The following is a 54,609-nucleotide window of genomic DNA, read 5'->3' as shown; positions in this document are numbered from 1 at the left end:
ATGATCGGCGGCGTGATCTGGCCGCCCGTCGAGGCGGTCGACTCCACGGCGGCGGCGAAGTGCTTGGGATAGCCGAGCCGGATCATCGCCGGGATCGTCAGCGAACCCACCGTGACGGTGTTGGCGATGGACGATCCCGAGATCATGCCGAACAGGGCCGAGCCGAAGATCGCCACCTTGGCGGGGCCCCCGGCGTAGCGGCCAGCGACCCAGGACGCGAGATCGATGAAGAGCTTGCCGAGCCCGATCCGCGTCGCCAGCACGCCGAACAGGACATAGTGGAACACATAGGTGGCGACGACGCCGAGCGCGACGCCGTAGACGCCCTGGCTGGTCAAATAGAGGTGGTTGACGAGCCCCGCCCAGCTCGCGCCAGGATGCTTGAAGATCCCCGGCATCGCGGGGCCGAAAAAGGCGTAGACCATGAGGCCGACCGCGATCAGCGGCAGGGCCAGCCCGACCGAGCGTCGCGTCGCCTCCAGCAGCACCACGATGAGCAGCGTGCCCATGACGACGTCGGCGGACGACGGATTGCCGACCCGGAAGGCGAGCTCGTGGAAGATCCACGGCACGTAGAGGCTCGCCGCGACGGCGGCCAGCATCATCGCCCAGTCGACCAGCAGGATGCCGCCCGGCCGGAACCAGGCGTGCGGCGCGAGCCGGTCCTGCTGGCTCGGCCGCGCGGCGAAGACCAGGAAGATGAGCCCCAGCACGAACGCCATGTGGACGCCGCGATGGGTGGTCTCGGGCAGGAGCCCGAAACCCGCCGTGTAGTAGTGGAAGCAGGACAGCGTGAAGAGCAGCGCCCCGACCAGGAGCGCCGTCCCCGACAGAAGGGGCCGGAAGCGAATCTCGGGGTCGAAGGTCTCCTCGAGCTTCAGCGGATCCAGTTCGAGACCCGCCGTCGCTCCATCTACGCGCTGCTTCACCCGCCGCCCCGTCCCGCTCTCGTTGACTGGAAGTCCGCCCTTACTTGAGCAGGCCGGCCTCGCGATAGAACTTCTCCGCGCCCGGATGCAGCGGAACGCCCGCGCCGGCCAGGGCCGTCTCCTTGCGGATCATCTTGCCCTTGGCGTGCCCCGCGTCGAGGGCGGCGCGGGTCTTGTCGGCCCACAGCGCCTTGGTGACCTCATAGACGACGTCCGGCGCGATCTTCGCCGAGGTCACCCACTGGGCGCCGACGGCCAGCGTCTTGGCGGCGTCCGCGCCCTTGTAGGTCCCGGCCGGGATCTCGTCCTCTGCGAAGAACGCGTACTGCTTTCGCAACTCGTCCACCTGCGGCCCGACGATGGGCACGATGTCGACGCCGCCGCCCGTGGCCGCCAGTTCGGCGATGGCGCTGGTCGGATAGCCGCCCACGAACACGAAGGCGTCGAGGGAGCCGTCGCGGATCTTGTCCGCGGCCTGGTTCGGCTTGACGTATTCCGGCTTGATGTCGCTTTCGGAGATGCCGAACGCCTTCAGGATGATGCGCGCGTCCACCAGCGTGCCGGAGCCGGGCTCGTCGAGCGAGACGCGCTTGCCCTTGAGATCGGCGATCGACTTCACCTTGGCGGACTTGCCGGCCACGAAGTGGATGCTCTCGGGGTAGAGATTGGCGATGAGGCGCAGGTCCTCGGCCTTCGGCTTGCCCTCGAACAGGCCCGTGCCCGAATACGCCCAGGCGGCCACGTCCGCCTGCGTGAAGCCCGATTCGAGCTGCCCGCTGGCGATGCCGTTGATGTTGGCGACCGACCCGTTGGAGGCCTGCGCGGTGAGGATCAGGTTGGGAGGGTTGGAGATCGCGTTCGCGATCATGCCGCCGACCGGATAGTAGGTGCCGGCCGTTCCGCCGGTTCCGATGCGGAAAAAGGTCGGGCCCTGCGCGAAGGCGCTGCGGGACTGAAGCGCCGCGACGGACAGGCCTGCGGCGGCCAGCCGGGCCACGTCGCGGCGGGTGAACTCCCTCGTCATCCATCTCTCCCTGTGCGGCGCGCCGCGGCCCTCGACATGGGCCCGCACCAAGGGCGCGCAGCGGGAGATTACAGGGTTGTCGGACGGCGTCCATGGCGTCGGGCCTGCGGACCCGCGCGTCCGCCTCTTACAGAGGCGTCCCCATGTAAAGGCCGATCAACTCGACCTCCGCCAGCCGCATGGCGCGCGCCTTGCGCCACATCTCGAGAGCGTCGCAGCCATTGTCGAGGCCCAGAGTCGGCTCCGGCAACGCGATCAGCCGGAAATAGTAGTTGTGGACGCTGCCCTCCTCCGGCGGCTGCGGGCCGTCATAGGCGGCCCGGCCGAAGCCGTTCACCGCATGCTTCATGCCGGGCGGCGCGACCGCGGGGTCGTTCCCGGCGGCCTCCGGCAGATGCGTCTCGGCGAAGTCGAAGGCCGCCCAATGGACGAAGTCGTCGGCGTCCGTGTCCTGCACGAGGAGGGCGAAGCTGCGCGTCCCCTCGGGCGCGCCCTGGATCACCAGCGGCGGCGAAATGTTCTCGGAGCGGCGGGTGAACCGCACCGGAATCGCCTGCCCGTTGGTGAAGAGCGGGCTCGTCATGAAGAAGCTCATGGCGCGCCTCAGCCCCGTCCGAGCGACGGCGCGTCGTCATGGGTGGTGTCGACGCCCAGCGCCGCATAGGCCGGGCAATGGCCGCCCACGCCGCGCGCGATCAGGACGGCGCCCAGCACGGCCCGCATCGCGCCGAAAAGGCTGCCGCTGCGCAGCCCGTCGAGCACGATGAGCGCGCCTCCGATGGTCGACAGCGCACGCTCGGTGCTCCCGACATTCACGGCGCTCGCGCCTTTGCTGGAGAAAGAATCTGCGATGTCGCTCATGATGGCCTCTCCGGGATGGATTCGAACGTCGGGTTCGACAGCAAACCGGGGAGCCTCGGGGGTCGTTCCGCCGGACGCCGTTTTTTTGGCGCTGCGACCTCCACAGTTCCGACACACGGGTGTTGCGCCTTCGGGGGTGGGTCGCGGCAACCTTGCGTGCCGGACCGAATTGGTTGGGACGAGCGGGCCCGGTTCCCGGGCCGCCACATCCGTGCATCGGAGGACTTGATGATCCGCACCCTCATGCTCCCGGACGGAACGCAGGTTCCGAATCTCGGCATGGGCACCTGGCGGATGGGCGAGCGGCCGGAGCGGCGGCGCTCCGAGATCGAATCGCTGCAACTGGGCGTCGAACTCGGCATGACGCTGGTCGACACCGCCGAGATGTATGGCGAAGGGCGCACCGAGCAGCTGCTCTCCCAGGCCCTGCAGGGGCTGCGCAAGGAGGTCTTCCTCGTCAGCAAGGTCTATCCCCACAACGCCTCGCGCAGCGGGGTGGCCAAGGCTTGCGAGGGCAGCCTGCGGCGGCTCAACACGGATTATCTGGACCTCTATCTCCTGCACTGGCCGGGGGCCGTCCCCATCGAGGAGACCATCCGGGGCTTCGAGGACCTGCGCGCCGCGGGCAAGATCAGGGCCTGGGGCGTGAGCAACTTCGACAGCGACGAGATGGACGAGCTGGCGGGCGCGCCGGGCGGAGACGCCTGCGCGGTCGACCAGATCCTCTACAACCTCGTGCGCCGCGGACCCGAATTCGAGCTCATGCCCAAGCTGGCCCAGAGCCGCATCCCGGTGATGGCCTACAGCCCCATCGAGCAGGGATCGCTGCCGCGCACGGGCGCGCTGAACGCGGTGGCCCGCAAGCACGGGGTGTCGCCGTTCCAGATCGCGCTCGCCTGGGTGATGCGCCGCCCGGACGTGATCGCGATCCCGAAGGCCGGCACGATCGAGCACGTGCGCGAGAACCGCGCCGCGGCCGACCTCACCCTGGACTCCGAGGATCTCGCCGCGATCGACCGCGAATATCCCCCGCCGCGGCGCAAGCGTCCGCTGGACATGCTCTGACCCGACGAGGCCGCCGCCCCCGCGGGCTTGCCCCGCCGAGCGGGCTGGCCCGCCAAGCGGGCGTGGCCCGCCAAGCGGGCGTGGCCCGCCAAGCGGGGTTTCCCCGCCAAGCGGGCGTCACCGGGTGGTGCGGATCACCTGGATCTCCAGGTCGCGGATCTTCTTGCGCAGGGTGTTGCGGTTCAGCCCGAGCAGCTCGGCCGCCTTGATCTGGTTGCCCCGGGTCGCCGACAGGGCGGCGCCGATCAGCGGCTCCTCCAGGTCCCGCAGGACGCGGTGGTAGAGCCCGGGCGGAGGCAGGTCTCCCTTGAACTGCGAGAAATACTTGCCGAGATGCCGCTCCACCGAGGCCATCAGGGTGTCCTCGTCGATCGGGGCGTCCGCCTTCAGGATCGGCGTGGACGAAAGGCTCGGCTCGGCCAGCTCCGCCTCGATCAGCGGTTCGGTGATCGTCTCCTGCGGGTAGAGCGCCGCCAGCCGGCGGATCAGGTTCTCCAGCTCGCGCACGTTGCCGGGCCAGCGGTACCGCTTCATCCGGTCGAGCGCCGCCGCGTCGATCTGCTTTCGCGGCAGCCCCTCCTTCTCCACCATGGTGAAGAAGTGCCGCGCCAGGTCCGGGATGTCCTCGGAGCGCTCGCGCAGCGGCGGCAGGCGCAGCGGCACGACGTTCAGACGGAAGAACAGGTCCTCGCGGAACAGCCCCTGCTGGATGGAGATCCGCAGGTCCTTGTTGGTGGCCGCCACGATCCGCACATTGGTGCGGATCGGCGTGCGCCCGCCCACCGTCGTGTATTCGCCCTGCTGCAGCACGCGCAGGAGCCGCGTCTGCGCCTCCATGGGCATGTCGCCGATCTCGTCCAGGAAGAGCGTGCCGCCCTCGGCCTGCTCGAAGCGGCCTGAGGCGCGCTGCATCGCGCCCGTGAAGGCCCCCTTCTCGTGGCCGAAGAGCTCGCTCTCGATCAGGTCGCGCGGGATCGCCGCCATGTTGACGGCCACGAACGGGCCCTTGCGGCGCTTGCCGTAGTCGTGCAGCGCCCGGGCGACCAGCTCCTTGCCGGTCCCGGACTCGCCCGTGATCATCACCGTGAGGTCGGTCTGCATGAGCCTGGCGAGCGCCCGGTAGATCTCCTGCATGGCCGGGGAGCGGCCGACCAGCGGGATGTCCTCGGGCTGCTCGGGCTCGTGGGCGAGGGGCGCGCCCTTGGGCCGCGACAGGGCGCGGGCGACGATCGCCATCAGCTCCTTCAGGTCGAAGGGCTTGGGCAGGTATTCATAGGCCCCGCGCTCGGAGGCCTTGATGGCCGTCATGAAGGTGTTCTGCGCGCTCATGACGATGATCGGCAGGTCGGGGCGCAGCTTCTTGATCCGCGGCAGCACGTCGAAGGCGTTCTCGTCCGGCATCACGACGTCGGTGACCACGAGGTCGCCCTCGCCGGCCGCCACCCAACGCCAGAGCCCGGAGGCGGTCCCGGTTGAACGAACTTCGTAGCCAGCCCGCGCAAGCGCCTGATTCAAAACGGTCCGGATCGCGGCATCGTCGTCAGCGACGAGGATAGTGCCACTCGGCATCGATCACCCTTTGTGTTGTCAGGCCCGGCCGTCGCGCGCCACATGCATCGGCATGAGGGCGCGGAAGGTCGTCCTGCGGGGCAGGGAGTCGCATTCGACGACGCCCCCGTGGTCCCCAACGATCTTTGCAACCAAAGCAAGACCGAGGCCACTCCCGCTCTGCTTGGTGGTCACGAAGGGATCGAACAGGTGGCGGGCGAGATCCTCCGGCACGCCCGGGCCGTTGTCGCGCACGCAGAATTCGAGCGGCAGGCTCACCCGCTCGCGCGTGCCCGGAACCGTCATGCGAACGCCGGGCCGGAACGCCGTCGTGAGCTCGATCTCGCCGTCCACCGCGTCGGGCCCGATGGCCTCGGCGGCGTTCTTCACCAGGTTCAGGAACACCTGGATGAGCTGGTCGCGGTTGCCCATCACGGGCGGCAGGGAGGGATCATAGGTCTCGATGAAGCGGATATGCCTCGCGAAGCCCGAGACGGCGAGCCGCTTCACATGCTCCAGCACGGCGTGGATGTTGACCGCCTCGCGCTCGAGGGGCCGGCCGTCGGCGAAATCCTCGAAGCGGTCGACGAGCTTCACGATCCGGTCCGTCTCCTCGCAGATCAGCCGCGTGAGGGTGCGGTCGGCGTCGTCGACGGAGGTCTCGAGCAGCTGCGCGGCGCCGCGGATGCCCGACAGCGGGTTCTTGATCTCATGCGCCAGCATGGAGCCCAGCGCCGAGATGGAGCGGGCGGCTCCGCGATGGGTGAGCTGCCTGTCTATTTTTTCAGCAAGTGTCCGTTCTTGCAGCATAAGCACGACCTGCGGGTCGGCCTCGCCGGCCGCCGCCACGAAGACGTCGACGATGCGCTCGCTGCCGATGCGCGGGTTGCCGATGTCGACGCGGTACTCATTCATGCTGCCGCTGCGTCGGCGCGCCTCGTCGACGAGTGACAGGATCGGCGAGCCGAAGGGCAGCAGGTCCGCCAGCCGATGGCGGCGGAGCATCACCCGGCTCATGTCGAAGAAGAACTCCGCCGCGGCGTTGGCCTCGACCACCTGGTTGTCTTCGTCGACCAGCAGCACCGGCAACGGCAGGACGTTCAGGATGGCGTCGCCGCGGCTCGCAGAGGCGGCGGGTCCTTCGCGACGGCGGCCACGGGCCAGGGCGGTGAGGTTCATGCGGCTTCGTCCATCAGGGGTGACTCGAAAACGGAATGCAGGGCCGCGGCGACCAGCGCCGGATTCTCGGCCGTGACCAGCGTGCTGCGCAGATCCGGCCGCACCGCCCGGCCCTCGCGGGCGAGATCGTCCGCATAGGCGGCCAGGTGCTTGCGGGCGTGCCGGACGCCGACCCGCGCCCCGTAGGCGCTGAGCAGGCTGTCATAGTGCTCCATCGCGGCGTCGCGCCTCACCTCCAGCGGCGGTTCGGCGACGTCGTCGCCGCCCGCCTCGAGCGCGCGGGCGATGGCGCCGACGAGCCACGGGCGGCCGACCGCCGCGCGCCCCACCATGACGCCGTCCGCGCCCGAGCGCTCCAGCATGGTCCGGGCGTCCTTCAGCCCGTTGCAGTCGCCATTGGCGATCACCGGAACGCGGACAGCCTGCTTGACGGCCCGGATCGCCGACCAGTCCGCCTCGCCCTTGTAGAACTGGCAGCGCGTGCGCCCATGGACGGTGATCATCCGCACGCCGGCGTCTTCCGCGCGGCGCGCGAGTTCGGGAGCGTTCCGGGTGGCGTCGTCCCAGCCGAGCCGCATCTTCACCGTCACCGGGATGCGCACGGCCGCGACCGTCGCCTCGATCAGGCTCAAAGCATGGTCGAGGTCGCGCATCAGGGCCGAGCCCGCCAGGCCGCCCGTCACCTTCTTGGCGGGGCAGCCCATGTTGATGTCGACGACGGACGCCCCGGCGCCCTCCGCGATGCGGGCGGCCTCGGCCATCCAGTGGGGCTGCCGGCCCGCCAGCTGCACGACATGGGGATCGATGCCCGCCCCTTCGGCGCGCAGCAGCGCCTCGGCCGACCCGCGGGCGAACTCGTCTGACGCGACCATCTCGGACACGACCAGCGAGGCGCCGAAGCGCCGGGCGATGCGCCTCAGCCCGGCGTCCGTGACGCCCGACATAGGCGCGAGCGCGACGCAGCCGTCCAGCGCGACGGGTCCGATCGCCAGGGGAGCCCTTCTTGGTTGCACGGTTTTTGTGCACTCGGTCATAATGCCTGCATAGTAGCCAATTATTGCAGTGCAGCAAGCCGGGATGAGCCCGACTGCGTCAGGACATCGCACATGTCGCCACGCCAGCAGGGCGCTCATGGCCCGAGCGGCGCGGCGTGCGTTGACCCGCGATCCAAATCGCGTCATTCGAGGCTGATGTCCAGCCGCGCGCCTCTCGCCGTCATCATCGTGGCCGCCGGGCGGGGGGAACGCGCCGGGGCCGGCCGGCCCAAGCAGTTCCGCCCGGTCGCCGGCGTCAGCCTGCTCGCCCGCAGCATCGCCGCGATGGCGGCGGCCTGCCCGCAGGCCGACATCCTGTGCGTCATCGGCGAGGACGACCGGGCTGCGTACGACCAGGCCCTGACGGAGCTTGCGCCGGACTGGGCCGGGCGGCTGCTGGAGCCCGTCGCCGGCGGACCGACCCGCCAGGCCTCCGTCCGCAACGGCATGGAGGCGCTGGCCCAGGCGCCGGAGCCGCCGTCTTACGTCCTCATCCATGACGCAGCGCGGCCCTTCGTCCCGCCGGACCTCGTGGCCCGCATCCTCGCCCAGACCGAGGCCACCGGCGCCGCCGTCCCCGGCACGCCGCTGGTCGACACCGTCAAGCGCGTGGCCGCCGACGGCCGCGTGCTCGACACCCCTGTCCGGGCCGAACTCAGCGCCGTGCAGACCCCGCAGGGCTTCGGCTTCGCCCCGCTCCTGGACGCGCACCGCCTCGCCTTCGCGGCCGGCCGCGACGACCTCACGGACGACGCCGCGGTCGCCGAGTGGGCCGGCATGGTGGTGCATGTGGTCGAGGGCGCGCCGGAGAACGTCAAGATCACCCGCCCGGAGGACTTCGAGGCGGCCGAGCGGCGGCTGTCGCCCGCCCCGCGGATGCGCGGCGAGACCCGCGTCGGGCTGGGCTACGACGTGCACGCCTTCGAGCCGGGCGACGCGGTGATCCTGGGGGGCGTCGCCATCCCGCACGAATTCGCGCTGAGCGGCCATTCCGACGCCGACGTCGTGCTGCACGCCATCACGGACGCGGTGCTGGGCGCGATCGCGGACGGCGACATCGGCGACCATTTCCCGCCCTCCGATCCGCAGTGGAAGGGCGCCTCGTCCGACCGTTTCCTCGCCTTCGCGGTGGACCGTGTGCGGGCGCGCGGCGGCCGGCTGGTCCATGTCGACGCCACCGTGGTGTGCGAGGCGCCGCGCATCGGCCCTCATCGCGACGCCATGCGCCAAAGCATCGCCGCCATCTGCGGCCTGCCGGTCGGGCGCGTCGCCGTCAAGGCAACCACGTCCGAACGCCTCGGCTTCACCGGCCGCCGCGAGGGCGTCGCCGCCCAGGCGGTCGCCACCGTCCTGCTGCCCGAAGAGGCCGACCCGACGGAGGACGCATGATCCCGCACGACATCGAGAACCGCGCCGCGGCCGTCCTCGCCCATTTGCGAACGCGCGGGCTGAAGCTGGCGACGGTGGAATCCTGCACCGGCGGCCTCGTGGCGGGCGCGCTCACCGCCGTCCCGGGCTCCTCCGACGTGGTGGAGCGCGGCTTCGTCACCTATTCCAACGAGGCCAAGACGGAGCTCGTCGGCGTCCCGGCGGAGCTGATCGCCCGCCACGGCGCCGTCAGCGAGCCCGTCGCGCGCGCCATGGCGCAAGGCGGCCTCGCCCATTCGCGGGCGGACGTGGCCGTGGCGATCACCGGCGTGGCCGGGCCCGGCGGCGGCACGGACGCAAAGCCGGTCGGCCTCGTGCACTTCGCCGCGGCGCGCCGGGGCGGGGCGACGGTCGCCCTGGAGAAGCGTTACGGCGATCTCGGCCGGGCCGGCGTGCGGGAGGCCGCCCTGCGCGACGCGCTCGACCTCCTGGAGGACGCCGGCCGCTGAACGGGCGTCAGGCCTGCGGCCCGGCGGCGACGCGCTGCGCCGGTCCATAGACCACGTCGGCGCGCTCCTCGAACGCCTCGGCGAACTTCCGGAAGGCGCGCTCGAACATCGCCCCCATGAGCAGGCCCAGCGTCCGGCTGCGGAACTCGTAGGTGATGTAGAACTCCACGACGCAGCCGTCGGGCGCGGCCTGGAACGACCAGCGGTTCTCCAGCATGCGGAACGGGCCGTCGATATATTCGACCAGGATCTTCAGCCGGGGCCGGTCCAGGGTGACGCGGCTCGTGAAGGTCTCGCGGATCGCCTTGTAGCCGACCGTCATGTCGGCCACGAGCACCTCCACTCCCTCCCCGCTCTGCGCCTTGCGGCGGACCTTCAGGTCCTCGCAGAGCGGCAGGAACAGCGGGTACTTCTCGACGTCCGCGACCAGTTCGAACATGTTCGCCGGCGTGTGGCGCACCCGGCGCGTGGTCCTGAAGGACGGCATCGCGGGGTCAGGCCCCGAGCCGCGCGACCCGGGCCGCCTTGAGCCTGGCGAAGTCCTCGCCCGCGTGATGCGACGAGCGCGTCAGGGGCGACGCAGAGACCAGCAGGAACCCCTTGCTGGCCGCGATCGTCTCGAAGCTCTTGAACTCGTCGGGGGTGACGAACCGCATCACGGGATGGTGCTTGCGCGTCGGCTGCAGGTACTGGCCGATGGTGAGGAAATCGACCTCGGCCGAGCGCAGGTCGTCCATGAGCTGCAGCACCTCGTTCCGCTCCTCGCCGAGCCCGACCATGATGCCGGACTTGGTGAAGATCGTGCGGTCGAGCTCCTTCACCCGCTGCAGCAGGCGGATGGAGTGGAAGTAGCGGGCGCCGGGACGCACGGTCAGATATTTGGACGGCACCGTCTCCAGATTATGATTGAAGACGTCGGGCCGGGCCGCGACCACCACCTCGAGCGCGCCCTCCTTGCGCAGGAAGTCCGGCGTCAGCACCTCGATCGTGGTCAAGGGGCTGCGGGCCCGGATGGCGCGGATGACCTGCGCGAAGTGCTCGGCGCCGCCGTCCGCGAGGTCGTCGCGGTCGACAGACGTGATCACGACATGCTGCAGGCCGAGCTTGGCGACCGCGTCGGCGATCTTGGCGGGCTCGTCCGCGTCGAGCGCGCCCGGCATGCCGGTCTTCACGTTGCAGAAGGCGCAGGCCCGCGTGCAGGTGTCGCCCATGATCATGAAGGTGGCGTGCTTCTTCTCCCAGCACTCGCCGATATTGGGGCAGCCGGCCTCCTCGCACACCGTGACGAGCTTGTGCTCGCGCACGATGGCGTTGGTCTCGGCCCATTTCGGCGAGCCGGGCGCCTTCACGCGGATCCAGTCGGGCTTGCGCTGCACCGGCTGGTCCGGGCGATGGGCCTTCTCCGGATGGCGGGGACGAGCGTCCTTGTTCAACAGGTCCAGGAGAACGGCCATTCTGCAAGCTCCTCGCGGTCTGGCCGCGCTGGCTAGGGAGGTAGTCACTTTTGACAGGCGCGGCAAGGTTCGGCGGCCTGGCGCCATGGTCGCATGGGCTCAGGTCCGGCTTGCTCTCCGCCGTCATCCCCGGCGGCGCGGAGCGCCAGGTTGACGGGAGACCGTTCAGTACCCTTGCGGCTGGCCCCGGACTTTGCGCCAGATCCACAAGACCAGCACCGCGCCGATCACCGCCGCCACCAGCGTGCGGAAGAAGCCGAACACCGGCACGTTCATGAGCTCGGCGATCTTCCCGCCGACGAAGCTGCCCGCGATGCCGACCAGCAGGTTGGTGAAGAGCCCATGCCTCGACTCGGTGATCTTCTCCGCGATCCAGCCGGCGAGCACGCCGACCAGCAGCATGGTGAAGAAGCCCATGTTCGGGTTGCCGAGAGCCGAATAGGTGGTGGAGTCCATGGCCGTCCCCCGATCTGGCTAGACGTGAATCACCCGCCCATACGCGTCGAGCACGCTCTCGTGCATCGTCTCCGACAGGGTGGGATGCGGGAAGACCGTGTGCATGAGGTCTTCCTCGGTCGTCTCCAGCCCCATGGCGACGACGAAGCCCTGGATCAGCTCGGTGACTTCCGCGCCGACCATATGGGCGCCCAGCAGCTTGCCGGTCTTGGCGTCGAAGATGGTCTTCACCAGCCCGTCGGGCTCGCCCAGCGCGATGGCCTTGCCGTTGCCGATGAACGGGAAGCGGCCGACCTTGACGGCGAAACCCTGCTCCTTGGCCTTGGCCTCGGTCAGGCCGACGCTGGCGATCTGCGGGTTGCAATAGGTGCAGCCCGGGATCTGCAGCTTGTCCATGGCGTGCGTGTGCAGGCCCTTGATGGTCTCGACGCAGATGACGCCCTCGTGCTCGGCCTTGTGGGCCAGCATCGGCGGACCGGCGACGTCGCCGATGGCGTAGACGCCCGGCACGTTGGTGCGGCCCATGCCGTCCGTGACGATGCTGCCGCGGTCGAGCTTCACGCCCAGCCCCTCCAGGCCGAGCCCTTCCGTGTTGCACACGACGCCGACGGCCGAGATGAGCCGCTCGGCCGTGATGGACTGGGATGCGCTTTTCTCGTCCTGGATCGTCGCTGTGACGCTGTCGGCGGCCTTTTCGACCTTGGTCACCTTGGCGCCGGTGAGGATCTTGATGCCCTGCTTCTCGAAGCGCTTGCGCGCCAGCGCGGCGATCTCGGCGTCCTCCACGGGCAGCACCTGCGGCAGCACCTCGACCACCGTCACCTCGGCCCCCATGGTGCGGTAGAAGGAGGCGAACTCGATGCCGATGGCGCCGGAGCCCATCACGATCAGCGACTTCGGGAAAGTCGCCGGGTTCATGGCCTCGAAATAGGTCCAGATCAGCTTGCCGTCCGGCTCGATGCCGGGCAGAGCGCGCGGCCGGGCCCCGGTCGCCACGATGATGTGCTTGGCCTTGTAGGTTCCGTGCCCGAGCGTGCCCTTGGGCACGGGGTTCTGCGGCTGAACGACCGGCTTGGTCGACGGGCCGACAACGACCTCGCCCTTGCCGAGCTTGGCCTCGCCCCAGATCACGTCGACCTTGTTCTTCTTGAGCAGGAATCCGACGCCCTGGTTCAGCTGCGCCGAGATCCCGCGCGAGCGCTTCACCACGCCGGCGAGGTCGAAGCCGGGCTTGCCCTCGATGGTCAACCCGTAGGCCTGCGGGTGCTGCATGTAGTGGTAGATCTCGGCCGACCGCAGCAGCGCCTTGGTGGGGATGCAGCCCCAGTTCAGGCAGATGCCGCCCAGGTGCTCACGCTCGACGACGGCCGTCTTGAACCCGAGCTGCGCCGCCCGGATGGCGGCGACGTATCCGCCCGGCCCGCCGCCGATGATGATCACGTCATAGGTGTCGGCCATGCTATTCCCCAGTCCATCCGCCGGTTGCCCCTGAGCGACGGGGCTTTACCCACTTAATCCAGCCCGGCTCGTTCGGCCGCGTGTTCGCCAGTATCGGCGCTAGCCCTTGGGCGATGTGATGATCTCGACCCCTTGCTCAAGAGTGGCGAGACGCTCTTCGAAATCGCCCAACACGATCTTCGACATCAGGGTGTCGGTCGTCATGGCCTGCCGAAAGCTTTTCTGCGCGGCCTCGATCTTGATCAGACGCTCCTCGACGCGGCCGAGACGACTATCGACGGATTGAAAGCCCGTTTTCATCTCGTCGCGCAATTCTCTGAGAAGCGGCAGGATCATGTCTTTCGGCTCCGTCATGGCAATCTCCGTCGGTGATGAAATGGAACAGTGGAAAAACCACGCTCCATGATCACATCGGGAGACCTTGGGCCAAAGTCAAACCTCTCACACCAGCATCGCCATCGGGTTCTCGATCAGGTCCTTCAGCGCCGCGATGAGCTGCGCGCCGAGGGCGCCGTCCACGGCGCGGTGATCGCAGGACAGCGTGATGCTCATCACGGTCGCGACCGCCAGCTCGCCCTTGCGGACGACGGCGCGCTGCTCGCCCGCGCCCACCGCCAGGATGGTGGAGTGCGGCGGGTTGATCACGGCCGTGAAGTCCTTGATGCCGAACATGCCGAGGTTGGACACCGCCGTGGTGCCGCCCTGGTATTCCTCCGGCTTCAGCTTGCGGTCCTTGGCGCGGGCCGCGAAGTCCTTCATGGCCTTGGCGATGGCCGAGAGGGTCTTCTCGTCGGCCTTGCGGATGATGGGCGTGATCAGGCCGTTGTTGGGCAAAGCCACAGCCACGCCGACATCGGCGTTCTTGTGCTTCAGCATCGCGCCTTCCGTCCACGTCACGTTGGCGTCCGGCACGCGCATCAGCGCCATGGCGAGCGCCTTGATGACCATGTCGTTGACCGACACCTTCCAGGCCGGCGCGCCGTCCTTGCCCTTGGGCGCGGATGAATTGACCTGCTCGCGCAGCTTCAGCAGCGCGTCGATCTCGCAGTCCATGGTGAGGTAGAACTGCGGCACCGTCTGGCGGGCCTCGGTGAGGCGGCGCGCGATGGTGCGGCGCATGCCGTCATGCGGGATCTCCTCGTAGCTGCCGGGCTCGAAGAGCTTCTTGACGGCCTCGTCGGAGGCGCCGGCAGGGGCCGGGGCCTTGGCGGCGGGAGCGGCGGCGGCCGGCGCCGGAGCGGCGGACGGCTGGGCCGCCGGAGCGGCCTTGGCGGTCCCGCCTTCCATGGCGGCGCGCACGTCGCGCTCCACGATGCGGCCGTGCGGGCCGCTGCCCTGAATCCGGCCGAGATCGAGCCCGCCCTCCTTGGCGATCCGCTTGGCCAGCGGCGAGGCGAACACGCGAGCGCCGTCCGGCTTGTCGGCGGCCTTGGGCGCCGGAGCTGCGGGAGCGCCGGCCGCCGGCGCGCCGGCGTTGAAGGTTTCGGAAGCGCGGGCCTCCGTGGCCGCCGCGGCGGAACTCGCCTGGGGAGCCGAGGCCGCCTCGGCCGATGCGGCCGGGGCCGCGGCCGTCACCATGTCGGTCGCGTTCTGGGGCGACTTCGCGCCGGGCGCGGAGGCGCCGCCGCCGGCCGCGACCGCCTTGGCGTCCTCGCCCTCGGCGGCGATCAGCGCGATCAACTCGTTGACCGGCACGTCGGCGGTGCCCTCCGGCACCACGATCTTGGCCAGGATCCCCTCGTCGACCGCCTCCACCTCCATGGTGGCCTTGTCGGTTTCGATCTCGGCGATCACGTCGCCGGACTTGATCGCGTCGCCTTCCTTCTTGAGCCACTTGGCGAGGTTGCCCTTCTCCATCGTGGGAGAGAGGGCCGGCATCAGGACGTTGATGGGCATGGGCGCTCTCCGCTCAGCGATATGTCACGGCGCGGCAGGCCTCGATGACCTCGGCCACCGTGGGAAGCGCGAGCTTCTCGAGATTGGCCGCGTAGGGCATCGGAACGTCCTTGCCGGTGATGCGCTTCACGGGCGCGTCCAGGTAGTCGAACGCCTTCTCCATGATCTGCGCCGAGATCTCGGCCCCGACGCCCGACTGGGGCCAGCCCTCCTCGACGGTGACGCAGCGCCCGGTCTTCATCACCGAGGCCAGGACCGTGTCGATGTCCATGGGACGGATGGTGCGCAGGTCGATCACCTCCGCGTAGATGTGCTTCTTGGCGAGTTCCTCGGCCGCCTTGAGGGCGTAGGTCATGCCGATCGAGAAGGACACGATGGTGACGTCCTTGCCCGGCCGCGCGATGCGCGCCTTGCCGATCGGGATAACATAGTCGTCCATCTTGGGCACGGGCGAGGACTGCCCGTAGAGGATTTCGTTCTCCAGGAACACGACCGGGTTGTTGTCCCGGATGGCGGCCTTGAGCAGGCCCTTGGCGTCGGCCGCGTTGGAGGGCGCGATCACCTTCAGGCCCGGCACCTGGCTGTACCAGGCCGTATAGTCCTGGCTGTGCTGGGCGGCGACGCGCGCCGCGGCGCCGTTGGGGCCGCGGAACACGATGGGGCAGCCCATCTGGCCGCCCGACATATAGAGCGTCTTGGCCGCGGAGTTGATGATCTGGTCGATCGCCTGCATGGCGAAGTTGAAGGTCATGAACTCCAGCACCGGCCGCAGGCCGGTCAGCGCCGCGCCGACCGCGACGCCCGTGAAGCCGTGCTCGGTGATCGGCGTGTCGATGACGCGACGGGCCGAGAACTCCTGCAGGAGGCCCTGCGTGATCTTGTAGGCGCCCTGGTACTCGGCGACCTCCTCGCCCATGACGAAGACCTTTTCGTCGCGGCGCATCTCTTCCGCCATGGCGTCGCGGAGCGCTTCGCGCATGGTCGTGGAGACCATCTCGGTCCCGGCCGGGATCTCGCCGGAGGCGTCATAGGCGCCCTGCGTCGGCGAGGCGGGAGCGGCCGGAACGGTCGCAGGCGCGCTCGGCTCGGGGGCGCGCTCCTCCTTGGGCGGGGCCGGCGCCGCGTCGGTCGCGGCGTTCACGGCCGCGACGTTGGACTGCGCGGCGGCCGCCGGCGAGCCCCCGCCTGCGGCCGCGGCCGCCACGTCCTCGCCGTCGGCGGCCAGGACGGCGATCTTCTCGTTCACGGGAACGTCGGCGGTGCCGGCCGGGACCAGGATCTTGGCCAGGACGCCCTCGTCCACCGCCTCGACCTCCATGGTGGCCTTGTCGGTCTCGATCTCGGCGATGATGTCGCCGGACTTGACCGTGTCGCCCTCGTTTTTGAGCCACTTGGCGAGGTTGCCCTTCTCCATGGTGGGAGACAGAGCCGGCATCAGGATGTCGATCGGCATGGTCGGGCGATCCCCGTGAAAGTGGTGGTCGAGCGCTGGCGCAGGGCCGCCCCAGGGCGGCGCCTCGCGCGACGGCGGGATTACTTGAGGATGTCGGTCCAGAGCTCGGCGACGTCCGGCTCGGGGTCGTTGGTGGCGAACTCGGCGGCCTCGTTGACGATCTCGCGGACCTTGCCGTCGATCGCCTTCAGCTCGTCCTCGGAGACCTTCCACTGCTCGAGGAGCCGCTTGCGGACCTGCTCGATGGGATCGCGCTCCTCGCGCATCTTCTGCACTTCGTCCTTGGACCGGTACTTGGCCGGGTCGGACATCGAGTGGCCGCGATACCGGTAGGTCTGCATTTCCAGGATGTAGGGACCCTTGCCGTCCCGGCACCACTGGACGGAGCGCTGCGCGGCGGCGTAGACGGCCCGCACGTCCATGCCGTCGACCTGCTCGCCGGGGATGTTGAACGAGATGCCCCGCTTGGAGAAATCGGTCTGCGCGGAGGCGCGCGACACGGAGGTGCCCATGGCGTAGCGGTTGTTCTCGATCACGTAGACGACGGGCAGCTTCCACAGCTCCGCCATGTTGAAGCTCTCATAGACCTGGCCCTGGTTGGCCGCGCCGTCGCCGAAATAGGTCAGAGAGACATTGTCGTTCTGCCGGTAGCGGTTGGCGAAGGCCAGGCCCGTGCCCAGCGAGACCTGCGCGCCGACGATGCCGTGCCCGCCATAGAAATGCTTCTCGACGCTGAACATGTGCATCGAGCCGCCCTTGCCCTTGCTGAGGCCGCCGCGGCGGCCGGTCAGCTCGGCCATGACGCCCTTCGCCTCCATGCCGCAGGCCAGCATGTGGCCGTGGTCGCGATAGCCCGTGATGACCTGGTCGCCCTGCTTCGTGGCCATCTGCATGCCGACCACGACGGCCTCCTGGCCGATATAGAGGTGGCAGAAGCCGCCGATGAGGCCCATGCCGTACATCTGGCCGGCCTTCTCCTCGAAACGGCGGATCAGGAGCATCTCGCGATAGGCCGTGAGCTCCTGCTCGCGGGTCAGTTCGGGGCCATCCTGGGGCTTTCCACGACCGGACCGGCCGGCGGCCTGGGTCTTCGACGCGCCGGGTTTCGGCAGAGTCGTGCTCTTGCGGGCGGCGACCGCCATGGGCTCCTCCTTGTCGCCCCGTCGAGGGGGCCAATCAACAAGGCGACATTAGCCGATGGCGCGCGCATTTGCGAGAGGGCCGGCGCCCCCTCGGCGTGGACTTGTAGACAAGCTAACAAATTGAGTAGACAAGCTATTATGCGATGAACCGAAATGCAGTTCACGCAGGAAATCGCATGGATCAGTCGATGCTGCACTGCGTCATGGAACGGACGCGGCGACCGCTCCGGTCATGACCACGACGTCGTTCTTGTGCAGCCGGTTCAGCATGGCGCGGGAGCGCTCGTCGAGCAGATCGCGGTCGATGCTGGCGGGCCGCAGCATGGCCACGCGCCGGTCCCAGTTGGCGTGCTCGTCCTGCAATTCGCCCAACTCGCCCTCGAGCGCGCGGATCTGCGCCTTCAGCGCCATCTTGGTCTCGATGCCGCGGTTTCCATGCTGCGCATGGTAGACGAAATAGGAAACGACCAGACCCGACGTCACATAGAGCGCGAGCGGAATCAGGAAGGCGCGGAGGCGATAACGGACGACCATGAGGCGATGGTCGGCGAACTTGGTTTAGGGTCGGTTAACGCTCCGGACCCGCCGGCTGCTCCGGAGCCAGCCGCAGGTTGACGAGCCCGCGCCGCGGGTCGAACCGAAGCGGCAGGCGCCGGGTCGCCTCGGGCGTCGGCGCGTCGGGCGAGATCACGATCCGCTTCCTCAGCTGGGCCGTGGGGAAGTCGCGCACCGGGACGAAGTCCGGCAGGGCGGGAAAGTCGCGGTCGGCCAGGACATGGGTGACGCCTTCCGGGATCGCCGGCCGCACGGCGCTCGGGGGAAAGTCCAGCACGGGCGCATCCAGATGCAGCCCGTAAGTGGCGGGCGTGTCATAGACGCTGACCCCCGCCAGAGCCAAAGCCTTGAAATCCGGGTCCAGCCGGGCGACCCGAAAGGCGCCGTTGGCGTCTTGGTGTCGCTGCCCGTCGGCCGGCGAAACGGAGTCCCACGCCATCACGGCGATCGAGGCGGCGACGATCCCGGCCAGCATGAGCCGCGCCTCCTGGGCCGTCCGTACGGCCGCGATCGCGAAGGCTGCGGCGATGAGAGGATGCGCGGCGAAGATGAAGCGCGCCTCCTTGTGGCCGATGCAAAGATGCACGCCGACCACGAGCGCGGCGCAGGCCAGCGGCGGCCACGCCGTCCGCCATTGAAGCGCGGCGAGGACGGCGAGAGAGTTGCTCAGGCCCAGAGCGAGGAGATAGACGCCAGGACCCTGGCGTCCAAACACGTCCGCCACCCCGAGTCCCAGGTTGAACCAGACGAGATTGACGTAGGAGGCGAAGGGCGCTCCCCACGTCAACCAGTCCAGCGCGCCGAAGGCCGCGAAGGCCGCGGCGCCGGCGTGCGTCGGCGCGAGGGCTCCCCGCCAGCCGCCGGGGCCGCGCAGGACCATCCAGAACGGCGCGATCAGGGCCGGCGCGTAATGGACGCGAAGGCCGACAGCCACGCCAGCCAGCACGCCTGCCAGGACGGCGCCGCGTCGCGACGACTCCAGGCTGAGCGCGAGCGCCCCCACCAGCGCGTAACCGCCCCAGACTTCCGGCGTGATCTTTTGAGCCGCGTACACGCAAGGCGGCGATACCGCCACGACGAGCGCGGCGATCAGCCCCGCCTCTTCGCCGGCGAGGGCCGAGGCCAATCGGCGAACGGAGGCCACCAGGGTGAGCGACGCCAGGATCGCCGCTCCGGTGACGATGGCCTGATAGGCTTCGGGCCGGCCAAGCCCCACCGCGTCGAGCGTCCAGAGCAGGCCGCCGACGGCGCCCGGGAGGGCCCAGTTGCGGGCTCCCCACTCGAACTCCCACGGCGTGAAGCCGTAGCCGAAGGCCAGCCTGTGCGCCTGTTCGAGGACCTGGAAGACTTCGTCGGGATAGTAGGTCGGATCCGGCGCCGCCGCCGCCACGATCCTGAGCGCCAGGGCCAGACCGAGGATGAGGGCCGGCGCGGCGGACCCGATCTCGATCCAGCCGCGATCTTTCGTCTCCATAGCCCTGACGGAGGCCATTGCGCTCCCCTCCCAGCCGGGAGGAGAGCCTAGGACGAGCCGATTGAAATTGACTGATGATAAGTCTAAGACCTCAGCGCTTTCAGCGCGCCGCGGCCGGCATAGCGGGCCTGCGCGCCGAGCTCTTCCTCGATCCGGATGAGCTGGTTGTACTTCGCCAACCGGTCCGACCGGGCGAGCGAGCCGGTCTTGATCTGCCCGCAATTCGTCGCCACCGCGAGGTCCGCGATGGTGGCGTCCTCGGTCTCGCCCGAGCGGTGCGACATCACGGCCGTGTAGCCGGCGCGCTGGGCCATCTCGACGGCCGCCAGCGTCTCCGTGAGTGAGCCGATCTGGTTGACATTGACCAGGATCGAGTTCGCCACGCCCTTGCGGATGCCGTCCGACAGCCGCGTCACATTGGTGACGAACAGGTCGTCGCCCACGAGCTGGCACTTGGAGCCGACCAGATCGGTGACGATCTTCCAGCCCTCCCAGTCGTCCTCCGACATGCCGTCCTCGATGGAGGCGATCGGGTACTGGCCGACGAGCTTGGCGAGGTACTCCGCCTGCTCCTGGATCGACCGGGTCTTGCCCTCGCCCTCGTAATGGTAGGCGCCCTCCTTGAAGAACTCGGTGGCGGCGCAATCCAGCGCGATCATCATGTCCTCGCCGGCCTTGAAGCCGGCCTTGCCGATCGACTCCATGACGAAGTCGAGCGCCGCCTCGGCCGACGGCAGGTTCGGGGCGAAGCCGCCCTCGTCGCCCACATTGGTGTTGTGGCCGGCCTTCTTGAGCGCGCCCTTGAGGGTGTGGAACACCTCCGCGCCCATGCGGACCGCCTCGGCCAGCGACGGGGCGCCGACCGGCATGACCATGAATTCCTGGAAGTCGATGGGGTTGTCGGCATGGGCGCCGCCATTGACGATGTTCATCATCGGGACGGGCAGCACGCGGGCCGAGGTTCCGCCCACATAGCGATAGAGCGGCAGCGCGCTGGCGTCGGCGGCGGCCTTGGCGACCGCGAGCGACACGCCCAGGATGGCGTTGGCGCCGAGGCGGCTCTTGTTGGGCGTGCCGTCGAGGCCGATCATGGTCTCGTCGATCTTGACCTGGTCCTCGGCGTCCATGCCGCCGATCGCGTCGAAGATCTCGCGGTTGACGCTGTCGACGGCCTTCAGCACGCCCTTGCCCATGTAGCGGGCCTTGTCACCGTCGCGCAGCTCCACCGCCTCGTGCGCGCCCGTGGAGGCGCCGGACGGCACGGCGGCGCGGCCCATGGAGCCGTCTTCGAGCACCACGTCGACCTCGACGGTCGGATTGCCGCGGCTGTCCAGGATCTCGCGGGCGATGACGTCGACGATGGCGGTCATAAGGTCCTCCTGAGGTCGGCCCCGGGGCTCGGCGGCGCGGGCTTCCCGGCGGCTTTTAAGCCAAGCTGGCCCGGACGCAAGACGAAGCGGCGGCCTGCGCCTCGACCCGTCTCGGGAAAAGCGCTAAGCCGCGCCCCATCGGCGCGGAGCGCCCCCTCTCGGACCGTGACCCATGACCCTCGAAACCACCCAGCTCGGAAAGCCGACCCCCCTGCCCTCCTCGCCGGACGAGGCCGTGCTCGACAGGGTTCCCAACCCGCATCCCGGGACCCTCTATCTCGCCCGCTTCACCATGCCGGAATTCACGTCGATCTGCCCCGTCACCGGCCAGCCGGATTTCGGCATCCTGGTGATCGACTACGCGCCGCGCGACTGGCTGGTGGAATCGAAGTCGCTCAAGCTGTTCCTCAACAGCTTCCGCAACCACGGCGCCTTCCACGAGGACTGCACGGTCGGAGTGGGCAAGCGCCTGGCGGATTTGCTCGATCCGGTCTGGCTGCGGATCGGCGGCTATTGGTACCCGCGCGGCGGCATGCCGATCGACGTCTTCTGGCAGACCGACGCTCCTCCGCCCGGCCTGTGGCTCCCCGACCAGGGCGTGCCGCCCTATCGCGGGCGGTGAGCCGACCCGCCCCCCGGCCGTTCAGGCCCGTTTCGCCAGCCGGTCGAACGCCATCAGCGTCTCCAGCAACTCGGGCATCTCGCGGAGCGGGACCATGTTGGGCCCGTCGGAGGGCGCGCGGTCCGGCTGCTCGTGCGTCTCGATGAACACGCCCGCGACGCCGACGGCCACCGCCGCCCGCGACAGCACGGGCACGAATTCGCGCTGGCCGCCCGACGAGGTCCCCTGTCCGCCGGGCTGCTGCACCGAATGGGTGGCGTCGAAGATCACCGGCGCGCCCGTCCGCGCCATGATCGGCAGCGCCCGCATGTCGGTGACCAGCGTGTTGTAGCCGAAGGAGACGCCGCGCTCCGTCACCATGACCTTGGCGTTGCCGGCCCCCGTCACCTTGGCGACGACGTTGGCCATGTCCCACGGGGCGAGGAACTGGCCCTTCTTGACGTTGACGACCGCGCCGGTCCGCGCGGCGGCCACGAGGAGGTCGGTCTGGCGGCACAGGAAGGCCGGGATCTGGAGCACGTCGACGACCTCCGCCACAGGCGCGCACTGCCCGGCCTCGTGGACGTCCGTCAGCACGGGCACGCCGAGGCGCTCCTTGACGTCGGCGAAGGCGCGCAGCGCGGCCTCGAGCCCCACCCCGCGCTCGCCGCTCAGGGAGGTGCGGTTGGCCTTGTCGAAGCTCGTCTTGAACACGAAGGGCAACCCGAGCTTGCCGGTGATCTCCTTCAGCGCCGTCGCCATCTCGAGCGCGTGGTCGCGGCTCTCCATCGCGCAGGGCCCGGCGATCAGGGCGAGCGGCAGGGCGTTGCCGAAACGCACAGCCCCTGCGGCGACGACGGTCTGGGGCGAAAGCTTCTCGGTCATGGCGGGCTCTCCGGGCTGATGGCGAGTGGGCGCTGGGCCGGCCCGTCAGGACCGGGGCAGCGCGGCGTAGTAGGCGGCCAGCGCCTCGAAGTCCTGCTCGGTCATGTGGCGGGACATGTAGCGCATCTCCTTGTGCCTGCGCGCCCCGGTCCGGAAGGCGCGCAGCTGGTTCAGGAGATAGGCTTCGTTCTGTCCCGCCAGATGCGGGACTTCGACGTCCCTGGCGATGCCGTCCACGCCGTGGCAAGGCGCGCAGGCGTCGACCTGGACGGGCGCGCGCCGGACCTGCTGGGCGAGAGCCGGCGCCGGCGCAAGCGCCGCGGCCGACAGCATCAGCATCAGGAGGCGCGCGGCTCGCACGGTCGGCCTACTTCTTGTCGTAGGGGTTTTCCGGCGTCCGCAGGCTCATCCTGATCGGGGTGCCGGGCAGATCGAAGGTCTCGCGCAGGCTGTTGACCAGATAGCGGACATAGCTGTCCGGCAGCGCGTCGAGCTGGTTGCCGAACAGGGCGAAATGCGGCGGCCTGGCCTTCACCTGCGTGGCGTAGCGGATCTTGATCCGCCGACCCGACACCGCCGGCGGCGGATGGTTCTCCAGGATCCGGCTCAGCCACTTGTTCAGCTGCGACGTCGAAACCCGCTTGGACCAGGTCTCCGAGGCGGAGAAGCAGGCCTCCATGAGCTTGTCCAGCCCGTCGCCCGTCAGGGCCGACACCGGCACGAGCCGGGCGCCCTTCACGTTGGAGAGCAGCCGCTCGGAATCCTCGACGAGTTTCTTGAAGCGGCCGGAATCGCCCGCCACCAGGTCCCATTTGTTGACGGCCACGACCAGAGCGCGGCCTTCCTTCTCGACCACGCTGAGGATGGCCATGTCCTGTTTCTCGAACGGGATCGTCGCGTCGAGCAGCAGCACCACCACCTCGGCGAAGCGCACGGCGCGCAGCCCGTCGGCGACCGAGAGCTTCTCCAGCTTGTCCTCGACCTTGGCGCGCTTGCGCATTCCCGCCGTGTCGAAGAGCTTCACCGGCCGCCCGCGCCATTCCCACTCGATGCCGATGGAATCGCGCGTGATGCCCGCCTCGGGGCCGGTCAGCAGCCGGTCCTCGCCGAGGAAGCGGTTGATGAGCGTCGACTTGCCGGCGTTGGGCCGTCCGACGATGGCGATGCGCAGCGGCCGCACCACGTCCTCGCCGTCCCCGGCGTCGGGCCTGTCCTCGTCCAGGTCGTCGAAGTCGTCCTCGGGCAGCGCCGTGTGCTCCGGCAGCGCGGCGCGCAGGGCGTCGTAGAAGTCCGACAGCCCCTCGCCATGCTCCGCCGAGATCGGCACGGGATCGCCGAGGCCCAGCCCGAAGGCCTCGTAGGTCGCCAGATGGTTGGCGCGGCTCTCCGCCTTGTTGGCGAGCAGCACGACGGGCTTGGCCGCCCGGCGCACCAGGTCGGCGAAATGCCGGTCGGCCGGGGTCAGGCCAGCGCGGGCGTCGATCACGAAGATGATGGCGTCGGCGTCGTCGATCGCGGCTTCGGTCTGCTGGCGCATGCGCCCGGCGAGCGTGGCGGCGTCGGCTTCCTCCAGGCCCGCGGTGTCGATCGCCGTGAAGGTGAGGTCGCCCAGTCGCGCCTCTCCCTCCCGTCGGTCGCGGGTCACGCCGGGCTGGTCGTCGACGAGCGCGAGCTTCTTGCCGACGAGCCTGTTGAACAGCGTCGACTTGCCCACATTCGGCCGGCCGATGATGGCGACCGTGAAGGTCATGATCTACCTCTCCGGCCCCGCGAGCCGCGAGGCGTCATGTCTCTCAAAGTCGCTATGTCCCCGGCGCACCGCAAGGGCGCGGGGCCGACGACGCCGGTCAGGACGCCGGCTTCACCGGACCGGCGCGCACGATCCCGAGCAGCAGGTCGGCGCGCTGCTTCAAGGACGGCGGCGCGGTGCGGTCCGTGACGATCTCGTCGAAGGCCTTGCCGGCCGCCTCGAAGTCGCCCGCCTTGAGGGCGGAGAGCCCGAGAAGCTCGCGGGCGTTCGCCCCCCAGGGATTGCCGGAGGCGAGCAGCGGCTGCAGCCGGCTCCTCACCTCGTCGGCCGGGGCGGTGTCCACCACCAGCATGGCGGCGCGCAAGCGCGCGAGATCGCGCAACACCGGGGCCACGCTCGTGTCCGCCGCCAGCGCGTCATAGGTCTTCACGCCCTCGGCCGCGGACTGCTTGGCCTGCTCGGCCGCCTCGCGGAACCGCGCCAGCTTCTGGTAGCCGGCGGTCGAGTCCTTGGCGATGTCGGCGAATTCCTTCTCGGCCTCGTCGGCGTTCCCGGCCCGGGAGGTCTCGATGGCGGCCTCGAAGCGCGCGCCCGCGGCCTCGGCGCGTTGGCTCTGCCAGTATTCATAGGCGCGCCAGCCGCCCGTGGCGGCGACGGCCAGCAGGGCGACGCCGATCAGCGCGCCATTGTGCTTCTTCCAGAATTCGATCGCCTTGTCGCGGCGAACGTCTTCATCGATCTCGCGAAAAATGTCGGCCATGGCCGGCGTATGTCCTTCCGACGGGCTCAAAGCCCCAGCCTCCCGCGCGACGGCGGGACAGGGTCGGCAGCCGATTACCACGGCGTTGCGGCTTTGTCATGCCGCCGCCGCGGTCCGAGACCGGCCGCGCTTCAGCGCGACGCCGCGCTTCAGCGCGACAGCACCGGGACGCCGATCAGATAGGGGTGGAGGAAAATGAGCGCCAAGAAGACGGCCGTCCCGGCCACGACCGTGATGACGTCGTTGCGCATTCCGCCCGCCGCGCCCGCCTTCGGGCCCGGCTCGGCGTGGGCCGCCGCGATCTCGCCGCCCGGCGAGACGGCCTCGCCGCGCCGCTTCACCGCGATGCGGTCATAGACCGCCCAGGCCAGGAACGAGCCGAACAGGACCAGCGAACCGAGGTCGCCATTGGCCAGCAGATGGGCGAGGGCCCAGATCTTCACAGCCACCAGCATCGGGTGCTTGAGCCGCCGCTGGATCGCGCCGGGCGCATAGCCGGACATGAGGCTCACGATCGAGAACCACATCAGCAGGATGGTGAGGTGGCGCATCCCCGCCGGCGGATCCCAGATCTGGATGTAGCCTGCGTCGCGGTAGGACTTGAAGCCGTAGACGATGAGCGCCAGGCCGATCAGCGACGCCAGGCTGTAGAGCCCCTTGTAGGGCCCCTCCCCGATCGCCTCCATCATGCTGCGCCGCGCGCCGCGCAGGGTGGTGACCGTGTGCACGCCCAGGAAGATCGCGACGCCGAGAATCAGGAGAAGCATGGTGGACCCGGTGGTTCGAGGTGCGGCGGAGCCTAGGCGGTTCCCCGACCGGTCCGCAAGGCGGGGCGTCGCAAGGCCGCAAGCCTTTATTTTTCAAGGCGTAGGTGATAAATGAATGCATCCGTCGATGTCATCGGTCCCCGAGTCACGTCCATCCGCCCGCATTTCACGGCGAGAAGAGCCGTCGCGCGGTCAGTAGAGGACGCTGCGGACAGGCAAGCTGACGCTCGGGCCGAGACGGTGCGCGGCGAAGGCTGCCGAAACAACATCACGACGCGCCGCATCAGGCCCGCAAGGCGAGCCGCGGCGATCCATCTTGGGCCGCCGCGCAGCGGGGCCTCTATTCGAGCCGGAGCACGATGGCAGACCTCAAGGGAAACGGATTCAACGACCGGATGGGCCGCGCTGCGGCCGCGAAGCAGGCGATCCAGAAGCGCTTTCTGGAGAAGGCCGGGCAGGACGACCCCGCCGCCGCGGCCCGCCGCGAGGAGCGCAGGCTCGTGGCGGAGGCCCGCGCCGTGCGCGAGGCCGAGCGCGCCAAGCAGCGCGTCGAGGCCGCCGCCCTCAAGATCGTCGAGGACGCGGCCCGGGCCGAAGCCGAGAAGGAGCGCATCGCCCATGAGGCCCAGCGGGCCGTGGCCGAAGCCGCCGAGAAGAAGGCGGAGCGCGACGCCCGCTACGCCGCCCGCAAGGCGCGCCAGCGCTGAAGCGACGCTGAGGCGTTCGCCCGACGCATTCGACGGCCCCGGCGAGCTTCGCCGGGCCGCACGCCACCCATCGAGCCGTGAGGACTTCCCATGACGTCGAAGACCACGAACAACCCTGACGCCAAGCAGCGGGCGGCGCGATCCTTCGAGAAGCTCGAGCAGCGCAGCCGGGAAGCCGAGCAGCGCATCAGCGAGCAGCAGAAGGCCGACGTGGCCGCCGCCGCCAAGATCAAGCGCCTGCGCGCGCTGCGGCTGGCCCGCGACGAGGCCGAGGCCGCCGAGGCCGCCCAGGTCGCCGCCATCGCGGCCGAGACGCCGAAGCCGAAGTCGCGCGCCAAGGCCAAGCCGGCCACCTGATCGCGCCTGGAGCACCGATCGCGCCCAAGAGCCTGGCGCCGTCGCGCCGGGATCTCTCATCCGGCCGCCGTCGCATGGCGCGCTGGATCGCCCCGCATTCCGCCTTCATCCCTCAATCCACGCCCTCCCTCGCGCGCCGAGGGCGATGGCGGAACGCTGGCGTTCGGACGAGGGCGCCTTCGAGGCGCTCAGGTTCGCCCGCAGCCTCGAGCCGTGCGCTAGGGAGCCTTCCGGGGCCGCCCGGGCCGGGGACGGAACCGCTTCGCTCACGCGTCGTTCTGTGACCGGACCTTCTACGAAGGCCCTCATCAAGACGGCGTTCTGACGCGCGGAGTAACATCATGGCCTTGCTCACAGGTTTCAACGTCACCATTCCCGAGGTTGAGCTGATGGTGCAAGCCTCGCTGGCGGCGTTCACGGACGGCTCCGTCCCCGCCGGCTGGTCCGTGGTCTCGCCGCAGAACCTCGTTCCGGCGCGCTATTGGGATGGGAACTATTTCAGCAATGACGGCGCCAGCGCGATCGTGCTGAAGCAGGGAAATTCGTGGATCATCTCGTTCAGGGGCACGGATTCATCCGCCGACGTCGCCAAATATCCCGAGCTGGTCGCGCAGACCTATCTCGACAACTTCAAGCCGCTGCTGGTCGCCGTGGCGACCAACGCCGCCCCGAGCGACCAGATCTACGTGACCGGGGCGAGCCTCGGCGGGGCCGCCACCAACGAGCTCGCCGACAAGGCCTTCACGGACTATGCGGGCCGCTACGCCAGCGCCAAATTCGTGGCCTTCGCCTCGCCGGAGATCAGCAACAACGCCGGCATCCTTAATGTGGGGTTCGAGAACGACCCCATCTACAAGGTCATCGAGCAGTATCGCGACCAGCCCTCCAGCATGGACAACCTCGTCCTCGCCAAGGACCAGTACCTGCAGGGCAATGTCAACGGCCAGAATCCGCTCGACTACTACGCCCACACGGCGGGGCAGTCGGCCGACGCGATCGCCCGGCTGGAGAACTCCCATTTCCTCAACCAGATGAACCCCGACGCGACCATCGTCTTCGATGCGTCGACGCTGAACATCACGGACGTGACGCCCGGCCGCGAGGCCGCGACCGTCTTCTATATCGGGCAGAACGGCGACGACGTCATCGCGGGCCGCAACGGGACCGACTACATCGACGGGCTCGGCGGCAACGACACGATCGTGGGCGGAGCCGGCGACGACTGGCTGGCCGGCGGCGCCGGAAACGACCAGGCGCAGGGCGGCGCGGGCCGCGACACGGCCGTGTTCTCAGCCTTCCGCACCCAGGCGACCGTCTCGGGCTCCGCCACCGAGCACACCGTCGTGACCCCGACGGAGGGGACCGACGCGCTGTCGAGCATCGAGGCGATCCAGTTCCAGGACGGCCGCCTCGCCTATGACGTGACCGACCCGGCGGCCGTGGTGCTTCGCGCCTACGACGCCGCCTTCAACCGGGCGCCCGACCCGACCGGCCTCGCCTACTGGACGGCCCAGCTGGACGCCGGCGCGAGCGTCTCCTCCGTGGCCGCCGCCTTCGCGGGCTCGGCCGAGTTCCAGGCCAAATACGGCGCCCTCGACAACCAGCAATTCGTGTCGGCCATCTACCAGAACGTCCTCGACCGCGCTGGCGACGCCACCGGCGTGTCCTACTGGACGCAGCAGCTCGACAGCGGCGCCGCCACCCGCGGGCAGGTGCTGGCCGGCTTCTCCGAATCGCCGGAGCATGTCGAGCAGTCGCGCGCGCAGATCGAGGCGGGCTATTGGGAGCAGGACCCGGTGGTGGCCTCGGTGGCCCGTCTCTATGACGCGGCCTTCAACCACCGCCCCGACCCGACCGGACTGACCTTCTGGGACAATGCGGCCATGGGCCAGTCCTTGAACGCCGTGGCGGCCGGATTCGTGGCGTCGAGCGAGTTCAGCGCGACCTATGGCAGCCTCAGCAACCAGCAGTTCGTGCAGCAGATCTATCAGAACGTGGTGGACCGCCCCGGCGATGCGGCGGGCGTCTCCTACTGGACCGGCGCGCTGGACCATGGAACGTCGCGCGCCGACGTGCTGCTCGGATTCTCGGAGTCCCCGGAGCACCGGGCGCTCACCAGCAGCTGGATCGACCAGGGGATCCTGTTCGCCTGACGCGGAAAGGCGGAAGCCGGACCGCTTCGGCGGGCCGGCGCCTCAGTTGCGCAGCAGCAGGGCGGTCTCCAGCAGGCCGCCCGTGGCCAGCGTCACTCCGGGAAGCGGCTCTGCGCCGTCATGGGTCGTCGGCCTCGCGGGGCGGCGGGTCCAGCGCTGGACCAGCGCCGCCCACAGGCGCCGGGTCACGCCCGAACGGGGCGAAGCGGCGCGGTCGTGCAGGGCGAGCGTGGTCATGGCGAAACCTCTCCAGGCCGGTCGCGGCTGATCCGCGCCAGCCGGCGGGGAGGGTCTCTACTCCCAAATTGTTGCAGTGCGGTATACGCAAAACCGCATGTCTCGTATGACGCCCGATCGCCTCGGGCGCCTTCTACAGTCCGAGCCGCTTCATCTGCGCCTCGGGATAGCGCGTTCCCTTGGCGGCGGCGGGCGGAAACGCCGCGTCCAGGGCGGCCAGCGTCTCCGGCTTCGGCGTCAGCGCGACGGCGGCGGCGTTCTCCTCCAGCCAGCGGCGCTGCTTGGCGCCGGGCAAGGGGACCACGAAGGGCTTGCGGCTGAGCAGCCAGGCGATGGCCAGCTGCGCCGCGGTGCACCCTTCCGCCTCGGCCAGCTGCTTGAGCTTTCCCACCATGCGCCAATTGTGCTCCAGGTTCTCGCCCTGGAAACGCGGCATGTCGCGCCGCCGGTCGTTGGGCCCGAGAGCGTCGAGGCTGGGCACCGTTCCGGTCAGGAAGCCGCGGCCGAGCGGGCTATAGGCGACATAGCCGATGCCGAGCTCCTCGCAGGTCGCCAGCAACTCCTGCTCGGCGTCGCGCGTCCAGAGCGAATACTCCGTCTGGAGCGCCGCCATCGGGTGGGTCGCATGCGCCCGCCGCAAGGTCTGCGGCGCCGCCTCCGAGACGCCGAGCGCCCGGACCTTGCCCTGCTCGACGAGCCGGGCCATGGCCCCCACCGTGTCCTCGATCGGCGTCCCGGCATCGACCCGGTGGATGTAGTAGAGGTCGATCACGTCCGTTCCCAGCCGCTTCAGGCTGGCCTCGCAGGCCGCGATCACGTAGTCCGGCTTGCCGTTGACCTCCTGGCGCCCGTCGGGATGACGGACATTGCCGAATTTGGTGGCCAGCACGTAGCGGTCGCGGCGCCCCTTGAGGGCCCGCCCGACCAGCTCCTCGTTCTTGCCGAAGCCGTAGGCGTCGGAGGTGTCGATCAGCGTAACCCCCAGCTCCGCCGCGCGATGCAGCGTGGCGATCGCCTCGGTCTCGTCCGGCTGGCCGTAGATGGCCGTCATGCTCATGCAGCCGAGGCCGATGGCCGAGACGTCGAGGGTTCCGAGGCGACGCGTCTTCATGGGTGTCTCCGTTCTCAGGCAGGCCGGCTTACTGGAAGACCTCGTTGAACTTCTTCTTGATGCGCGCCGCTTCCTTCTCGATGTAGTCGTAGTCGACCTCCGTCAGCGTCAGGGTGGAGAGCTGCGGGCTGCCCTCGGGCGGCGGCATGTCCACCCGGGACGAATAGCCGCCGTCGGTCGGAAACAGCTTCTGCACCTCGTCGTCGAGCATGAAGTCGGCCAGCGCCTTGGCGGCGTTCGGATGGGGCGATCCCTTCACGACGGCGGTCGGCGACGGGATCATGAAGGTCCCGTCCGGCGGGTAGACGGTCAGGATGGGGTGCCCGTCCTTGCGGTCGTCCGCCGCGTAGCTGTCGCTCGCCCCGACGGCGATCAGCCGCTCGGCGCGCTTGATGTTGTCGGAGACCTGCTGGTTGCCCTGCACGATCATGATGTCGTTCTGGCGCAGCTTCTCGAAATAGCCCCAGCCCAGCTTCTTGGCCATCATGCCCACGACCGAGAGCTGCAGCGACGTGAAGGACGGGTCGGTCATGACGAGCTTGCCCTTGTATTTCGGGTCGACCAGCTCGGCCCAGGTCTTGGGCTGCTCGGTCGGCGCGAGCTTGTCCGGCCGCATGTAGATCGTCATCATGTTGAGCCGCTGGGCGACGAAATAGCCGTCCTCGTTGCGCGCGCCTTTCGGCACCTTGTCGAAGTCCTTCGGCTTGAACGCGACGAACACGCCCTTGCGGGCGAATTGCTCGGAGGCCGCCGGATCGGAGGTGGTCAGCAGGTCGCAGGCGATGCGCCCCGCCTGCATCTCCTGCTGGAACCGCCGCAGGATCGCCGAGCCGCCCGAGCGGAACAGCTCCACCTTGATGCCGGTCTTGCCCTCGAACAAGGTGACGATCTTCTGGGCCGTCTCGATGGGCGTGGACGTGTACCAGACGACCTTGCCCTCCTTCTTGGCGGCCTCCATGTCGACGGCGTCCGCCGCGCGGGCCGCTCCGACCAGGGCTGGATGGACGAGTGCGGCCAGGCCGAGGGCGGCGGCCCCGGCGATGACGGATCGGCGGCTCTTCTGGGTCACGTCAACCTCCCGTTCGTTGGCTTCGCGGCGGGTCTGGCGCCCGCGTCAGTGTCCGTCGCCGCGATAGACCGGCTCCGGCTGGGTGAAGAAGTTGAAGAGGATCTGATAAGCCATCATGTAGTTCTTCTGCTGGAAAGACGCGTGCGAGATGCCCGCCATCACGGCGAACTGCTTGTCGGCGTTGGGCAGCTTCTTGAAGAACGCGATCAGGTCGTCCATCCCGGCGATGCCGTCGAACTCGCCGCGCATGATCACGGTCGGCGCCGTGATCTTCAGCGGATCGACCACGGGCAGCTTCGAGCACATGTCCACATAGGTGCCGGTCGGCACGCTGTCGTCGAGCGCCAGAATGGCGTCCGCGAAGGCCTCCACCACCTTCTTCTCGGCCGTGTCGGGATGGTCGCGGTTGAAGATGGAGTGCACGAAGGCCCGGTCGATCGGCCGGCGGTTGCGGGCCTGGAACTCGGGCAGCTTCTTGCGCCGTTCGACGAGGGTCGGGGCGCCCTCCCCGGTCCACACGAAGGCGTCGAGCGCGAGCCGCTTCACCCGCTCGGGATGGCGCTCCGCGAAGGCCGCGGCGCGCAGCGCGCCCGACGAGATGCCGTAGACCAGCATGGGCCCGCAGTCGCGCGTCTTCAGGATGTAGTCGCTCGCCGCCGAGAGGTCGTCCGCCCCGTTGGCGATGTCGCAATTGATGTCGCGCGTCCTGTCGGAGCGGCCATAACCCTCCATGTCGACGCACCACGTGTCGAAGCCGCGCTTGGCGAACCAGTCCATGACGGACGAATCCGGGCGGCCCTCGACCTTCAGGTCGAAGGTGGGCTGAGAAGCCATCGAGGAGCCGTGCACGAACAGCACCGTGCCGAGCGGCCGGCCGGGCGTGACGGCGCGCTTCTCCCACAGGAACAGGTTGACGTCGCCCTTCTTGGTCCAGTGTTCGACGCCGGTCACGGTCTGCTCGGAGGTCATGCGATGGGTCCTTGCCAGAAAAGTCGGGATCAGGCGGCCGCAGCCGGGATCGAGGCGGCCTGGAGGAAGATGCTGCATTGGCTGGCGTCCACGGCGAGCGCGACGGCGTCGCCGACCGCGAACTGCTGCAGCGGATGGGTCTGCACGCGCAGCACCTGGCCGGAGTTCAGGGTCACGTGATACTCGCTGAGATTGCCCAGGAAGGTCCGGTCCGTCACCGTCGCCAGGGTTCCTTCGCCGCCCTGCCGCGCGGGCTGGAGCTGGATGTTCTCCGGGCGGATCGCGATCTCGATCGCCGCGCCGGCGCGGGCCCAGTCGGGCGCCGGCATCTCCAGGCGCAGGTCGGGCCCCTCGACCCGCCCTCGCCCGCCCGACACCTCGGCGAGCCGCCCGGGCAGGATGTTCACCAGCCCCATGAAGTCGGCGACGACCCGGTTCGCCGGGCGCGAATAGACGCCGAAGGGCGTGCCGAACTGCTGCAGCCGCCCCTGATGCATGACGGCGATCTGGTCGGACAGCGCCAGTGCCTCGGCTTGGTCGTGCGTGACGTAGATGAAGGTGATGCCGGTGCGCCGCTGCAGCTGCTTCAGCTCCGTGCGCATCCGCTCGCGCAGCTTGGCGTCGAGATTGGACAAGGGCTCGTCCAGCAGCAGGATCTCGGGCTCCACGACGAGGCTGCGGGCCAGCGCCACGCGCTGCTGCTGCCCGCCGCTGAGCTCGTTGGGGTAGCGGCCCTCCAGCCCCGTCAGGTTGACGAGGCCGAGCGCCCGGTCGACCATCTGGCGCGCCTGCGCGGCCGGCGTCTTCCTGATCTTCAGGCCGAAGACGACGTTCTCGAACACCGTCTTGTGCGGCCAGACGGCGTAGTTCTGGAACACCATGCCCATCCCGCGCGAGTCCGGGGGGACGACGCTCTGCGGCGACGACATGAGCCGGCCGTCGACATGGATGGAGCCCTTGTCGGGCGTGATGTAGCCGGCGATCGCCCGCAGCGTGGTGGTCTTGCCGCAGCCGCTCGGCCCGAGCAGCGTGATGAACTGGTTGTCGGCGATGTCCAGCGACAGGTCGCTCAGGGCCGCCGCGGAGGCGTCGCCGCTGTAGCTCTTCGTCAGGTTGCGGATCGTGATGCCTGCCATGGACTGCTCCGGACTGCGGCGCGCCGCCAGGGCGCGTGGGGACGGCGCGAAGGAAAGGCTGTCGAGGCTCAGGGGACGCCGGCCTCCGCACGGCTCGCGAAGCGGCCCTTGCTGATCCGGCTGGCCAGCCAGATCGCGGCGCCGATGATGACCATGTTGACGAGCGCGAGAGCGGAGACGGGCTCGGTGTAGCCGGTCTCGTAGAGATTGTAGATCGCCACCGCGAGCGTGATGGAGCTGGAGCTGAACAGCAGGATGGAGGCGCTCAGCTCCTGCACCACGGGCACGAAGACGAGCAGCCACCCGGCGAACAGGCCAGGCCCCATCAGCGGGAGCGTGATCTCCTTCATGGTGGTCCCCCACCGCGCCCCGAGGATGCGGGCGCTCTCCTCCAGCGACGGGTCGATCTGGCGAAGGGCCGTGTTGGCGGCGCGCACGCCGAGCGGGATGTAGCGTCCCACATAGGCCAGCAGCAGGATGCCGAGCGTGCCGTAGAGCGCGAAGGGCAGCATCAGCCAGAACTGGATGAGCGCCACCGCCATGACGATGCCGGGCAACCCGAGCGGCACCAGCGCGATGTAGTCCAGCACCCGCCGGCCGGGCGCCGTGGTGCGCAGGTCGATCCAGCTGATGACCGCGCCCAGCAGCACCGCGATCGTGGACGCGATCGTGGCGAGCAGCAGGCTGTTGAGGATGGCGCGGCGCGTGATGTCGTAGTCGAACAGCACGAACTTGTAGTTGGCCAGGGTCAGGCCCTTCCAGAAGTTCAGGCCCCAGGACTTGGAGAACGACACGGCCAGCAGCGTGCCATAGGGCAGCACGACGGCCAGGATGAACACCAGCACGCAAAAGCCCAGCACGACCCAGCGCAGCGGCCCCAGTTCGACGAGCTGCGGACGGGAGCCCTTGCCGCCCAGCGTCACGAAGGAGCGCCTGGCGAGGTAGCGCCGCTGCACGAACAGCGCCGCCACCGTGATCAGCACGAACATCAGCGACAGCGCCGAGGCGAGCCCATATTGCGGCGGATAGTCGAACAGCGCGTAGATCCGCGTCGGCAGCGTGACGATGCGGCCGGGGAGGCCCACGATCGCCTGCGAGCCGAAGAGCGCGATGGCGTTCACGAAGGAGAGCAGCACGCCCGACAGGATGGCGGGGGCCACCAGCGGCCCGGTGATCAGCAGAGCCGTGCGGAACTTGCCTGCCCCGAGGATCTGGGCGGCCTCCTCATAGGAGGCGTCCACCGACAACAGCGCGCTCGAGGCCAGCAGATACACGAACGGGAAGGTGTGCAGCACCGTGACCAGCACCAGCCCGGTCATCGTGAACACGTTGAAGCGCACGAAATCCAGGCCCACCACGTCGCGCAGGAAGACGTTGACCAGCCCTGCATTGGGGCTGAACAGGTTGACATAGGCGATGGCGATCAGGAACGGCGGCGACAGGTAGGCGACGCTGGCGGTGAAGCGGATGAGCCTCTTGCCGGGCACGTTGGTGCGGCTCACCGCCCAGGCGAGGGGCACGCCCAGCACGACGCTGAACAGGCCCGTCCAGAAGCCGAGCACGAGCGAGTTCCACAGCGCCGTGACGTAGAGGCGGCCTTCCAGCACCTCCTTGAAGTTCTCCAGCGTCGGGCTGCCCTCGCCCCAGACGCTGCTGACGAGCAGCGTCGCCAGCGGCAGCACGACTAGGATCGCCAAGGCGAGGACGCCGGCGACCATCACCACATGGTCGAGGCGCACGCCCCCCGCCCGGCGCGCGCCCAGACTGGGGACCTGCAAGGCGGGATCGCGCTGCGGCCGCTGCTTTTCGAGGGTCGGGTCGGCGTGCCCGGCGACCGTCATCGCGCGTTTCCTGGACGGCGGCCACGGCCGAGCCCTGCGCTGCAGCCCAGATCGGGGTCGGAACCGCTCGTCATCCGCGCAAGAAGATGCGCGGCCTCATGGCACGGCATGGCGTCACTCCCGGGCAGTCTTCTTTTGCGGCGATCTTTGACCCCGCGCCGGGAGCTGTCAACCAAAGCTTCAAAATTCGAAAATTGGTTGCGGATGGCCGCCAATGGTTCATCATCGGAGCGGGGCGCGGCCTTGCGGCTCCCCCGCCCCGTCGCCTGTGGGAGGACGCTGCATGAAGACGCGCCGCCTCGGCCGGACCGGCCCGGTCGTCTCCGCCATCGGCCTCGGCTGTTCGGGCATGAGCTCGGACTACGGCGTGCCGGACGACGCGGAATCGACCGCCACGATCCGCCTCGCCATCGACCGCGGCGTCACCTTGTTCGACACCTCGGACGCCTATGGGGCCGGACGCAACGAGGAGCTGATCGGGGCCGCCGTCGCGGGCCGGCGCCAGGGTCTCGTCATCGCCACCAAATTCGGCAACATCCGCGGCCCGAACGGCGAGCGCGGCGGCGTCAACGGCAAGCCGGACTACGTTCCGGTCGCCTGCGAGGCCAGCCTGCGGCGGCTCGGGATCGACTGCATCGACCTCTACTACCAGCACCGCATCGACCCCTCCGTGCCGATCGAGGAAACGGTCGGGGCCATGGCCCGGCTCGTCGAGCAGGGCAAGGTCCGTTATCTCGGCCTGTGCGAGGCCGGCGTCGACACCATCCGGCGCGCCCATGCGACGCATCCGCTGGCGGCCGTCCAGATGGAGTACTCGCTCTGGACCCGCGACGCCGAAAGCCAGATCCTGCCCGCGCTGCGCGGGCTCGGCGTCGCCCTTGTGCCCTACAGCCCTTTGGGGCGCGGCTTCCTCACCGGCGCCTTCCGCAGCCGCGACGACCTGATCCCGACGGACCGCCGGCACGCCCACCCGCGCTTCCAGAGCGGCAATTTCGAAGCCAATCTGCGGCTCCTCGCGCCGCTGTCGGAGGTCGCGGAGCGGCGAGGCTGCGCTCCCGCCCAGGCGGCGCTGGCCTGGGTGCTGGCGCAGGGCGACGACATCGTCCCCATCCCGGGCACCAAGCGCCGCCGCTGGCTGGAGCAGAACATCGGCGCGCTCGACCTGACCCTCGACGCCGACGACCTCTCGACCCTGACCGAGGCGTTCCCGGCCGGAGCAGCGGCCGGGCTGCGCTATCCCGAGAAGCAACTGCAAGGGCTCGGCCTGTGAGCCGGGACAAGACCCCATGAGCACTGCCGCAGGCGCGGTCGACGCCGCCGACCATGAGGACGCCCTCGCCCTGGAGATCCTCGACGCTTCCGACGCCCAGGCGCCGAATGCGGTCCTGCAGGTGCGGGCCTTCCTGGCCCGGGCCGACACGCTGGATCACGGCCGCCTGCCGCCCGAGCGGGAGCTCGCGCAGGCGCTCGGCGTCACCCGCGCCGAGCTGCGCAAGGCGCTCGCCAAGCTCGAATCGGAGGGCCAGCTCTGGCGCCATGTCGGCAAGGGCACCTTCGTGGGCAGCCGCCCGATCGACAACCTCGCCGACGTCGCCGGCATGGCGCGCCGCACCAACCCGGCGGAGGTGATGCGGGCGCGCCTGGCCATCGAGCCGGAGATCGCCCGGCTGGCGGCCCTCAACGCCACGCCGGCGCATCTGTCTGAGCTTGAGGCGATCATGCGCAAGTCCCGCCAGGCCCAGACCTGGCGCCAGTATGAGAGCTGCGACAACCGCTTCCACCGCATGATCGCGGCCGCCACCCAGAACAGCCTGCTGCTGGGCCTGCTCGATACGCTGAGCGCGGTGCGCCAGGCGGTGAACTGGGGCCGGCTGCGCGCCTCCCCCACGAGGCCGCGCGAGGACCATCACAGCTTCTTCGAGCATGAGGCCATCGTGGCGGCCATCGCCGACCGCGACATGTCCCGCGCCGCCCAGGCCATGCGCACCCATCTGCAGAGCGTGGAGCGCAACCTCATCGGCCGGGCCGAGGCGGAAGACTGAGCGGCTCGGCAGGGCCGGCCGGCCCTGCTCAGCCCTCGTGGACCAGCAGGTCGAACCCGGCGTTCCGGTCGATGATGGCGATCAGGCCGTCGGCGTCCACATCCACGTCGTTGGTCTGCGGACTGGCGTTCCCGGCGACCGGCTCGGGGATGTAATGCCCCGCTTCGGACGGCTCTTCCGGGTTCGAGATGTCCACCACCCGCAGCCCGCCCGAAAACCACGCGCAATAGACCAGGGAGCCGTCGATATGCTCCTGGAACTGGTGCGCGCCGAAGCGGCCGAGCCGCGCATAGGGGCTGTCCAGGTCCGAGACGTGGAAGGTCGAGAGGGGCCGGAAGTCCCCCTCCGTCACGTCGAAGATCCACAGATGGGCGTGCGGCTGGCCCGGCGTGTGGTCGTGCTCCTCGTCGACCGCGACGGCGATCCGCCGGCCGCCGATGAGGGTCTTGGCGGGCAGGACCGTATGGGTGGGCTCGGGCGTGGGCGGGTGATAGTTGAACGCCGCCACCGTGCGCGGCCGCCTGATGTCGGTCACGTCGATCCGGCGCACGCCCGCATACCACACGGCCGCCCAGAGATCGTCGCCCTGGCGCAGCGCATGGTGCAGCCTGTGGCTCTCGCCGCTCCAGGTCGGCGTCTCGCCCGCCGCCACATGCTGGCCCGGCAGGTGCCAGCGGGACACCTCCTCGGGCCGCTCCGGATTGGAAATATCGTAGATCACCAGGATGTTGCCGCGGTATCCTTCCATTTCGGTGGAGATATACGCGTAGCGCTCGTCCATGTCGAAGCGGTGGACCCCGAAGCCGAAGGTGCGCTGATAGGCCAGCAGCCGCGGCCTGCTCCGGTCGGCGATGTCCCAGATCTTGAACCCGCCCTGCTCATAGGGCTGCGGCTGGATCCTGCGCAGGCCGGGGATCGCCTCCGGCTTCACCTTGAGCGCGGCGGCGAGCTCGGCGTCCGTGGCGGCGCGGCCGTGCCGGGCCGCCCATTCGGCCTCGAGCGCCTTCAGGCGCCCGGCGCGGCGCTTGGCGTGGCGCTCGTTCTCCTCGACATTGGTGATCATGATGTCGCCGGCGACCCGCACCTTGTGGGTGTGCGACTGGTCGTCGTCGAGGCGGATCTCCGACACGACCGTCGGACGCGAGGGGTTGGAGACGTCCAGGATGGTGGTGCCGTAGGGCGGCTTCATGTGGCCCACGATGGCGTGGCCCTTGCCGTCGAAGATCACCTGCCCCCCGCCCGGCAGATCGAGATGACCGAGCCGCCGCACGTTCCGAGAGAGCGCGTCCGCCGTCATCTCGTCCCCTCCGCCGGGCCGGTCAGGCGAACCGGTTGCTGATCTCGCCCAGGCCCTGGATGGCCATGCGCACCACGTCGCCTTCCTTGAGGAAGCGCGGCGGCTTCATGCCGATGCCGACGCCGGCCGGCGTCCCGGTGGAGATCACGTCGCCGGGCAGCAGCGTCATGCCGGCCGAGATGGTCTCGACGAGGCCGGGGATGTCGAAGATCAGGTCGCGCGTGTTGGCGCTCTGGCGCAGCTCGCCGTTGACCCAGCAGGACACGTCGAGATTCTCGGCGTCGACCTCGTCTCGCGTGGTGATCCAGGGCCCCATCGGGCAGAAGGTGTCGAGCGCCTTGCCGAGGAACCACTGCTTGTGGTTGCGCTGCCGGTCGCGGGCGGTCACGTCGTTGACGATCGTGTAGCCGAAGATGTGGCCGAAGGCGTCCGCGCGCTTGATGTCGCGCCCTCCCCGGCCGATCACGACGGCGAGCTCGACCTCGTAGTCGACCATGCTGGTGACGCCCGGATGCAGGCTGACGGTCGCCCCGGTGCCGACGATGCAGCTTGCCGGCTTGGTGAACACGGCCGGGAACTCGTCGATCTCCGCGCCCTTCACCGCGCCGGCCTCAAAGCCGCTCTGGGCGAATTCGCGGGCGTGCTCGCGGTAGTTCTTGCCCACGCAGATCACGTTGCGGGGCGGGATGAGAGGCGCCTGAAGGGCGACCTCGGAGAGCGGTATCGCCGCCCCGGACGGCGTCGGCGGCGCGCCGCCGGCGGCGACCGCCTCCACCAGCGCCAGCATGCCGGGGACCTGAACGGGCCTGATCTCGCCTGACGCCTCGTCCACGACGCCGACGCCGGAACGGCCTGAATGGATGAAGGCGGCGAGTTTCATGGGGGCCTCACGGGGTCAGCAAGCGCGTCTGCGGCGCTTTCCGGCATTTCCACATCGGCCGCCATCAATGTCAACCAATTCGAGGATTGCTCACGCTTGGTTTTCGCTTATGCTCGCCCGGACCTTGAAGCCCGGCTGCGGACCGGGCGGTCCGAAGAGGTGGTCTCCATGGAGTACGTGATCCCAGCGCCGCCCGTCACCTCGCTCCGGGTCGTCGGCTCCGACGCCCAGTTCCCGGTGCGCCGCATCTATTGCATCGGCCGCAACTACGCCGAGCATGCGATCGAGATGGGCCACGACCCCAATAAGGAGCCGCCGTTCTTCTTCCAGAAGAACCCGGACAACATCCTGCCCGAGGGCAAGCCCTTCCCCTACCCGCCCAAGAGCGAGGACGTGCATTTCGAGGTCGAGCTCGTGGTGGCGCTGAAGGCGGGCGGAGCGAACATCCCGGTCGAGCGCGCCATGGACTGCGTCTACGGCTATGGAATCGGCCTGGACATGACCCGGCGCGACCTGCAGGGCGAAGCCAAGAAGCTCGGCCGCCCCTGGGAGATCGGCAAGGCGTTCGAGCATTCCGCCCCCTGCGGCCCGATCACCCCCGCCGACAAGGTGGGCCGCGTCGAGGACGGCTCGATCACGCTGGAGGTCAACGGCCAGGTCCGCCAGAAGGGCGACATCAACCAGATGATCTGGAAGATCCCGGAGATGATCTCCTACCTGTCGGACTATTTCGTCCTCGCTCCGGGCGATCTCATCATGTCCGGCACGCCCTCCGGGGTCGGCGCCGTCAAGAAGGGCGACAGGCTCGTGGCCCGGGTCGACCGCGTCGGGGAGTTCGCCGTCACGGTGGAGTAGCGCCGGAAGGGGCGGGTCAGCCCAGGACCCGCTGGCCGCCCGCGACCAGATCGCCCGCGATGGCCAGCGCCACCCCGATCGCCACGCAGGCGAGGCCAACCAGGAACGTGACGACGGCCCGGTGATAATAAGCCAGGCCCAGCGAGCGCGTGGACAGCAGGCTCGCCACCGCGATCACCTGCGCGACGATGCCGACCGCGATGGCGGCCACGGCCGCCAGGTCCGTGCCCAGCCAGGGGCCCGGCAGCGCCGCCCAGCGGTTCAGGAAGCTCAGCGAGAAGCCCAGCACCACGCTGATCGCCGTGAGCGAGCCGTTGCGAAAGGCCGCGTCGATGCGAGCGGGCGGCTCGCGGGCCGTCTCGTCCGGCTTCGCCGCGCCGACCGGTTCGTCCATGCCGGACCTCCCGCCTCAGGACCCCCGGCTCCGCGCCGGCCTCGTCGTCAGGCCGGAGGCGTCTTGAGCCCGGCCGGATCCTTCACCTCGATCTCGATGAACGCGATCGGGTGTTCCGAGCCGTTCATGACGTCGTGCTCCACGCCCGCCGCCCGCCGGTAGGACTGGCCGGCCGAGAGCGGCACGGCCGTCTCGCCCTGCTCCGTCTGCACGCGCAGCACGCCGTCGGTCAGCATCACGACGAAATAGGGAAAGCCATGGGTATGCCAGCCCGTGGCCGCGCCCGGCTGGAAGTCCCAGCGGGTGATCCGCGCCGTCGCGTCGTCCACCTGCAAGGTGGGCACCGCCGGTTGCACGCATTTGAAAGCCATTGGTCGATCACCTCGCGAAGCGCCTGACCCCGGCGCAGCCGTCCGGGGAAGGCCTCAGCTTGGCCGGGCCGGAGGCGGTCGTCAAACGCGGGACCTGCGCCGGCGGCCCCAGCCGATCACGCCGGACATCGAAACTTAACCGTGGTCGATGATGCACAGCCGAACACTTGCCCAAGATCAAGACCGTCATGCTTCGTTAATCGACTGCCTTATATTCAACTTATGCGAGTGTTTTCGGCCAGGAGCAAATCCGTGGGCTTCCTTCTCGAACTGAAGCATCAGGAAGTGGCCTATGTGGGCAAGGCGGTGCTGACCAACACCGGCGACCGGGCCCGCATCATGGTGGAAGGGCCGATGCCGGTCCTGCGCGGGCAAGACTATGTCGACCCCGGCGCCGCCAAGACGCCCGCCGAGAAAATCTATGTCGCCGTCCAGGAGATGTACCTGTCCGGCAGCGACGACGCGGCTCCCGACTTCTTCGCCGCCTCCCGGCGCCTCATCGCCCAGCGACCCCACGCCGAGGAGCCCATCTCCCAGCTGAGCAAGCTGGTGCTGGCCCAGGACATGGCCAAGGCCCTCAAGGTCGCCCGCACCCTGATCCAGCTGGAAGTGAAGGCCGCTTAACGCCACGCGCGCGCCCCCCGCGAGTTCTCCCTCCCTGGGTGATTCCGGCGCATGCTTGTTTCAACTTCGACGAGCGTGTAGCCTCTCCATGTGGGCGGATGCTCCAGGATGAGGCATTTGATCGAACTGAAGCGTGTCCGTCCCGTCGAACCGGAGCCCGCGCCCGCCGCGGCGGTCGACGTGCGGCTGGTGATCTTCGATTTCGACGGCGTGGTGGTGGACAGCGAGGCGATCGCCTGCCGGGTGCTGGCGGCCGCTCTGTCGCGCCACGGCTTTCCGGCGGATGTCTCGCTGGTGGTGGACCGCTATCTCGGGCGCGCCTTCTCGGTGGTCCGCAACGACTACGCGGCCGCGCTCGGCCGGCCGATGCCGGACGAATTCGCCAGCGGCTACCGTCGCGATCTCGAGGCGGCCTTTCGCGCCGAGTTGCGGCCGATGGCGGGCGTCGCGGCGGCGCTGGACCATTTGGCCGCCCGGGGTCTCCCCTTCGCGATCGCGTCCTCCAGCTCCCAGGGCCGGATCGCCCAGGCTCTCTCGGTCACGGCGCTGGCCGGGCGTTTCGGCGACCGGATCTTCGACGCCGCCATGGTGGAGCGCGGCAAGCCGGCGCCCGACCTCTTCCTCCATGTCGCCCGCCGGATGGGCGCCGCGCCCGCGCAGTCGCTGGTGATCGAGGACAGCCCGGCCGGCGTGCAGGCCGGCAAGGCGGCCGGCATGACCGTGTGGGGCTTCACGGGCGGCGCTCACCATGCGAGTTTCGACGGCGACGCGGCCCTTCAGGCCGCCGGCGCGGACCGCTTGATCACGAGCATGGCCGACCTCCTGGTGCTTTGAGCGGCGATGAGCAGCGATTCCGACAGGTCCCGTCTCGACGACGCCGCACGCGCCGGCTGGCTCTACTTCATCGCCGGCAACACGCAGGACGAAATCGCCCGCAAGCTTCATGTCTCGCGACAGGCCGCCCAACGGCTGGTGTCGCTGGCGATCTCCGAGAAGCTGGTTACCTTCAGGCTTCACCATCCCATCGCGCATTGCATGGCGCTGGCGCAGCGGCTCGCGGACGCCTTCGGCCTCGAGCACTGCGAGGTGGCGCCGGCCGATCCGGCCTCCTCGAACTCCACGGTCGGCATCGCCGAACTGGCGGGCGCCTTCATGGAAGGCCGGCTCCGGGCGGCCAAGCCCCTGATCCTGGCGGTGGGAACCGGCCGGGCCATGCGGGCGGCCGTGGACCAGCTGCCGCCGATGAACTGCCCCAACCACCAGCTGGTCTCCATGGTGGGCAACATAGCGCCGGATGGGTCCGCCACCTTCTTCGACGTGCTCTCCAAGCTCGCCGACCTGACGCGGGCGCGGCACTACCCGATGCCGCTTCCCGTCTATGCGTCGACCGAGGCCGAGCGCGACCAGCTGCTCGCCATGGCGCCGGTGCGCAAGGTTCACAGCCTGGCGGCCGAGGCGGATCTCGTGATGGTCGGCGTCGGGCAGATGAGCCGAACCGCGCCGCTGCACCAGGACGGGTTCATCTCGAGCGACGAGCTGTTCGAGCTGATGCGCCACGGCGCGGTCGGCGAGATCGCGAGCTGGGCCTTCGACGAGGCGGGAGCGGTGCTGGACGTCGGCGTCAACCGCCGCACCACGAGCGTCCCGCTCCCCTCCGCGCCCGGCCGCTCGGTCGTGGGCGTCGCGATGGGACAGGACAAGGTCCCGGCCCTGCGCGCGGCCCTCAAGGGCCGCCTCCTGAGCGGCCTGATCACCAACGAGGCGACAGCCTCGGCTCTGCTGGCCTGATCCTTCCCTCCCCTGCCGGTCCGGACCGACGCGCCGATGCTGCGGCGCAGCGTCGATTCTGCGTTGACACTTGCGCCGCCTCGTTTGAGCATATGCGCAACGTGTGGGCATATGCCCAACGCGGGGGAGGAATCATCATGAAGGCCCTGATTGCGGCGCTGCTGGGCGCGGCGTCGATCTTCGCTGTCGGCGAGGCTTCGGCGCAGACGAAATTGACCATTGCGACAGTGAACAACGGCGACATGATCCGCATGCAGGGTCTCACGTCCGACTTCACGGCGAAGAACCCGGGCATCACGGTCGAATGGGTGACGCTGGAAGAAAACGTGCTGCGCCAGCGAGTCACCACCGACATCGCCACCAAGGGCGGCCAGTTCGACATCCTGACCATCGGCACCTACGAGGTGCCGATCTGGGCCAAGCAGAACTGGCTCGTGCCGCTCACCGGGCTGGGGGCCGACTATGACGTCGACGACCTGATCCCCGCCATCCGCTCCGGCCTGACGGCCGACGGCAAGCTCTACGCCGCGCCGTTCTATGGCGAGAGCTCCATGGTGATGTACCGCAAGGACCTGATGGACAAGGCCGGCCTGAAGATGCCGGACGCCCCCACCTGGACGTTCATCGCCGACGCCGCCCGCAAGATGACCGACAAGGCCACCGAGACCTACGGCGTGTGCCTGCGCGGCAAGGCCGGCTGGGGCGAGAACATGGCCTTCCTGTCGGCCACCGCGAACTCCTTCGGAGCGCGCTGGTTCGACGAGAAGTGGAACCCGCAATTCGACCAGCCCGAGTGGAAGAACACGCTCGATTTCTACGTCAAGCTGATGAAGGACGCCGGCCCGCCCGGCGCATCGTCCAACGGATTCAACGAGAACCTGGCGCTGTTCAACGCCGGCAAGTGCGGCATGTGGATCGACGCCACCGTGGCGGCCTCCTTCGTGACCAACCCCAAGGACTCCAAGGTCGCCGACAAGGTCGGCTTCGCGCTGGCGCCCGACAACGGCCTCGGCAAGCGCGGCAACTGGCTGTGGGCGTGGTCGCTCGCGGTGCCGGCCGGCTCCAAGAAGACCGAGGCGGCCCAGAAGTTCATCGCCTGGGCGACCAACAAGGACTACGCCAAGCTCGTGGCCAGCAAGGAAGGCTGGGCCAACGTGCCGCCCGGCACGCGCCAGTCGCTCTACGCCAACCCCGAGTACCAGAAGGCGGCGCCCTTCGCGAAGATGACGCTGGACTCGATCAACACCGCCGACCCGACGAAGCCGACCGTGAAGCCGGTTCCGTATGTGGGCGTGCAGTTCGTCGCCATCCCGGAATTCCAGGGCATCGGCACCAGCGTCGGCCAGCAGTTCTCGGCCGCGCTCGCCGGGCAGTCCAGCGTCGACGACGCGCTGGCGGCCGCCCAGGCGGCGACCAAGCGCGAGATGACCCGCGCGGGCTACATCAAGTAGCGCCATGCGCGGCGGAGGGCTTCGGCTCTCCGCCGCGACGCCGCGTCGGCCTCGCCGACCGCTCCCACGCTCCCCCCAGCAACGGGATCCCGCCATGTCGACTGTCGAGACCCGCGCGATCGGTCGGGCTCTTGTGGCGCCTTCGGTGGCGCTGCTGTTCATCTGGATGATCGTCCCGCTGGCGATGACGATCTACTTCTCCACCCTGCGGTACAATCTGCTCAACCCCGCTCTCGCCGGCTTCGTGGGCTTCGAGAACTACAGCTATTTCCTGTCGGACCCGGCCTTCTTCACGGCCTTGCGCAACACCCTGACGCTGATCGGGGCGGTGCTGGCGATCACGGTGGTGGGCGGCGTCGGCCTCGCGCTGTTGCTGGACCAGCCGGTCTGGGGCCAGCCGATCGTGCGCCTCATGGTGATCGCGCCCTTTTTCGTGATGCCGACCGTCAGCGCGCTGATCTGGAAGAACCTGCTGATGCACCCCGTGACGGGGCTGTTCGCCTGGATCGCCAATCTGTTCGGCGCGAAGCCCATCGACTGGTTCGCCCAGGCGCCCCTGTTCTCCGTCATCCTGATCGTCGCCTGGCAGTGGCTGCCTTTCGCGGCGCTGATCCTGCTCACCGCCCTGCAGTCGCTGGACGAGGAGCAGAAGGAGGCGGCCGAAATGGATGGGGCCGGGCCCTTCTCCTATTTCGTCTTCATCGTCCTGCCGCATCTCGCCCGGCCGATCACGGTCGTGATCCTGATCGAGACGATCTTCCTGTTGACCGTGTTCGCCGAGATCTTCGTGACGACAGGCGGCGGGCCCGGCCTGCAGACGACCAACATCGCCTTCCTGGTCTACGCCCAGGCGCTTCTGCAATACGACGTCGGCGGCGCCTCCGCGGGCGGCATCGTGGCGGTCGTGCTCGCCAACGTGGTGGCGTTCTTCCTGGTCCGGCTGATCGGCCGGAACCTGGAGGCCTGAGCCATGGCGCGCCGCCGCACCCTGGCCCGCACGGCCGCCGTCTCGGGAGCCGCATGGCTGGCCGGCTTCCTGATCTTCTTTCCGATCCTCTGGATGGCGCTGACGAGCTTCAAGACGGAGCTCGACGCCTTCGCGCTGCCGCCGAAATTCCTGTTCTTTCACTGGACGACCGAGAACTACGGCGTCGTGCAGGAACGCTCGGACTACTTCAAGCACGCGGCGAATTCGGTGGTGATCTCCTTCGGGGCCACGCTGGCGGCGCTGGCGCTGGCCATCCCGGCCTCCTGGGCCATGGCCTTCGCGCCCACCAAGCGGACCCGCGGCACGCTCTTGTGGATGCTCTCCACCAAGATGATGCCGCCGGTGGGCGTGCTGGTGCCGATCTACCTGCTCTACCGCGACCTCGGGCTGCTCGACACCCGGACCGGGCTGATCCTGATGCTGGGCCTCGCCAACCTGCCCATCGTGGTGTGGATGCTGTTCACCTACTTCAAGGAGATCCCGCGCGACATCCTCGAGGCGGCCCGCATGGACGGGGCGACGACGCCAAAGGAGATCGCCTTCGTGCTGCTCCCCATGGCGCTGCCCGGCATCGCCTCCACCTTCCTGCTGAACGTGATCCTGTGCTGGAACGAGGCCTTCTGGTCGCTGAACCTGACGACCTCGCAGGCCGCGCCGCTCACGGCCTTCATCGCTTCCTATTCGAGCCCCGAGGGCCTGTTCTGGGCCAAGCTCTCGGCCGCCTCCACGCTGGCCATCGCGCCCATCCTGATCATCGGCTGGCTGAGCCAGCGCCAACTCGTCCGCGGCCTCACCTTCGGCGCCGTGAAGTGAGCCCCCGAGCGGACACGCAGGAGCAGCCATATGGGCAGCATCACCCTTCAAGGCGTCCACAAGGCCTTCGGCGAGATCCGCATCATCCAGGACGTGAACCTGTCCGTGGAGGAAGGTTCGTTCGTGGTCTTCGTCGGCCCGTCCGGCTGCGGCAAGTCCACGCTGCTTCGGCTGATCGCCGGGCTCGAGGACGTGTCGGAGGGCCGCATCCTGATCGACGGGCAGGACATGACCAATACGCCGCCGGCGCGGCGCGGCCTCTCGATGGTGTTCCAGTCCTACGCGCTCTACCCGCATATGAGCGTGCGCGGGAACATCGGCTTCGGGCTGCGGATGGCCAATGTCCCGAAGCCCGAGATCGAGCGGCGCGTGGCGGCCGCCGCCGACAAGCTGAACCTGACGCCCTATCTGGACCGCAAGCCGCGCCAGCTCTCGGGCGGCCAGCGCCAGCGGGTCGCGATCGGCCGGGCCATCGTGCGCGAGCCCAAGGCGTTTCTGTTCGACGAGCCGCTCTCCAACCTCGACGCCGCGCTGCGGGTGCAGATGCGGCTGGAGATCGCGCGGCTGCAGAAGGGCCTCGCCACCACGACGGTGTACGTCACCCATGACCAGGTCGAGGCCATGACGATGGCCGACCGCATCGTGGTGCTGAACGCCGGCCGCATCGAGCAGACCGGCACGCCCTTGGAGCTCTACGAGCGTCCGGACAATCTGTTCGTGGCCGGCTTCATCGGATCGCCGCGGATGAACTTCCTGGCCGGCGACTACGCGGCCGCGCATGGCGCCGCAACGGTCGGGTTTCGGCCGGAGCACGTCGCGGTGTCCCGGGATGGCGCGGGGATCAAGGGCGTCGTGGGCGCGGCCGAGCACCTCGGCAGCGACACGCTGCTCTATGTGGACCTGCCCGGCCGCGAGAGCGTCACGGTGCGGACGCTGGGCGACGTCGCCTATGCGGTGGGCGACGCCATCGCGCTGCGGCCGGACCCGGCCCGCATCCACCGCTTCGACACGAACGGAAAGGCGATCCGATCATGAGGCTCAGCGGCAAGGTGGCGGTGGTCACCGGCGGCGCGCGCGGGATCGGCCGCGCGATCGCGGAGCGGTTCGCCGCCGAAGGCGCGCGGGTGGTCGTGGCCGACATCCTCGCCAAGGAGGCGCAGGAGCTCGCGGCCGCGCTGGGCGGCGACGCCATGGCGGTCGCGCTCGACGTGACCCGCCGCGACAGCATCGACGCCATGGTGGCGGAGGTCACGGCGCGCCTCGGCGGGATCGACATCCTGGTCAACAACGCCGCCATCTTCGACATGGCCCCCATCGTGGAGGTGACGGAGGAGAGCTGGGACCGGCAGTTCGCGATCAACACGAAGGGGCTGTTCTTCACCCTGCAGGCGGTCGCCCGGCGGATGATCGCCCAGGGGCGCGGCGGCAAGATCATCAATATGGCGAGCCAGGCCGGGCGACGGGGCGAGGCCCTGGTGTCGGTCTACTGCGCCAGCAAGGCGGCCGTGATCTCGATCACGCAGTCGGCCGGGCTCGACCTGATCGAGCATCGCATCAACGTCAACGGCATCGCGCCGGGCGTCGTCGACACGCCCATGTGGGACGCCGTGGACGCCCTATTCGCGCGGTACGAGAACCGCCCGCTGGGCGAGAAGAAGCGCCTGGTGGGCGAGGCCGTGCCCTTCGGGCGCATGGGCGTGCCGGAGGACCACGCCGGCGCTGCGGTCTTTCTGGCGTCCTCGGACGCCGACTACGTCGTCGCGCAGACATTGAACGTCGACGGCGGCAACTGGATGAGCTGAAGGGGACGACCATGTATCTCGAGAAACTGAAGCTCGACGGCCGCGTCGCGGTGGTGACCGGGGCCGGACAGGGCATCGGCGCGGCCTGCGCGCGGGCGCTCGGCGAGGCTGGCGCGACCGTGGTGGCGGCCGACATGCGGCAGGACCGCATCGACGCCTGCGTGGCCGAGCTTACGGGCCTCGGCATCGCCGCGCATGGAGCGCTGCTGGACGTCACCCGGTCGGCCGATGTCGAGGCGGCGGCCGCCGACGTGGCGGCGCGCTTCGGGCGGGTCGACATCCTGGTCAACAACGCCGGGGTGGCGGTGAGCGACGTGCGGGCCGAGGACACCAGCGACGCCCACTGGCGCCACCACATGGACGTCAATGTGGACGGGCTGTTCTGGTGCTGCCGCGCCTTCGGGCGGCGCATGCTGGAGCAGGGATCGGGCGCGATCGTGAATATCGGCTCGATGTCGGGCTTCATCGTCAACAAGCCGCAGCCGCAGAGCTTCTACAACGCCTCCAAGGCGGCCGTGCACCATCTCACCCGCTCTCTGGCGGCCGAGTGGGGCGCGCGGGGCGTGCGCGTCAACGCCGTCGCGCCGACCTACATTGAGACGCCGCTGACCTCCTTCGGCATCAAGGAGAATCCGGACATGTACAAGGTCTGGCTCGAGATGACGCCCATGGGCCGGGTCGGCCAGCCGGACGAGATCGCCTCCGTGGTGCACTTCCTCGCCTCCGACGCGTCGAGCCTGATGACGGGCTCGATTGTGGTGGCGGATGGCGGATATACCTGCTGGTGACGCGTCCGCCCGAGACGCGCGCCAGGAGGACGCCATGCCTGATCCGGTGATGCCCGCGGACGCCGCGCGCGCTCGGCCCGCGCGCTCGCTCTTCATCGGGGTGGACGTCGGAACGGGCAGCGCCCGGGCTGGCGTGTTCGACGCTGCGGGCGCGCTCCTCGGCGTCCGCCGGGAGGCGATCCAGACCTGGCGCGATCCGGGCGACTTCGTCGAGCAGTCCTCCGACGATATCTGGCGCGCCTGCTGCGTGGCGGTTCGCGGCGCGATGGCCGAGGCCGGGGCGACGGCCCCGGAGATCGGCGGGCTGGCCTTCGACGCGACCTGCTCCATGGCGGTCGTGGCCGAGGGTGGCGCGCCCTTGCCGGTGGGGCGGCATGGCGACCCGCGCCGCAACGTCATCGTCTGGATGGACCACCGCGCCGCAGCCGAGACGGCGGCGATCAACGCCGGCGGCCATGCGGTGCTGGACTATGTGGGCGGCGCCATCTCGCCCGAGATGCAGACGCCGAAGCTCCTCTGGCTGAAGCGCCAGATGCCCGCGACGTTCGCGAGCGCCGGCCATTTCTTCGACCTGTCGGACTTCCTCACCTGGAGGGCGACCGGCGACGCGGCGCGGTCGTCCTGCACGGTGACCTGCAAATGGACCTATCTGGCCCATGCCGACCGGTGGGACCCGGCCTTCTTCCGGGCGGTCGGGCTCGAGGAGATCGCCGACGAAGGTTTCCGGCGGATCGGCGAGCGGATCGCGCGGCCCGGCGCGCCGCTGGGGTCGGGGCTGACAGCCGAGGCGGCCGAGATGCTGGGGCTCCTCCCGGGCACGGCCGTCGCCGCCTCGCTGATCGACGCCCATGCGGGCGCGCTGGGCACCGTCGGCAGCCTCGACCCGGATGGCGGCGCGCCCTCGGCGGCGCGGCGGCTCGCCTATATCATCGGCACCTCGGCCTGCATCATGTCCTCCACGGTGGAGGCGCAGTTCGTGCCCGGCATCTGGGGGCCGTACCGCTCGGCGCTGCTGCCGGAGTTTTGGCTGAACGAGGGCGGGCAGTCCGCGGCCGGCGCGGCCATCGACCATCTGGTTCGCCAGCACCCGGCCTTTCCGGCGCTCGCGGAGGCCGCCAGGGCCGCCGGGACCGACGTGCTGGCCCTGCTGGAAGCCGACATCCTGTCGCGGGTCGCATCGCCGGCCGAGGCCTGCGCGCTGGCGCGGGACGTCCACGTCCTGCCCGACTTCCTGGGCAACCGCTCGCCCTACGCCGACCCGGACGTGCGCGGCGCCGTGCTCGGGCTCGATCTCAACGCCGACCGCGACAGCCTCTCGCGCCTCTATCTGGCGGCGCTGTGCGGCCTCGGCTACGCCGCCGCCGAAGTCGTGGAGGCGCTCTCTGCGCGGGGCGGACAGGCCGACACGATCGTGGCCAGCGGCGGCGGCGCTCGGTCGGCCCTCGTGCGCCAGATCATCGCCGACGCCACCCAAATGCCGGTGGCGGTTCCGGCCACGGCGGAGCCGGTGCTGCTCGGCTCGGCCATGCTGGCGGCCGTCGCGGCGGGCCGCTATCCCAGCCTGGCCAGCGCCATGCCGGCCATGTCCCGCATCGCCAGCACGGTGTCGCCCAGCGCCGGCCCCATCCGGGAGTTCCACGCCGCCAAGCGCCGCATCTTCGACCGGCTGCGCCTGCTCGACCGCGAGGCGAGAGCCGCCATGGCGGCGGTCTGACGACGGCCCTCGCCGCCGGGCTGGTCGGCGCCATCGAAGCCCGTGATGGAGTCGTCGCCGGCCGTGGCGGCCGCGGCCAGCGCCATGGCGCGCACCTGAGCGGCAGTCCAGGTCGCGTCTGCGAGAACGACGGTCTCGACGCCTTTTTCACCGTCCGGATCGTAGCCCAGCAACGTCACGCTGCCGCCGTCGGACAGGCGATCCCCGCCGCCGTCCCTTCCGAGCCCGGCGATCAGCGCTCCCGCAGGGCTTCCGACGTCGTGGCGGCGAGCGGAGACAGGAGGTAGTCCAGGATGCGGCGTTTGCCGGTCTTGATCTCGGCGGTGACCGCCATGCCGGGCGAGAGAGGCGCGGCGCGGCCGTCGGCCATGACGTGCGTGGCGGCGCTCGTCAGCACGACGGGAAAGACGAGGCTGCGGACGCGTTCCGCGCCGGTCGAAGAACGGCTGTCGGTCGGGCGGCTGGGGTCGCCCTCGATCTGGCGGGCGTCGGGCTCCGGGATGGCGTCCCTGGCGACGCGCGTCACCCGGGCCTCCAGCACGCCGTAGCGGGTGAACGGGAAAGCCTCGACCTTGATGGAGGCCTCCTGCCCGACCGCGACGAAGCCGATGTCCTTGTTCTCCAGATAGACCTCGATCTCCAGCGCGGCGTCGCGCGGCACCACGCGCATGACCTCCTGGCCTGCGGCCAGCACCTGCCCCAGCGAGGTGACGCTGGACGCCTGCACGACGCCCGCGGCGGGGCTGCGCAGCGTCATGCGCTCGACTTTCAGGCGCGCCCGCGCCCAGCGTTGCTCGGCCTCTTCGGCCTGGCGCTGCGCCTCGGCCATGCGGGTCGTGTTGTCCGCCACGAAGGCGCGCAGCGTCCTGTCGCGCTCGGCCGCGATGGACTCGATGGCGCGTTCCGCCTCGGCCAGCTGGCCCTGCTGCCCGGCCAGCACCATGCGCTGGTAGTGGAGCGATTCAGTCGCGTCGATCACGCCGGACCGCGTGCCGGCGTTCGCGCCCAGCAGGGCGGCGCGCATCGTGACGCGCTCCTGCAGGGTGCCGATCAGGGCCTCCTGGGCGGCGATGGTGTCGATCATGCGCTGGCGCTCGGCCCGCTTCTGGGCGGCCTGGGCGTCCAGGGAGGCGAGCTGCCCGGCGAGGTTGCGAAGATCCGCCCGGCGCACCGCGTCCTCGCGGGCGCGGATCGGCGCGGGGATGAAGTCCGGCCAAGCGGCCGCCGCAGGCGCGCGCAGCTCCGCCGAGGCCTGCGCGATCACGTCGTCGCGCCGCAGGGCCTCGGCCCGCCAGGAGGCGAAGGCCGCCTCGGCGGCCCGGGCCTCCGCCACGGCGTCGTCCGGATCGAGCTCCACCAGCACGTCGCCTTCCTGCACGGAGGCGCCGTTCTGGGCGGCGATGGCCCTCACCCGGCCCGTCTCGAGCGGCTGCACCACCTTCACGCGCCCGGTCGGCTGCAGCTTGCCATGCGCCACGGCGACGATGTCGGTCCAGCCCAGCCAGGCCCAGGCCAGGGCCGTCGCCGCGAAGACGCAGATGGCCAGCAGCAGGGCGAGCGCGACCGGGGACGCGGGCCGCTCCAGGATCTCCAGGGCGGCCGGCAGGAACTCCTTGTCGGCTCGGCTCATCCGGGGCCCGGGCGGGGTCCGCCCGGCCCGCGCGGGCGCCGGACCGCCGGGAGCGGGGCCGCCTTCGTCTGACGGCGCGGGAGGCGGCGCGACGGCGTTCATGCGACGGCCGCTCCCTCGCGCTGCATCGCCCAGAGGCGTGCATAGAGGCCTCCCTGGCGGGCCAGCAGCTCATCATGCGTGCCGACCTCGACGATGCGGCCGTCCTGCATGCCGACGATGCGGTCGGCGTGGCGCACCGTGGAGAGCCGGTGGGCGATGACGATCACGGTGCGTCCCTTGGCGATGTGGCGCATATTGGCCTGGATGATGCGCTCGCTCTCGTAGTCGAGCGCCGAGGTGGCCTCGTCGAGGATCAGGATGCGCGGATCGGTGGCGAGCGCCCGCGCGATGGCGACGCGCTGGCGCTGGCCGCCCGACAGGTTGGCGCCGCGCTCCTCGATGGGCGTGTCGTAGCCGGCCGGCAGGCGGGCGATGAACTCGTCCGCCCCCGCCAGCCGGGCGACGTGCATGACCTTGGCGCGCGGCATCGCCGGATCGGCGAAGGCGATGTTCTCGTGCAGGGTGCGGTTGAACAGGAGGTTCTCCTGCAGCACGACGCCGGTGTGCCGGCGCAGCCACGAGGCGTCGGCTTGCGCCAGGTCGATCCCGTCCACCAGCACCTGCCCCTCATGCGGCGCGTAGAAGCGCTGCGCCAGCTTGGCGAGCGAACTCTTGCCGGACCCGGACGGACCGACGATGGCCACCACCTCGCCGGCCCTGATCGACAGGGAGACGTCCTTCAGGACGTCCTGCCCGCCCGGCGCGTAGCGGAAGCTGACGCGGCGAAACTCGATGGCGCCGCGCGGCGGCGGCAAGGCCGCCATGGCGCGGCTGCCGGGCTCGGGCGGGGCGTTCAGGATGTCGCCGAGGCGCACGACCGAGATGCGGACCTGCTGGAAGTCCTGCCACAGCTGCGACAGGCGCAGCACCGGCTGGGCCACCTGGCCGGCGATCATGTTGAAGGCCACCAGCGCGCCGACCGAGAGCTCGCCGCTCATCACCGCCTCGGCGCCGAAGAGCAGCAGCAGCGCGGTGGAGAGCTTGCTGACGAACTGGACCGCGCCCTGCCCGGCCGCCGCCATCAGGGTCGCCGAGAAGCCGGTGCGCACATAGGCGGCCAGCTTCTCCTCCCATTCGGCCCGCATGGCGGGCTCGACGGCGGCCGCCTTGACGGTCTGCGCGCCCACCACGGTCTCGACCAGCAATTGCTGGCTGAGCGCGCCGCGGTTGAACTTCTCCTTGATGCGCTCGCGCAGGCCCGGCCCCACCAGCGCCGCCACCAGCACGTAGAGCGGGATGGTGGCGACCACGATCAGCGCGAGCCTCGCCGAATACAGAAACAGCACCGCGATGAAGACGACGGCGAAGAGGAGATCGAGCGCCGAGGTCAGCGCCTGCCCGGTCAGGAAGGAGCGGATCGTCTCCAGTTCGCGCATGCGCGCCACGGTCTGGCCGGCGGGCCTCGTCTCGAAATAGCTGACCGGCAGGCGCAGCAGATGGGCGAAGAGCCGCTGGCCGAGCTCGACGTCGATGCGGTTGGTGGTGTGGGTGAGCGCATAGGTGCGCAGGAACTGGAGCGCCGTGTCGAAGACGTTGATCAGGACGAGGCCCGCCACCAGCACGTAGAGCGTGGAGGCGCTGCGGTGCACCAGCACCTTGTCGATCACCACCTGGAAGAACAGCGGCGTCGCCAGGGCGAAAAGCTGGATCGCCAGCGAGGCCAGCAACCCATGGGCGAGCGCGCCGCGATAGCGCCAGATCGAGGGCGCGAACCAGGCGATGCTGAAGCCCTGCGGGTCCAGCCCCGGCCCGCCGACGCGCCGCTGGACCAGGATGATCTCCGGCGCGAGTTCGGCCGCGACCTCCTCGACCGGGCGCTGCCGGTCCGCCCGGGTGACGGGATCGACGGTGCGAAAGAGTCCGTCCGGCGTCAGGCCGCCGAGCACGAGAAAGCCGCCCGCTCGCGTCCGAGCCAGCGCGGGCGTCGGGATCGCGGCGAGGCGCTTGGCGGA

55 protein-coding genes (2 of these 55 cut by a window edge) are annotated in these 54,609 nt (G+C 69.6%); 20 read left to right on the top strand and 35 right to left on the bottom strand.

The window, feature by feature from the left end; all coding sequences use genetic code 11:
• The 4 genes from ACYVO7_RS14295 to ACYVO7_RS14280 form a co-directional block, all read right to left on the bottom strand.
• A protein-coding gene (locus ACYVO7_RS14295) for a TRAP transporter permease (RefSeq protein WP_460450493.1) crosses the window boundary here: on the bottom strand, positions 1 to 929 show its beginning. The gene continues 1,261 nt to the left of window position 1, outside the view; the window shows 929 of its 2,190 coding nt (coding positions 1-929); the start codon lies at positions 927 to 929; its stop codon lies off the left edge, out of view.
• 40 nt (positions 930 to 969) lie between these two features.
• Positions 970 to 1,953 carry a TAXI family TRAP transporter solute-binding subunit gene (locus tag ACYVO7_RS14290; protein WP_460450492.1) on the bottom strand — a complete coding sequence of 328 codons (984 nt, stop codon included), beginning with the start codon at positions 1,951 to 1,953 and terminating at the stop codon, positions 970 to 972.
• Positions 1,954 to 2,080: 127 nt separating this feature from the next.
• Positions 2,081 to 2,548, bottom strand: coding sequence for a YbhB/YbcL family Raf kinase inhibitor-like protein (locus tag ACYVO7_RS14285; protein ID WP_460450491.1), 468 nt, complete (start codon positions 2,546 to 2,548; stop codon positions 2,081 to 2,083).
• Positions 2,549 to 2,556: 8 nt separating this feature from the next.
• The gene (locus ACYVO7_RS14280) at positions 2,557 to 2,814 is read right to left on the bottom strand and encodes a YgaP family membrane protein (RefSeq protein WP_460450490.1); all 258 of its coding nucleotides are present in this window, start codon (positions 2,812 to 2,814) and stop codon (positions 2,557 to 2,559) included.
• A gap of 228 nt (positions 2,815 to 3,042) precedes the next feature.
• Between ACYVO7_RS14280 and ACYVO7_RS14275 the strand changes: the two genes are divergently transcribed.
• Positions 3,043 to 3,879: an aldo/keto reductase gene (locus ACYVO7_RS14275; RefSeq protein ID WP_460450489.1), complete on the top strand. Its 837-nt coding sequence runs from the start codon at positions 3,043 to 3,045 to the stop codon at positions 3,877 to 3,879.
• 117 nt (positions 3,880 to 3,996) lie between these two features.
• Here the strand turns inward: ACYVO7_RS14275 and ntrC are convergent, their stop codons facing one another.
• From ntrC to dusB, 3 genes are read right to left on the bottom strand one after another with little or no spacing between them, the layout of a single operon-like run.
• On the bottom strand, positions 3,997 to 5,448 hold the full coding sequence (ntrC, locus tag ACYVO7_RS14270) for a nitrogen regulation protein NR(I) (protein WP_460450488.1): 1,452 nt from the start codon (positions 5,446 to 5,448) through the stop codon (positions 3,997 to 3,999).
• A gap of 18 nt (positions 5,449 to 5,466) precedes the next feature.
• Positions 5,467 to 6,606, bottom strand: a complete 1,140-nt coding sequence (locus ACYVO7_RS14265) for a two-component system sensor histidine kinase NtrB (protein ID WP_460450487.1) — start codon at positions 6,604 to 6,606, stop codon at positions 5,467 to 5,469.
• Positions 6,603 to 7,640 (bottom strand): tRNA dihydrouridine synthase DusB, encoded by a 1,038-nt coding sequence (gene dusB / locus ACYVO7_RS14260; protein ID WP_460450486.1) that lies wholly within the window; start codon positions 7,638 to 7,640, stop codon positions 6,603 to 6,605. Before dusB ends, ACYVO7_RS14265 begins: the two co-directional genes overlap by 4 nt.
• A gap of 156 nt (positions 7,641 to 7,796) precedes the next feature.
• On the opposite strand from dusB, the gene ACYVO7_RS14255 reads away from it, so the two are divergent.
• Together ACYVO7_RS14255 and ACYVO7_RS14250 are read left to right on the top strand one after the other, a co-directional pair.
• The gene (locus ACYVO7_RS14255; protein WP_460450485.1) at positions 7,797 to 9,029 is read left to right on the top strand and encodes a bifunctional 2-C-methyl-D-erythritol 4-phosphate cytidylyltransferase/2-C-methyl-D-erythritol 2,4-cyclodiphosphate synthase; all 1,233 of its coding nucleotides are present in this window, start codon (positions 7,797 to 7,799) and stop codon (positions 9,027 to 9,029) included.
• Positions 9,026 to 9,517, top strand: coding sequence for a CinA family protein (locus ACYVO7_RS14250; protein ID WP_406858147.1), 492 nt, complete (start codon positions 9,026 to 9,028; stop codon positions 9,515 to 9,517). The genes ACYVO7_RS14255 and ACYVO7_RS14250 overlap by 4 nt, the downstream gene beginning before the upstream one ends.
• Before the next feature lie 7 nt (positions 9,518 to 9,524).
• Here ACYVO7_RS14250 and ACYVO7_RS14245 read toward each other — a convergent pair whose 3' ends face one another.
• The 11 genes from ACYVO7_RS14245 to eno all read right to left on the bottom strand — a co-directional run bounded on the left by ACYVO7_RS14245 (position 9,525) and on the right by eno (position 20,775).
• Positions 9,525 to 10,004 (bottom strand): type II toxin-antitoxin system RatA family toxin, encoded by a 480-nt coding sequence (locus tag ACYVO7_RS14245; protein WP_460450484.1) that lies wholly within the window; start codon positions 10,002 to 10,004, stop codon positions 9,525 to 9,527.
• 7 nt (positions 10,005 to 10,011) lie between these two features.
• Entirely contained in the window at positions 10,012 to 10,971 is a 960-nt protein-coding gene (gene lipA, locus ACYVO7_RS14240; RefSeq protein WP_460450483.1) for a lipoyl synthase, read from the bottom strand.
• A gap of 165 nt (positions 10,972 to 11,136) precedes the next feature.
• On the bottom strand, positions 11,137 to 11,427 hold the full coding sequence (locus ACYVO7_RS14235; RefSeq protein WP_460450482.1) for a GlsB/YeaQ/YmgE family stress response membrane protein: 291 nt from the start codon (positions 11,425 to 11,427) through the stop codon (positions 11,137 to 11,139).
• Positions 11,428 to 11,445: 18 nt separating this feature from the next.
• Entirely contained in the window at positions 11,446 to 12,885 is a 1,440-nt protein-coding gene (gene lpdA, locus ACYVO7_RS14230) for a dihydrolipoyl dehydrogenase (protein ID WP_460450481.1), read from the bottom strand.
• Between the two features lie 99 nt (positions 12,886 to 12,984).
• On the bottom strand, positions 12,985 to 13,239 hold the full coding sequence (locus ACYVO7_RS14225) for a hypothetical protein (protein ID WP_460450480.1): 255 nt from the start codon (positions 13,237 to 13,239) through the stop codon (positions 12,985 to 12,987).
• Between the two features lie 87 nt (positions 13,240 to 13,326).
• Positions 13,327 to 14,781, bottom strand: coding sequence for a pyruvate dehydrogenase complex dihydrolipoamide acetyltransferase (locus ACYVO7_RS14220; protein ID WP_460450479.1), 1,455 nt, complete (start codon positions 14,779 to 14,781; stop codon positions 13,327 to 13,329).
• Between the two features lie 13 nt (positions 14,782 to 14,794).
• On the bottom strand, positions 14,795 to 16,234 hold the full coding sequence (locus ACYVO7_RS14215; RefSeq protein ID WP_460450478.1) for a pyruvate dehydrogenase complex E1 component subunit beta: 1,440 nt from the start codon (positions 16,232 to 16,234) through the stop codon (positions 14,795 to 14,797).
• An 80-nt stretch (positions 16,235 to 16,314) separates the two neighbouring features.
• On the bottom strand, positions 16,315 to 17,376 hold the full coding sequence (gene pdhA / locus ACYVO7_RS14210) for a pyruvate dehydrogenase (acetyl-transferring) E1 component subunit alpha (protein ID WP_460450477.1): 1,062 nt from the start codon (positions 17,374 to 17,376) through the stop codon (positions 16,315 to 16,317).
• 201 nt (positions 17,377 to 17,577) lie between these two features.
• Positions 17,578 to 17,910, bottom strand: a complete 333-nt coding sequence (locus ACYVO7_RS14205) for an FtsB family cell division protein (RefSeq protein ID WP_460450476.1) — start codon at positions 17,908 to 17,910, stop codon at positions 17,578 to 17,580.
• 34 nt (positions 17,911 to 17,944) lie between these two features.
• Positions 17,945 to 19,423 (bottom strand): glycosyltransferase family protein, encoded by a 1,479-nt coding sequence (locus ACYVO7_RS14200; RefSeq protein WP_460450475.1) that lies wholly within the window; start codon positions 19,421 to 19,423, stop codon positions 17,945 to 17,947.
• A 65-nt stretch (positions 19,424 to 19,488) separates the two neighbouring features.
• Positions 19,489 to 20,775 (bottom strand): phosphopyruvate hydratase, encoded by a 1,287-nt coding sequence (eno, locus tag ACYVO7_RS14195; RefSeq protein ID WP_460450474.1) that lies wholly within the window; start codon positions 20,773 to 20,775, stop codon positions 19,489 to 19,491.
• 172 nt (positions 20,776 to 20,947) lie between these two features.
• Here eno and queF point away from each other — a divergent pair, with 172 nt between their 5' ends.
• Positions 20,948 to 21,397 carry a preQ(1) synthase gene (gene queF, locus ACYVO7_RS14190; RefSeq protein WP_460450473.1) on the top strand — a complete coding sequence of 150 codons (450 nt, stop codon included), beginning with the start codon at positions 20,948 to 20,950 and terminating at the stop codon, positions 21,395 to 21,397.
• Positions 21,398 to 21,418: 21 nt separating this feature from the next.
• Here the strand turns inward: queF and kdsA are convergent, their stop codons facing one another.
• The 5 genes from kdsA to ACYVO7_RS14165 all read right to left on the bottom strand — a co-directional run bounded on the left by kdsA (position 21,419) and on the right by ACYVO7_RS14165 (position 25,538).
• The gene (gene kdsA / locus ACYVO7_RS14185; protein ID WP_460450472.1) at positions 21,419 to 22,261 is read right to left on the bottom strand and encodes a 3-deoxy-8-phosphooctulonate synthase; all 843 of its coding nucleotides are present in this window, start codon (positions 22,259 to 22,261) and stop codon (positions 21,419 to 21,421) included.
• Positions 22,262 to 22,306: 45 nt separating this feature from the next.
• Entirely contained in the window at positions 22,307 to 22,621 is a 315-nt protein-coding gene (locus ACYVO7_RS14180) for a c-type cytochrome (RefSeq protein WP_460450471.1), read from the bottom strand.
• A 7-nt stretch (positions 22,622 to 22,628) separates the two neighbouring features.
• A complete protein-coding gene (gene der, locus ACYVO7_RS14175; RefSeq protein ID WP_460450470.1) occupies positions 22,629 to 24,011 on the bottom strand; it encodes a ribosome biogenesis GTPase Der in 1,383 nt (460 codons plus the stop codon).
• 97 nt (positions 24,012 to 24,108) lie between these two features.
• Entirely contained in the window at positions 24,109 to 24,771 is a 663-nt protein-coding gene (locus ACYVO7_RS14170; protein ID WP_460450469.1) for a tetratricopeptide repeat protein, read from the bottom strand.
• Positions 24,772 to 24,920: 149 nt separating this feature from the next.
• A complete protein-coding gene (locus ACYVO7_RS14165; RefSeq protein ID WP_460450468.1) occupies positions 24,921 to 25,538 on the bottom strand; it encodes an NnrU family protein in 618 nt (205 codons plus the stop codon).
• A 359-nt stretch (positions 25,539 to 25,897) separates the two neighbouring features.
• Between ACYVO7_RS14165 and ACYVO7_RS14160 the strand changes: the two genes are divergently transcribed.
• The 3 genes from ACYVO7_RS14160 to ACYVO7_RS14150 all read left to right on the top strand — a co-directional run bounded on the left by ACYVO7_RS14160 (position 25,898) and on the right by ACYVO7_RS14150 (position 28,755).
• On the top strand, positions 25,898 to 26,245 hold the full coding sequence (locus ACYVO7_RS14160; RefSeq protein WP_460450467.1) for a DUF6481 family protein: 348 nt from the start codon (positions 25,898 to 25,900) through the stop codon (positions 26,243 to 26,245).
• A gap of 90 nt (positions 26,246 to 26,335) precedes the next feature.
• Positions 26,336 to 26,602 carry a hypothetical protein gene (locus ACYVO7_RS14155; RefSeq protein WP_406858166.1) on the top strand — a complete coding sequence of 89 codons (267 nt, stop codon included), beginning with the start codon at positions 26,336 to 26,338 and terminating at the stop codon, positions 26,600 to 26,602.
• Between the two features lie 341 nt (positions 26,603 to 26,943).
• Positions 26,944 to 28,755 carry a DUF4214 domain-containing protein gene (locus tag ACYVO7_RS14150; protein ID WP_460450466.1) on the top strand — a complete coding sequence of 604 codons (1,812 nt, stop codon included), beginning with the start codon at positions 26,944 to 26,946 and terminating at the stop codon, positions 28,753 to 28,755.
• A 42-nt stretch (positions 28,756 to 28,797) separates the two neighbouring features.
• On the opposite strand, the gene ACYVO7_RS14145 is transcribed toward ACYVO7_RS14150, so the two are convergent.
• The 6 genes from ACYVO7_RS14145 to ACYVO7_RS14120 all read right to left on the bottom strand — a co-directional run bounded on the left by ACYVO7_RS14145 (position 28,798) and on the right by ACYVO7_RS14120 (position 35,118).
• On the bottom strand, positions 28,798 to 28,992 hold the full coding sequence (locus ACYVO7_RS14145) for a hypothetical protein (protein WP_460450465.1): 195 nt from the start codon (positions 28,990 to 28,992) through the stop codon (positions 28,798 to 28,800).
• Positions 28,993 to 29,125: 133 nt separating this feature from the next.
• Complete coding sequence (locus ACYVO7_RS14140; protein ID WP_460450464.1) at positions 29,126 to 30,103, bottom strand: aldo/keto reductase; 978 nt, start codon at positions 30,101 to 30,103, stop codon at positions 29,126 to 29,128.
• A gap of 28 nt (positions 30,104 to 30,131) precedes the next feature.
• Complete coding sequence (locus tag ACYVO7_RS14135; RefSeq protein ID WP_460450463.1) at positions 30,132 to 31,172, bottom strand: ABC transporter substrate-binding protein; 1,041 nt, start codon at positions 31,170 to 31,172, stop codon at positions 30,132 to 30,134.
• A 45-nt stretch (positions 31,173 to 31,217) separates the two neighbouring features.
• Positions 31,218 to 32,141 carry an alpha/beta hydrolase gene (locus tag ACYVO7_RS14130; RefSeq protein ID WP_460450462.1) on the bottom strand — a complete coding sequence of 308 codons (924 nt, stop codon included), beginning with the start codon at positions 32,139 to 32,141 and terminating at the stop codon, positions 31,218 to 31,220.
• 29 nt (positions 32,142 to 32,170) lie between these two features.
• Positions 32,171 to 33,277 (bottom strand): ABC transporter ATP-binding protein, encoded by a 1,107-nt coding sequence (locus ACYVO7_RS14125; RefSeq protein WP_460450461.1) that lies wholly within the window; start codon positions 33,275 to 33,277, stop codon positions 32,171 to 32,173.
• 68 nt (positions 33,278 to 33,345) lie between these two features.
• Entirely contained in the window at positions 33,346 to 35,118 is a 1,773-nt protein-coding gene (locus ACYVO7_RS14120; RefSeq protein ID WP_460450460.1) for an ABC transporter permease, read from the bottom strand.
• A gap of 283 nt (positions 35,119 to 35,401) precedes the next feature.
• Between ACYVO7_RS14120 and ACYVO7_RS14115 the strand changes: the two genes are divergently transcribed.
• The gene (locus ACYVO7_RS14115; RefSeq protein ID WP_460450459.1) at positions 35,402 to 36,388 is read left to right on the top strand and encodes an aldo/keto reductase; all 987 of its coding nucleotides are present in this window, start codon (positions 35,402 to 35,404) and stop codon (positions 36,386 to 36,388) included.
• A gap of 16 nt (positions 36,389 to 36,404) precedes the next feature.
• Entirely contained in the window at positions 36,405 to 37,160 is a 756-nt protein-coding gene (locus ACYVO7_RS14110) for a FadR/GntR family transcriptional regulator (protein ID WP_460450458.1), read from the top strand.
• A 28-nt stretch (positions 37,161 to 37,188) separates the two neighbouring features.
• On the opposite strand, the gene ACYVO7_RS14105 is transcribed toward ACYVO7_RS14110, so the two are convergent.
• Positions 37,189 to 38,457: an LVIVD repeat-containing protein gene (locus ACYVO7_RS14105; protein WP_460450457.1), complete on the bottom strand. Its 1,269-nt coding sequence runs from the start codon at positions 38,455 to 38,457 to the stop codon at positions 37,189 to 37,191.
• Positions 38,458 to 38,479: 22 nt separating this feature from the next.
• Positions 38,480 to 39,337 carry a fumarylacetoacetate hydrolase family protein gene (locus ACYVO7_RS14100; RefSeq protein WP_460450456.1) on the bottom strand — a complete coding sequence of 286 codons (858 nt, stop codon included), beginning with the start codon at positions 39,335 to 39,337 and terminating at the stop codon, positions 38,480 to 38,482.
• 168 nt (positions 39,338 to 39,505) lie between these two features.
• Here ACYVO7_RS14100 and ACYVO7_RS14095 point away from each other — a divergent pair, with 168 nt between their 5' ends.
• Entirely contained in the window at positions 39,506 to 40,192 is a 687-nt protein-coding gene (locus ACYVO7_RS14095) for a fumarylacetoacetate hydrolase family protein (RefSeq protein WP_460450455.1), read from the top strand.
• Positions 40,193 to 40,208: 16 nt separating this feature from the next.
• Here ACYVO7_RS14095 and ACYVO7_RS14090 read toward each other — a convergent pair whose 3' ends face one another.
• The gene (locus ACYVO7_RS14090; protein WP_460450454.1) at positions 40,209 to 40,586 is read right to left on the bottom strand and encodes a hypothetical protein; all 378 of its coding nucleotides are present in this window, start codon (positions 40,584 to 40,586) and stop codon (positions 40,209 to 40,211) included.
• Between the two features lie 47 nt (positions 40,587 to 40,633).
• Positions 40,634 to 40,957 carry a cupin domain-containing protein gene (locus ACYVO7_RS14085; RefSeq protein ID WP_460450453.1) on the bottom strand — a complete coding sequence of 108 codons (324 nt, stop codon included), beginning with the start codon at positions 40,955 to 40,957 and terminating at the stop codon, positions 40,634 to 40,636.
• 252 nt (positions 40,958 to 41,209) lie between these two features.
• On the opposite strand from ACYVO7_RS14085, the gene ACYVO7_RS14080 reads away from it, so the two are divergent.
• From ACYVO7_RS14080 to ACYVO7_RS14035, 10 genes are all read left to right on the top strand, one after another.
• Positions 41,210 to 41,581 carry a flagellar biosynthesis repressor FlbT gene (locus ACYVO7_RS14080; RefSeq protein WP_460450452.1) on the top strand — a complete coding sequence of 124 codons (372 nt, stop codon included), beginning with the start codon at positions 41,210 to 41,212 and terminating at the stop codon, positions 41,579 to 41,581.
• A 108-nt stretch (positions 41,582 to 41,689) separates the two neighbouring features.
• The gene (locus ACYVO7_RS14075; RefSeq protein WP_460450451.1) at positions 41,690 to 42,415 is read left to right on the top strand and encodes an HAD family hydrolase; all 726 of its coding nucleotides are present in this window, start codon (positions 41,690 to 41,692) and stop codon (positions 42,413 to 42,415) included.
• A 6-nt stretch (positions 42,416 to 42,421) separates the two neighbouring features.
• A complete protein-coding gene (locus tag ACYVO7_RS14070; protein WP_460450450.1) occupies positions 42,422 to 43,369 on the top strand; it encodes a sugar-binding transcriptional regulator in 948 nt (315 codons plus the stop codon).
• 137 nt (positions 43,370 to 43,506) lie between these two features.
• Complete coding sequence (locus ACYVO7_RS14065) at positions 43,507 to 44,820, top strand: ABC transporter substrate-binding protein (RefSeq protein WP_460450449.1); 1,314 nt, start codon at positions 43,507 to 43,509, stop codon at positions 44,818 to 44,820.
• Between the two features lie 94 nt (positions 44,821 to 44,914).
• Positions 44,915 to 45,787: a carbohydrate ABC transporter permease gene (locus tag ACYVO7_RS14060; RefSeq protein ID WP_460450448.1), complete on the top strand. Its 873-nt coding sequence runs from the start codon at positions 44,915 to 44,917 to the stop codon at positions 45,785 to 45,787.
• A 3-nt stretch (positions 45,788 to 45,790) separates the two neighbouring features.
• A complete protein-coding gene (locus ACYVO7_RS14055) occupies positions 45,791 to 46,621 on the top strand; it encodes a carbohydrate ABC transporter permease (RefSeq protein ID WP_460450447.1) in 831 nt (276 codons plus the stop codon).
• Between the two features lie 30 nt (positions 46,622 to 46,651).
• Entirely contained in the window at positions 46,652 to 47,656 is a 1,005-nt protein-coding gene (locus ACYVO7_RS14050) for an ABC transporter ATP-binding protein (RefSeq protein ID WP_460450446.1), read from the top strand.
• Positions 47,650 to 48,423, top strand: a complete 774-nt coding sequence (locus tag ACYVO7_RS14045; protein WP_460450520.1) for an L-iditol 2-dehydrogenase — start codon at positions 47,650 to 47,652, stop codon at positions 48,421 to 48,423. The genes ACYVO7_RS14050 and ACYVO7_RS14045 overlap by 7 nt, the downstream gene beginning before the upstream one ends.
• Positions 48,424 to 48,434: 11 nt before the next feature.
• Entirely contained in the window at positions 48,435 to 49,211 is a 777-nt protein-coding gene (locus ACYVO7_RS14040; RefSeq protein ID WP_460450445.1) for an SDR family NAD(P)-dependent oxidoreductase, read from the top strand.
• Positions 49,212 to 49,245: 34 nt separating this feature from the next.
• Positions 49,246 to 50,925, top strand: coding sequence for an FGGY-family carbohydrate kinase (locus ACYVO7_RS14035; RefSeq protein WP_460450444.1), 1,680 nt, complete (start codon positions 49,246 to 49,248; stop codon positions 50,923 to 50,925).
• A 232-nt stretch (positions 50,926 to 51,157) separates the two neighbouring features.
• Here the strand turns inward: ACYVO7_RS14035 and ACYVO7_RS14030 are convergent, their stop codons facing one another.
• On the bottom strand, positions 51,158 to 52,555 hold the full coding sequence (locus ACYVO7_RS14030; protein WP_460450443.1) for an HlyD family type I secretion periplasmic adaptor subunit: 1,398 nt from the start codon (positions 52,553 to 52,555) through the stop codon (positions 51,158 to 51,160).
• A gap of 98 nt (positions 52,556 to 52,653) precedes the next feature.
• Positions 52,654 to 54,609, bottom strand: partial view of a peptidase domain-containing ABC transporter gene (locus ACYVO7_RS14025; RefSeq protein WP_460450442.1) — the 3' portion only. 195 nt of this gene lie beyond the right edge of the window; only the last 1,956 of its 2,151 coding nucleotides appear in the window; the start codon falls outside the window, past its right edge — the gene reads right to left on this strand; its stop codon occupies positions 52,654 to 52,656.

Source organism: Alsobacter sp. SYSU BS001988, assembly GCF_054796215.1.
The sequence above is the reverse complement of the archived record's forward strand: the minus strand, read 5'-3'. Positions and strand labels throughout refer to the sequence as shown.

Bases quoted from the DNA above. Each gene is read 5' to 3' on its own strand.
- ACYVO7_RS14290 (WP_460450492.1), bottom strand. From the start codon at position 1,953: ATGACGAGGGAGTTCACCCGCCGCGACGTGGCCCGGCTGGCCGCCGCA.
- ACYVO7_RS14285 (WP_460450491.1), bottom strand. From the start codon at position 2,548: ATGAGCTTCTTCATGACGAGCCCGCTCTTCACCAACGGGCAGGCGATT.
- ACYVO7_RS14280 (WP_460450490.1), bottom strand. From the start codon at position 2,814: ATGAGCGACATCGCAGATTCTTTCTCCAGCAAAGGCGCGAGCGCCGTG.
- ACYVO7_RS14275 (WP_460450489.1), top strand. From the start codon at position 3,043: ATGATCCGCACCCTCATGCTCCCGGACGGAACGCAGGTTCCGAATCTC.
- ntrC (WP_460450488.1), bottom strand. From the start codon at position 5,448: ATGCCGAGTGGCACTATCCTCGTCGCTGACGACGATGCCGCGATCCGG.
- ACYVO7_RS14265 (WP_460450487.1), bottom strand. From the start codon at position 6,606: ATGAACCTCACCGCCCTGGCCCGTGGCCGCCGTCGCGAAGGACCCGCC.
- dusB (WP_460450486.1), bottom strand. From the start codon at position 7,640: ATGACCGAGTGCACAAAAACCGTGCAACCAAGAAGGGCTCCCCTGGCG.
- ACYVO7_RS14255 (WP_460450485.1), top strand. From the start codon at position 7,797: ATGTCCAGCCGCGCGCCTCTCGCCGTCATCATCGTGGCCGCCGGGCGG.
- ACYVO7_RS14250 (WP_406858147.1), top strand. From the start codon at position 9,026: ATGATCCCGCACGACATCGAGAACCGCGCCGCGGCCGTCCTCGCCCAT.
- ACYVO7_RS14245 (WP_460450484.1), bottom strand. From the start codon at position 10,004: ATGCCGTCCTTCAGGACCACGCGCCGGGTGCGCCACACGCCGGCGAAC.
- lipA (WP_460450483.1), bottom strand. From the start codon at position 10,971: ATGGCCGTTCTCCTGGACCTGTTGAACAAGGACGCTCGTCCCCGCCAT.
- ACYVO7_RS14235 (WP_460450482.1), bottom strand. From the start codon at position 11,427: ATGGACTCCACCACCTATTCGGCTCTCGGCAACCCGAACATGGGCTTC.
- lpdA (WP_460450481.1), bottom strand. From the start codon at position 12,885: ATGGCCGACACCTATGACGTGATCATCATCGGCGGCGGGCCGGGCGGA.
- ACYVO7_RS14225 (WP_460450480.1), bottom strand. From the start codon at position 13,239: ATGACGGAGCCGAAAGACATGATCCTGCCGCTTCTCAGAGAATTGCGC.
- ACYVO7_RS14220 (WP_460450479.1), bottom strand. From the start codon at position 14,781: ATGCCCATCAACGTCCTGATGCCGGCCCTCTCTCCCACGATGGAGAAG.
- ACYVO7_RS14215 (WP_460450478.1), bottom strand. From the start codon at position 16,234: ATGCCGATCGACATCCTGATGCCGGCTCTGTCTCCCACCATGGAGAAG.
- pdhA (WP_460450477.1), bottom strand. From the start codon at position 17,376: ATGGCGGTCGCCGCCCGCAAGAGCACGACTCTGCCGAAACCCGGCGCG.
- ACYVO7_RS14205 (WP_460450476.1), bottom strand. From the start codon at position 17,910: ATGGTCGTCCGTTATCGCCTCCGCGCCTTCCTGATTCCGCTCGCGCTC.
- ACYVO7_RS14200 (WP_460450475.1), bottom strand. From the start codon at position 19,423: ATGGCCTCCGTCAGGGCTATGGAGACGAAAGATCGCGGCTGGATCGAG.
- eno (WP_460450474.1), bottom strand. From the start codon at position 20,775: ATGACCGCCATCGTCGACGTCATCGCCCGCGAGATCCTGGACAGCCGC.
- queF (WP_460450473.1), top strand. From the start codon at position 20,948: ATGACCCTCGAAACCACCCAGCTCGGAAAGCCGACCCCCCTGCCCTCC.
- kdsA (WP_460450472.1), bottom strand. From the start codon at position 22,261: ATGACCGAGAAGCTTTCGCCCCAGACCGTCGTCGCCGCAGGGGCTGTG.
- der (WP_460450470.1), bottom strand. From the start codon at position 24,011: ATGACCTTCACGGTCGCCATCATCGGCCGGCCGAATGTGGGCAAGTCG.
- ACYVO7_RS14170 (WP_460450469.1), bottom strand. From the start codon at position 24,771: ATGGCCGACATTTTTCGCGAGATCGATGAAGACGTTCGCCGCGACAAG.
- ACYVO7_RS14165 (WP_460450468.1), bottom strand. From the start codon at position 25,538: ATGCTTCTCCTGATTCTCGGCGTCGCGATCTTCCTGGGCGTGCACACG.
- ACYVO7_RS14160 (WP_460450467.1), top strand. From the start codon at position 25,898: ATGGCAGACCTCAAGGGAAACGGATTCAACGACCGGATGGGCCGCGCT.
- ACYVO7_RS14155 (WP_406858166.1), top strand. From the start codon at position 26,336: ATGACGTCGAAGACCACGAACAACCCTGACGCCAAGCAGCGGGCGGCG.
- ACYVO7_RS14150 (WP_460450466.1), top strand. From the start codon at position 26,944: ATGGCCTTGCTCACAGGTTTCAACGTCACCATTCCCGAGGTTGAGCTG.
- ACYVO7_RS14145 (WP_460450465.1), bottom strand. From the start codon at position 28,992: ATGACCACGCTCGCCCTGCACGACCGCGCCGCTTCGCCCCGTTCGGGC.
- ACYVO7_RS14140 (WP_460450464.1), bottom strand. From the start codon at position 30,103: ATGAAGACGCGTCGCCTCGGAACCCTCGACGTCTCGGCCATCGGCCTC.
- ACYVO7_RS14130 (WP_460450462.1), bottom strand. From the start codon at position 32,141: ATGACCTCCGAGCAGACCGTGACCGGCGTCGAACACTGGACCAAGAAG.
- ACYVO7_RS14125 (WP_460450461.1), bottom strand. From the start codon at position 33,277: ATGGCAGGCATCACGATCCGCAACCTGACGAAGAGCTACAGCGGCGAC.
- ACYVO7_RS14120 (WP_460450460.1), bottom strand. From the start codon at position 35,118: ATGACGGTCGCCGGGCACGCCGACCCGACCCTCGAAAAGCAGCGGCCG.
- ACYVO7_RS14115 (WP_460450459.1), top strand. From the start codon at position 35,402: ATGAAGACGCGCCGCCTCGGCCGGACCGGCCCGGTCGTCTCCGCCATC.
- ACYVO7_RS14110 (WP_460450458.1), top strand. From the start codon at position 36,405: ATGAGCACTGCCGCAGGCGCGGTCGACGCCGCCGACCATGAGGACGCC.
- ACYVO7_RS14105 (WP_460450457.1), bottom strand. From the start codon at position 38,457: ATGACGGCGGACGCGCTCTCTCGGAACGTGCGGCGGCTCGGTCATCTC.
- ACYVO7_RS14100 (WP_460450456.1), bottom strand. From the start codon at position 39,337: ATGAAACTCGCCGCCTTCATCCATTCAGGCCGTTCCGGCGTCGGCGTC.
- ACYVO7_RS14095 (WP_460450455.1), top strand. From the start codon at position 39,506: ATGGAGTACGTGATCCCAGCGCCGCCCGTCACCTCGCTCCGGGTCGTC.
- ACYVO7_RS14090 (WP_460450454.1), bottom strand. From the start codon at position 40,586: ATGGACGAACCGGTCGGCGCGGCGAAGCCGGACGAGACGGCCCGCGAG.
- ACYVO7_RS14085 (WP_460450453.1), bottom strand. From the start codon at position 40,957: ATGGCTTTCAAATGCGTGCAACCGGCGGTGCCCACCTTGCAGGTGGAC.
- ACYVO7_RS14075 (WP_460450451.1), top strand. From the start codon at position 41,690: ATGAGGCATTTGATCGAACTGAAGCGTGTCCGTCCCGTCGAACCGGAG.
- ACYVO7_RS14070 (WP_460450450.1), top strand. From the start codon at position 42,422: ATGAGCAGCGATTCCGACAGGTCCCGTCTCGACGACGCCGCACGCGCC.
- ACYVO7_RS14065 (WP_460450449.1), top strand. From the start codon at position 43,507: ATGAAGGCCCTGATTGCGGCGCTGCTGGGCGCGGCGTCGATCTTCGCT.
- ACYVO7_RS14060 (WP_460450448.1), top strand. From the start codon at position 44,915: ATGTCGACTGTCGAGACCCGCGCGATCGGTCGGGCTCTTGTGGCGCCT.
- ACYVO7_RS14055 (WP_460450447.1), top strand. From the start codon at position 45,791: ATGGCGCGCCGCCGCACCCTGGCCCGCACGGCCGCCGTCTCGGGAGCC.
- ACYVO7_RS14050 (WP_460450446.1), top strand. From the start codon at position 46,652: ATGGGCAGCATCACCCTTCAAGGCGTCCACAAGGCCTTCGGCGAGATC.
- ACYVO7_RS14040 (WP_460450445.1), top strand. From the start codon at position 48,435: ATGTATCTCGAGAAACTGAAGCTCGACGGCCGCGTCGCGGTGGTGACC.
- ACYVO7_RS14035 (WP_460450444.1), top strand. From the start codon at position 49,246: ATGCCTGATCCGGTGATGCCCGCGGACGCCGCGCGCGCTCGGCCCGCG.
- ACYVO7_RS14030 (WP_460450443.1), bottom strand. From the start codon at position 52,555: ATGAGCCGAGCCGACAAGGAGTTCCTGCCGGCCGCCCTGGAGATCCTG.